Annotated in this window: 40 protein-coding genes, 10 tRNA genes and 1 pseudogene; 2 read left to right on the top strand and 49 right to left on the bottom strand. The window is 41.6% G+C overall.

Going from position 1 to position 42,574, the window contains the following annotated elements; all coding sequences use genetic code 11:
* Nucleotides 1–194: 194 nt before the first annotated feature.
* From MK409_RS08550 to pbp2a, 6 genes are all read right to left on the bottom strand, one after another.
* Nucleotides 195–266: transfer RNA gene (locus MK409_RS08550), tRNA-Glu, on the bottom strand.
* A gap of 63 nt (nucleotides 267–329) precedes the next feature.
* Complete coding sequence (locus tag MK409_RS08555; protein WP_001049380.1) at nucleotides 330–803, bottom strand: hypothetical protein; 474 nt, start codon at nucleotides 801–803, stop codon at nucleotides 330–332.
* A 120-nt stretch (nucleotides 804–923) separates the two neighbouring features.
* Nucleotides 924–1,460: a transcription termination/antitermination protein NusG gene (nusG, locus tag MK409_RS08560; protein ID WP_096405946.1), complete on the bottom strand. Its 537-nt coding sequence runs from the start codon at nucleotides 1,458–1,460 to the stop codon at nucleotides 924–926.
* A gap of 52 nt (nucleotides 1,461–1,512) precedes the next feature.
* Nucleotides 1,513–1,689 (bottom strand): preprotein translocase subunit SecE, encoded by a 177-nt coding sequence (secE, locus tag MK409_RS08565; protein WP_268706000.1) that lies wholly within the window; start codon nucleotides 1,687–1,689, stop codon nucleotides 1,513–1,515.
* A gap of 9 nt (nucleotides 1,690–1,698) precedes the next feature.
* The gene (rpmG, locus tag MK409_RS08570; protein WP_001809375.1) at nucleotides 1,699–1,851 is read right to left on the bottom strand and encodes a 50S ribosomal protein L33; all 153 of its coding nucleotides are present in this window, start codon (nucleotides 1,849–1,851) and stop codon (nucleotides 1,699–1,701) included.
* A gap of 52 nt (nucleotides 1,852–1,903) precedes the next feature.
* Nucleotides 1,904–4,099: a penicillin-binding protein PBP2A gene (pbp2a, locus tag MK409_RS08575; RefSeq protein ID WP_268706001.1), complete on the bottom strand. Its 2,196-nt coding sequence runs from the start codon at nucleotides 4,097–4,099 to the stop codon at nucleotides 1,904–1,906.
* Between the two features lie 86 nt (nucleotides 4,100–4,185).
* On the opposite strand from pbp2a, the gene MK409_RS08580 reads away from it, so the two are divergent.
* The gene (locus MK409_RS08580; protein WP_268706002.1) at nucleotides 4,186–5,067 is read left to right on the top strand and encodes an RluA family pseudouridine synthase; all 882 of its coding nucleotides are present in this window, start codon (nucleotides 4,186–4,188) and stop codon (nucleotides 5,065–5,067) included.
* A gap of 71 nt (nucleotides 5,068–5,138) precedes the next feature.
* Here MK409_RS08580 and gap read toward each other — a convergent pair whose 3' ends face one another.
* The 29 genes and pseudogenes from gap to tgt all read right to left on the bottom strand — a co-directional run bounded on the left by gap (nucleotide 5,139) and on the right by tgt (nucleotide 34,260).
* Nucleotides 5,139–6,146 (bottom strand): type I glyceraldehyde-3-phosphate dehydrogenase, encoded by a 1,008-nt coding sequence (gap, locus tag MK409_RS08585; RefSeq protein WP_140834568.1) that lies wholly within the window; start codon nucleotides 6,144–6,146, stop codon nucleotides 5,139–5,141.
* Nucleotides 6,147–6,323: 177 nt separating this feature from the next.
* Nucleotides 6,324–7,625 (bottom strand): ABC transporter permease, encoded by a 1,302-nt coding sequence (locus MK409_RS08590; protein WP_268706003.1) that lies wholly within the window; start codon nucleotides 7,623–7,625, stop codon nucleotides 6,324–6,326.
* Nucleotides 7,594–8,277 (bottom strand): ABC transporter ATP-binding protein, encoded by a 684-nt coding sequence (locus MK409_RS08595; protein WP_268706004.1) that lies wholly within the window; start codon nucleotides 8,275–8,277, stop codon nucleotides 7,594–7,596. Before MK409_RS08595 ends, MK409_RS08590 begins: the two co-directional genes overlap by 32 nt.
* Nucleotides 8,278–8,452: 175 nt before the next feature.
* Nucleotides 8,453–9,364 carry a helix-turn-helix domain-containing protein gene (locus MK409_RS08600; protein WP_268706005.1) on the bottom strand — a complete coding sequence of 304 codons (912 nt, stop codon included), beginning with the start codon at nucleotides 9,362–9,364 and terminating at the stop codon, nucleotides 8,453–8,455.
* A gap of 133 nt (nucleotides 9,365–9,497) precedes the next feature.
* The gene (adhE, locus tag MK409_RS08605; protein WP_096405936.1) at nucleotides 9,498–12,149 is read right to left on the bottom strand and encodes a bifunctional acetaldehyde-CoA/alcohol dehydrogenase; all 2,652 of its coding nucleotides are present in this window, start codon (nucleotides 12,147–12,149) and stop codon (nucleotides 9,498–9,500) included.
* Between the two features lie 296 nt (nucleotides 12,150–12,445).
* Entirely contained in the window at nucleotides 12,446–12,859 is a 414-nt protein-coding gene (locus MK409_RS08610; protein WP_268706006.1) for an MORN repeat-containing protein, read from the bottom strand.
* The gene (locus MK409_RS08615; protein WP_268706007.1) at nucleotides 12,846–13,289 is read right to left on the bottom strand and encodes a low molecular weight protein-tyrosine-phosphatase; all 444 of its coding nucleotides are present in this window, start codon (nucleotides 13,287–13,289) and stop codon (nucleotides 12,846–12,848) included. The genes MK409_RS08610 and MK409_RS08615 overlap by 14 nt, the downstream gene beginning before the upstream one ends.
* A 48-nt stretch (nucleotides 13,290–13,337) precedes the next feature.
* Complete coding sequence (yajC, locus tag MK409_RS08620; RefSeq protein ID WP_235097819.1) at nucleotides 13,338–13,658, bottom strand: preprotein translocase subunit YajC; 321 nt, start codon at nucleotides 13,656–13,658, stop codon at nucleotides 13,338–13,340.
* 118 nt (nucleotides 13,659–13,776) lie between these two features.
* A complete protein-coding gene (tkt, locus tag MK409_RS08625) occupies nucleotides 13,777–15,753 on the bottom strand; it encodes a transketolase (RefSeq protein ID WP_268706008.1) in 1,977 nt (658 codons plus the stop codon).
* 118 nt (nucleotides 15,754–15,871) lie between these two features.
* Entirely contained in the window at nucleotides 15,872–16,495 is a 624-nt protein-coding gene (locus tag MK409_RS08630; RefSeq protein WP_268706009.1) for an HI_0552 family protein, read from the bottom strand.
* A gap of 51 nt (nucleotides 16,496–16,546) precedes the next feature.
* Nucleotides 16,547–17,533: an RNA-binding cell elongation regulator Jag/EloR gene (gene jag, locus MK409_RS08635; RefSeq protein WP_268706010.1), complete on the bottom strand. Its 987-nt coding sequence runs from the start codon at nucleotides 17,531–17,533 to the stop codon at nucleotides 16,547–16,549.
* Nucleotides 17,534–17,547: 14 nt separating this feature from the next.
* Nucleotides 17,548–18,375: a YidC/Oxa1 family membrane protein insertase gene (locus tag MK409_RS08640; protein WP_192833044.1), complete on the bottom strand. Its 828-nt coding sequence runs from the start codon at nucleotides 18,373–18,375 to the stop codon at nucleotides 17,548–17,550.
* Nucleotides 18,350–18,721, bottom strand: coding sequence for a ribonuclease P protein component (rnpA, locus tag MK409_RS08645; RefSeq protein WP_000739254.1), 372 nt, complete (start codon nucleotides 18,719–18,721; stop codon nucleotides 18,350–18,352). The genes MK409_RS08640 and rnpA overlap by 26 nt, the downstream gene beginning before the upstream one ends.
* Before the next feature lie 160 nt (nucleotides 18,722–18,881).
* Entirely contained in the window at nucleotides 18,882–20,072 is a 1,191-nt protein-coding gene (locus MK409_RS08650) for an acetate kinase (RefSeq protein ID WP_268706011.1), read from the bottom strand.
* A gap of 50 nt (nucleotides 20,073–20,122) precedes the next feature.
* Nucleotides 20,123–21,076, bottom strand: a complete 954-nt coding sequence (locus MK409_RS08655; RefSeq protein ID WP_268706012.1) for a class I SAM-dependent methyltransferase — start codon at nucleotides 21,074–21,076, stop codon at nucleotides 20,123–20,125.
* A 58-nt stretch (nucleotides 21,077–21,134) separates the two neighbouring features.
* A complete protein-coding gene (locus tag MK409_RS08660; RefSeq protein ID WP_268706013.1) occupies nucleotides 21,135–21,725 on the bottom strand; it encodes a class I SAM-dependent methyltransferase in 591 nt (196 codons plus the stop codon).
* 32 nt (nucleotides 21,726–21,757) lie between these two features.
* A complete protein-coding gene (gene comGG, locus MK409_RS08665; RefSeq protein ID WP_268706014.1) occupies nucleotides 21,758–22,171 on the bottom strand; it encodes a competence type IV pilus minor pilin ComGG in 414 nt (137 codons plus the stop codon).
* A pseudogene (comGF, locus tag MK409_RS08670) lies at nucleotides 22,149–22,599 on the bottom strand (competence type IV pilus minor pilin ComGF). The gene comGG and the pseudogene comGF overlap by 23 nt, the downstream one beginning before the upstream one ends.
* Complete coding sequence (gene comGE / locus MK409_RS08675; RefSeq protein WP_268706015.1) at nucleotides 22,562–22,864, bottom strand: competence type IV pilus minor pilin ComGE; 303 nt, start codon at nucleotides 22,862–22,864, stop codon at nucleotides 22,562–22,564. Before comGE ends, comGF begins: the two are co-directional and overlap by 38 nt.
* Nucleotides 22,827–23,261, bottom strand: coding sequence for a competence type IV pilus minor pilin ComGD (comGD, locus tag MK409_RS08680; RefSeq protein WP_268706016.1), 435 nt, complete (start codon nucleotides 23,259–23,261; stop codon nucleotides 22,827–22,829). Before comGD ends, comGE begins: the two co-directional genes overlap by 38 nt.
* Nucleotides 23,224–23,547, bottom strand: a complete 324-nt coding sequence (gene comGC / locus MK409_RS08685) for a competence type IV pilus major pilin ComGC (protein ID WP_000735795.1) — start codon at nucleotides 23,545–23,547, stop codon at nucleotides 23,224–23,226. The genes comGD and comGC overlap by 38 nt, the downstream gene beginning before the upstream one ends.
* Before the next feature lies 1 nt (nucleotide 23,548).
* The gene (gene comGB / locus MK409_RS08690; protein WP_268706029.1) at nucleotides 23,549–24,565 is read right to left on the bottom strand and encodes a competence type IV pilus assembly protein ComGB; all 1,017 of its coding nucleotides are present in this window, start codon (nucleotides 24,563–24,565) and stop codon (nucleotides 23,549–23,551) included.
* Nucleotides 24,513–25,454 (bottom strand): competence type IV pilus ATPase ComGA, encoded by a 942-nt coding sequence (gene comGA, locus MK409_RS08695; protein ID WP_268706017.1) that lies wholly within the window; start codon nucleotides 25,452–25,454, stop codon nucleotides 24,513–24,515. Before comGA ends, comGB begins: the two co-directional genes overlap by 53 nt.
* 65 nt (nucleotides 25,455–25,519) lie before the next feature.
* Nucleotides 25,520–25,885: a DUF1033 family protein gene (locus MK409_RS08700; protein WP_268706018.1), complete on the bottom strand. Its 366-nt coding sequence runs from the start codon at nucleotides 25,883–25,885 to the stop codon at nucleotides 25,520–25,522.
* Between the two features lie 200 nt (nucleotides 25,886–26,085).
* Nucleotides 26,086–28,704, bottom strand: coding sequence for a CAP domain-containing protein (locus tag MK409_RS08705; RefSeq protein ID WP_268706019.1), 2,619 nt, complete (start codon nucleotides 28,702–28,704; stop codon nucleotides 26,086–26,088).
* A 92-nt stretch (nucleotides 28,705–28,796) separates the two neighbouring features.
* Nucleotides 28,797–29,483 (bottom strand): hypothetical protein, encoded by a 687-nt coding sequence (locus tag MK409_RS08710; protein WP_268706020.1) that lies wholly within the window; start codon nucleotides 29,481–29,483, stop codon nucleotides 28,797–28,799.
* A 423-nt stretch (nucleotides 29,484–29,906) separates the two neighbouring features.
* The gene (gene nagA / locus MK409_RS08715; protein WP_268706021.1) at nucleotides 29,907–31,058 is read right to left on the bottom strand and encodes an N-acetylglucosamine-6-phosphate deacetylase; all 1,152 of its coding nucleotides are present in this window, start codon (nucleotides 31,056–31,058) and stop codon (nucleotides 29,907–29,909) included.
* A gap of 140 nt (nucleotides 31,059–31,198) precedes the next feature.
* Nucleotides 31,199–33,016 (bottom strand): acyltransferase family protein, encoded by a 1,818-nt coding sequence (locus MK409_RS08720; RefSeq protein WP_268706022.1) that lies wholly within the window; start codon nucleotides 33,014–33,016, stop codon nucleotides 31,199–31,201.
* A gap of 101 nt (nucleotides 33,017–33,117) precedes the next feature.
* Nucleotides 33,118–34,260 carry a tRNA guanosine(34) transglycosylase Tgt gene (gene tgt, locus MK409_RS08725; RefSeq protein WP_001285237.1) on the bottom strand — a complete coding sequence of 381 codons (1,143 nt, stop codon included), beginning with the start codon at nucleotides 34,258–34,260 and terminating at the stop codon, nucleotides 33,118–33,120.
* Nucleotides 34,261–34,376: 116 nt separating this feature from the next.
* Here tgt and MK409_RS08730 point away from each other — a divergent pair, with 116 nt between their 5' ends.
* The gene (locus MK409_RS08730) at nucleotides 34,377–35,234 is read left to right on the top strand and encodes a DUF975 family protein (RefSeq protein ID WP_268706023.1); all 858 of its coding nucleotides are present in this window, start codon (nucleotides 34,377–34,379) and stop codon (nucleotides 35,232–35,234) included.
* A 179-nt stretch (nucleotides 35,235–35,413) separates the two neighbouring features.
* On the opposite strand, the gene MK409_RS08735 is transcribed toward MK409_RS08730, so the two are convergent.
* From MK409_RS08735 to MK409_RS08800, 14 genes are all read right to left on the bottom strand, one after another.
* Nucleotides 35,414–36,619 (bottom strand): LysM peptidoglycan-binding domain-containing protein, encoded by a 1,206-nt coding sequence (locus MK409_RS08735; RefSeq protein WP_268706024.1) that lies wholly within the window; start codon nucleotides 36,617–36,619, stop codon nucleotides 35,414–35,416.
* 169 nt (nucleotides 36,620–36,788) lie between these two features.
* Nucleotides 36,789–37,409 carry an HAD family hydrolase gene (locus MK409_RS08740; protein WP_268706025.1) on the bottom strand — a complete coding sequence of 207 codons (621 nt, stop codon included), beginning with the start codon at nucleotides 37,407–37,409 and terminating at the stop codon, nucleotides 36,789–36,791.
* 3 nt (nucleotides 37,410–37,412) lie between these two features.
* Nucleotides 37,413–38,693 carry an MATE family efflux transporter gene (locus MK409_RS08745; protein ID WP_268706026.1) on the bottom strand — a complete coding sequence of 427 codons (1,281 nt, stop codon included), beginning with the start codon at nucleotides 38,691–38,693 and terminating at the stop codon, nucleotides 37,413–37,415.
* Between the two features lie 60 nt (nucleotides 38,694–38,753).
* Nucleotides 38,754–40,238, bottom strand: coding sequence for a threonine synthase (thrC, locus tag MK409_RS08750; protein WP_268706027.1), 1,485 nt, complete (start codon nucleotides 40,236–40,238; stop codon nucleotides 38,754–38,756).
* A 74-nt stretch (nucleotides 40,239–40,312) separates the two neighbouring features.
* On the bottom strand, nucleotides 40,313–41,590 hold the full coding sequence (locus tag MK409_RS08755; RefSeq protein WP_268706028.1) for a gamma-glutamylcysteine synthetase: 1,278 nt from the start codon (nucleotides 41,588–41,590) through the stop codon (nucleotides 40,313–40,315).
* A gap of 179 nt (nucleotides 41,591–41,769) precedes the next feature.
* Nucleotides 41,770–41,853 (bottom strand) — tRNA-Leu (locus tag MK409_RS08760).
* Nucleotides 41,854–41,862: 9 nt separating this feature from the next.
* Nucleotides 41,863–41,934: transfer RNA gene (locus MK409_RS08765), tRNA-Gln, on the bottom strand.
* Between the two features lie 13 nt (nucleotides 41,935–41,947).
* Nucleotides 41,948–42,020, bottom strand: a tRNA-His gene (locus MK409_RS08770).
* A 14-nt stretch (nucleotides 42,021–42,034) separates the two neighbouring features.
* A tRNA-Trp gene (locus MK409_RS08775) sits at nucleotides 42,035–42,105 on the bottom strand.
* Nucleotides 42,106–42,110: 5 nt separating this feature from the next.
* Nucleotides 42,111–42,191, bottom strand: a tRNA-Tyr gene (locus MK409_RS08780).
* Nucleotides 42,192–42,206: 15 nt separating this feature from the next.
* Nucleotides 42,207–42,279: transfer RNA gene (locus tag MK409_RS08785), tRNA-Phe, on the bottom strand.
* Nucleotides 42,280–42,283: 4 nt separating this feature from the next.
* Nucleotides 42,284–42,357, bottom strand: a tRNA-Met gene (locus tag MK409_RS08790).
* 11 nt (nucleotides 42,358–42,368) lie between these two features.
* Nucleotides 42,369–42,458: transfer RNA gene (locus MK409_RS08795), tRNA-Ser, on the bottom strand.
* A gap of 6 nt (nucleotides 42,459–42,464) precedes the next feature.
* Nucleotides 42,465–42,536 (bottom strand) — tRNA-Glu (locus MK409_RS08800).
* Nucleotides 42,537–42,574 lie beyond the last annotated feature (38 nt).

Consider the following 42,574-nt stretch of genomic DNA (forward strand, 5'->3'; position numbering starts at 1 on the left):
TTGTTTTTTCATTGTTCAGTACTATAACATCAGTTATAGTGCCCTGCACATTGGTTCGTCTTGTTCAGTTTTCAAAGGTCTTTGTCTCTCACTTCTCTCATGAGCGACAACTATATTAGTATATCACAGCTAGCTCTCTCTGTCAATAAGTTTTTTAAACTTTTTTCCAAGTTTTTTCTAACCACAATATACCATAGTCCGTACGGGATTCGAACCCGTGTTACCGCCGTGAAAAGGCGGTGTCTTAACCCCTTGACCAACGGACCTGAGCTTTTCGACTCTTTCTATTATACCTTCTTTTCTCCCTTTGTCAAGAACTTTTTTCCATCCTATACAAATTCTTGGAAGACGATAGAAAGCTCCCTCAGTAGGGCCTTGCGTCCTCTGAAGATTTCTCCTCCCATGAGACGGTCCACCAACTCTTGTTTTTCCTTACTCTGCTCGGATTTGTATGTCTTCAGAAGTTCGTGAAAGAGATAATAATCATCCAGTCTCAGCCCTTTTTCTCCTAAGCGGTGACTAATCTCACTCACCTCCTCATAGGGTTCTTTATCGAAACGACGCTTGTGACTTTCCTGTTTACGGATGTAATCTAGGATACGATTTCGGAATTTAGTTTTAAAGCAGACATATAGTTGGTGGCGTTCACCCGCTAGTAACTCTGGATGATGACTCACCAACTCATACAGGCACATCATACCTTCCTGATCCCAGTCCTCTATCTCCCACAGATGGAGGTGATAATCTTTTCGACACTTATGGACAATCCCTTTGCTTTCTTCGTACAATTCTTTTAGATTCATAGATCTCTCCTTTCTGCCTTTAGTCTAGCAGAATGCGAGAGCCTATGGGTCTCTTTCCTCTATTCTATACTTCTTCCGCCCTCAACGGCACATAAAAAGAGAGGCAGCGCCTCTCCGGGGTTATAATTCTGCAATTTGGTTGAGATTCACTTCTGCAATCGTATCATTACCAAACATAGAAATCATCATCTTCACTTTGTTGTTATCAATTTCAGTAATTTTACCTGTGCAGTCTGCAAAAGCACCATCAATGATGCGGACGGTTTGACCAACTTCAACGTCAATGTCGAACTCCTGAACAGTTTGTCCCATTGAAACCAGAATATCACGGATTTCTTGTTCCAATAGTGGAGTTGGTTTTGATCTGTTCCCGTGTGACCCGACGAATCCTGTTACGTTAGGTGTGTTTCGAACAACGAACCATGCTTCATCTGTCATGACCATTTCTACAAGGACATAACCCGGAAAGCGATTCTCTTCAATTTCTTTTTTCTTTCCATTTTTCTCAACTTGCACAGTTTGTGTTGGAATCTCAACGCGTAGAATATTATCCAACATGTTATAAGTTTGCGCACGTTGCAATAGATTTTCTTTTACCTTATTTTCATAGCCAGAATAAGTTTGTAGAACAAACCATCCCTTGTCAAAACTATCCATGATATTTCCTTTCATAATAGAAGAAAGCTAGCAAAAGTTCTCCGCTTTTCTTCTAAAAAATGTTAATAAATCGAATCAAACCTGAAACAATCAACTTGTCAAAAATGTAAATGATAACCACAAAGAAGGCTGTGTATTCCATAATAGAGCGAAAATCTCTCCAGCTTTCTTTGCGAGTTGGCCAAGTTGTTTCTTTAAGAAGGTTAAAAATATCCTTAATAAAACCCATCGTTCTCTCCTATCTCGTTTCTCTATGTGTCGTATATTTTCCACAATGTTTACAAAATTTATTTACTTCTAGTCGTGTTGGCTTGGGGTTCCCACTAATTTTGATTGAGTAATTCCTTGAACCACAAACTGCACATGCTAGGCTTGCTTTTTTTAGTGCCATAACGCCTCCATCTTATCTATTATAACAAGAAACCTAGGCTTTGACAAGCCTCTTAGCGAAATAGATTGAGGATTGAGTCCCATATTGTCTGGGCTTTTTCTTTTATCTTGGCTTCTGAAATTGCCCGGCCTGCTTCATCTACAAGATTTTGGGCACGACTACGAATATCTCCTAACGGATCTTCTGTCTGATTTGTTTCATTTTCAACGACTTGTTGCTTGGTATTTTCTGGTTCAATACCATTTTGCTTATAGGCATTCTCAACCGTAAAGGTGCTGCCAGGAGTGTAAGGCAAGATGGTGTTGGCCATGCTTCTAAAGACATGGGCAGCGCCATTAGAGGTCGAACCTGCTAGATAATGGTTCTCATCTGTCGTTGGGAAGCCAAGCCAGTGGCTAATTACCACATCTGGAGTATAACCAATCACCCACTGGTCACTGGTATATTCCGGATTGAAAACAGCCTCAGTAGTACCTGTCTTCCCTGCCATAACATAATCTGCTGGCGATGAACTAATCCCTGTCCCATTAGTAAATGTTCCTAGCATCATACTAGTCATTTTATCGGCTACCGACTTATCAATCACTCGTTTTTGAGAGTTCTTATGACTCTTAATGACTTGTCCACTGGCATTTTCGATACGAGTGATAAAATGCGCCTCGGGCATCAGACCTTCGTTAGCAAAGACTGCATAGGCTTGTGCCATTTGAAGAGGATTTGTCTCCACTCCTCCACCCAGGGCAACTCCGAGAACGCGGTCAACTTTCTCCATATTCAGACCAAATCTCGTTCCAGCTTCAAAAGCCTTATTGATTCCCAAATCATTTACAGTCGCAACCGCTGGTAGGTTGAGTGATTCTGCCAGGGCTTGATACATAGGTACTTCAGGAGAAGTCTTAATGCCAGCATAGTTGTCTACTTGATAACTGTCATACTGCATGGTGTGGTTGTCCAGTTGCTTGTTCAGAGCCCATCCAGCTTCCACGGCTGGAGTGTAAACGACCAAAGGCTTAATCGTCGAGCCTGGGCTGCGTTTAGACTGAGTTGCATAGTTAAAATTACGGAAGCCTGATTTGTCATCACCAGCTACGCGACCAACAACTCCACGCACTCCACCCGTTTTAGGCTCTAGAGCAACACTACCTGATTCAGCATGCGTTCCGTCTTCTGCCGTTGGAAATAGCGCAGTGTTTTCGTAAATAACCTGCATGTTTGCTTGATAGTTTTGGTCAAGTTCTGTATAGATTCGATAACCGTTGTTGACAATCTCTTCTTCTGTTAGATTATACTTAGAAACTGCTTCGTTGACAACCGCGTCAAAATAGGATGGATAACGATAATCAGAAATCTTACCCTCATACTTATCTTGCAGTTGAGAAGCCATATCTACTCCAGTTGCTTCCGTTTCTTGATTTTTATCAATATAGCCTGCCGCAACCATATTTTGTAATACAGTATCCCTGCGGTTAGTTGAATCTTCAATGGAATTCAAAGGATTATACAACTCTGGCCCCTTGAGCATCCCAGCTAGAGTTGCCGCTTGATCAAGGGTTAATTCTGCAGCCGATACACCGAAATATTTCTTACTCGCATCCTCTACACCCCAGACACCATTCCCAAAGTAGGCGTTATTGAGGTACATAGTCAGGATTTGCTCCTTGCTGTATTTCTTGGTCAACTCTAAGGCAAGGAAAAACTCCTTGGCCTTCCGTTCAACGGTTTGGTCCTGAGACAGATAGGCATTTTTCGCCAACTGTTGGGTGATGGTAGAACCGCCTCCAGAACGACCCGCTGTAAGGATAGCTAGAAAGAAACGACCGTAGTTAATCCCATCATTTTTATAAAAGGAACGGTCCTCTGTCGCGACGACAGCATTCTGCAAGTCTTTACTGATATCTGTCAGCTCAACATAGGTTCCTTTTTGACCTGATAGGGCTCCTGCCTCTTTTTCTTCGCGGTCAAAAATCAGAGTTCGCGTTTTCAAGGCATTTTGCAAGTCATTGACATTGGTAGACTTGGCTATAGCAAACAGATAGGTCCCCACCAGCAATCCTGTACTCAATCCGATGATAAGAACAATTTTTGTTAAATGATAGCGACGCCAGAATTTCCGAATCGGACCTACATGGCCTAATTTTTTTCTATCGCTCCGTGAACGACGCATACTAGTAGAATCAGACTCTGCCGATTCATTCGTTTCTTTTTTAAAGAGAGAAAGAAACTTCTCAAATAATTTATCTAATTTCATGCGTTTATTTTATCATCTTCACCATAGGAACTCAAGAATTTAGCTACTCCCTATCCAAATAGGGCTTTTTTTGTTACAATATCTGTATGCAATTCACATTTACACTACCCGAGTCCTTGCCTCAAATGACGGTCAAGCAATTCCTAGAGGAACAACTCCTCATTCCCAGAAAGATCCGTCATTTTTTGAGAATAAAGAAGAACATCTTAATTAACCACGAAGAAGTTCACTGGAACGAGATGGTCAAGCCAGGGGATGTTTGCCAATTGACTTTTGAAGAGGAAGATTATCCCCCAAAGGAAATCCTTTGGGGCAAGCCAGACCTCGTTCAAGAAGTTTATCAAGATCAACATCTCATTGTTGTCAACAAACCCGAAGGCATGAAAACACACGGCAATCAACCAGATGAAATTGCCCTTCTCAACCATGTCTCTGCCTACGTTGGTCAAACTTGCTATGTTGTTCATCGTCTGGATATGGAAACAAGCGGTTTAGTGCTTTTCGCTAAAAATCCTTTTATCCTTCCCATTCTCAATCGTTTGTTGGAGAAAAAGGAAATCGCTCGTGAGTACTGGGCACTCGTAGAGGGGCAAGTAGGGAGTAAAGAACTTATCTTCCGAGATAAAATCGGTCGTGATCGACACGATCGCAGAAAACGAGTGGTAGATCCCAAAAATGGGCAACATGCCGAAACCCAGGTAAGTCGATTAAAACAATTTCCAAATAAGACTTCTCTTGTTCGTTGCAAGCTAAAGACAGGCCGAACCCATCAAATCCGTGTTCACCTTTCTCACCATAAACACCCTATTCTAGGAGACCCTCTCTATAATAGTAAATCAAAGACAAGCCGGCTCATGCTCCATGCCTTCCGACTGTCCTTTACCCATCCACTCACCCTAGAAAAGTTTAGCTTCACTGCTCTTTCTGATACATTTGAGAGAGAATTAAAAAGAATGGATGACCGCTAAATCATCCATTTTGTTTTATCTAAAAATAGAAAAAGCAAGACCCAAAGGCCTTGCTTTTATCGACTCAAGAATTATTTAGCAATTTTTGCGAAGTATTCAAGAGTACGTACAAGTTGTGCAGTGTATGACATTTCGTTGTCGTACCATGATACAACTTTAACCAATTGTTTACCGTCAACGTCAAGAACTTTAGTTTGAGTTGCGTCAAACAATGAACCGTAAGCCATACCTACGATATCTGAAGATACGATTGGATCTTCTGTGTAACCGTATGATTCGTTTGAAGCTGCTTTCATAGCTGCGTTCACTTCATCAACAGTAACGTTCTTTTCAAGAACTGCTACCAATTCAGTAACTGATCCAGTTGGAGTTGGAACACGTTGTGCAGATCCGTCAAGTTTACCGTTCAATTCTGGGATTACAAGACCGATAGCTTTAGCAGCACCAGTTGAGTTAGGAACGATGTTTGCAGCACCAGCACGAGCACGGCGAAGGTCACCACCACGGTGTGGTCCGTCAAGGATCATTTGGTCACCAGTGTAAGCGTGGATAGTAGTCATCAATCCTTCTACAACACCGAAGTTGTCTTGAAGAGCTTTAGCCATTGGAGCCAAGCAGTTTGTAGTACATGAAGCACCTGAGATAACTGTTTCAGTACCGTCAAGGACGTCGTGGTTAGTGTTAAATACAACTGTTTTAACGTCGTTTCCACCAGGAGCAGTGATAACAACTTTCTTAGCTCCACCTTTAAGGTGTTTTTCAGCTGCATCTTTCTTAGCGAAGAAACCAGTTGCTTCAAGAACGATTTCTACACCGTCAGTAGCCCAGTCGATTTGTTCTGGATCACGTTCAGCAGAAACTTTAACGAATTTACCGTTAACTTCGAATCCACCTTCTTTAACTTCTACAGTACCGTCGAAACGACCTTGAGTTGTGTCGTATTTCAACAAGTGAGCAAGCATAACTGGATCTGTAAGGTCGTTGATGCGAGTAACTTCAACACCTTCTACGTTTTGGATACGGCGGAAAGCAAGACGACCGATACGGCCGAAACCGTTAATACCAACTTTAACTACCATTAGTGATTTCCTCCTTATGAAAATCATGAAATTTTTATTGTGAAAAGAGTAACTTGAATCACTACAAATCACCTTTCAACAAACCTATTATATAACTATTTGAGCTTAATTGCAAGTGCTGACCTTGATTTTCTATGTCAGTTTCTTTTTGATAGGATGCCTCTGTAATTTCTTTCTCTACTCATAGCGTAAGGATTCTACAGGATCCATTTTGCTAATCTTACGTGCTGGGAAGAAGGCAGAAATATAGCCAAGAAACAAAGCAAAAATGAAGGTCCCTAAAATAGAGAGAAGATTTAATTCAAAAACTTTAGAGATTGATGGATAGAAATGGCGAACAATAACATTCGCTAGACTGCCTAGCCCTTGAGCAATGATAAAGGCTATTAGTAAGGCGATCCCTACAATCCAAAGAGCTTCGTAGATAAAGATTCCTTTCACATCTCTATTTTGATAGCCAACTGCCTTCATGACACCGATTTCCTTAGAACGTTGCATGATATTGATATAAATGATGATGCCTATCATAACTGCTGCCACCACAATCGCTTGTGAAGAAAGCACAATCAGTAATCCCTGGATGACACGAATAAAGGTAATCACAATATCAAGAACAGCCTGTTGAGAGAGAACTGTGTACTTCATATTTTTCTGCAATTCTTCTGTTACTGTTTTCGTACGAGATGGGTCTTTAAGCTCAAAAATAAAATAGGATACGGCCTTTGTGAATTCAGCTTCTTTTAAAATCGTTTCCATCTGCTTGGAAGCCATAAAACTATTACTATCCTCTGCATCATCTTCATCATTGATTACACGCACAATATGAGTTTGAAAACCTGCCAACTTGCTACCTTCAGCAGCATTTTCTACAATGGTTGCCGAGACTGGTTTGCCAATCACATCACTAGCTGTCAGATCCTTCCCGGTTTGTTCATTCCAATTTTTGAGCAAACTCATCGGAATCGTCAATCCCTCCTCGTTAACATCCGTATAAAGAGAGCCTGCTAGCACTTTTTCTTTTTCATTGCTACTAACAGAAATACTTGTATCTTCATATAAACTCACAACCTGAGCATAAGAAGGCAGGGCTTGGCTAAAATCCACTTCGTGTCCGTCTATGCTGATCTTTGACATGGTCATACCAAAAGGACTCTCTAGATATTTAATATTTTCTTTCCCAATCGTATCTGTGATGTAGTTCTTATCATCTTGGTTTAGAAAACCTCTTCCAGCAACGCTGGAATTCAGTGCAATCTGAACTTGGGAAGGAAGCTTGCCACCGTTGGTATTTTCATCAATCATTGAAATCAAGGCATTCCCTAGACCAAAAGAAATCAACACGCCTACAAAACCAATCGAGGTTGCCACTGCAATCAACAAGTTACGCCACTTTCTTTCCATAAAGTTACTTAAAGAAAGTTTGAATTTGTTTTTAAAAGACAATCCTTTATTTTTTGACTTCTTCAACGACTTCACCATCCTTCATTTTGACAATCACATCTGCATACTCAGTAACCTCCGGGTTATGAGTAACAATCAGTACAGTTTTCCCAGCTTGGGCCAAATTTTTGAACACTTCCAAAACCATCTCCTGAGATTGAGAATCGAGTGATCCAGTTGGTTCATCAGCTACAATCATATCTGGTTGGTTTACCAGAGCACGCGCAATGGCTACACGTTGTTTTTGTCCACCAGAAAGCTGTTTTACATTCTTAGCCATAAAAGGCTCCATCCCTAGACTGAGAAGTTGCTCCTGAGCGATTCTTGTCATTTCTTTATCCGATAAATCTTTGACATAGAGAGGCAACTTGACATTATCCAGAACAGATTGATGGGGGATGAGATTGAAATTTTGAAAGACAAACCCAATGTTGTCTTTGCGAAATTGCGTCAATTCAATCTCCGATAGTTCTCTGAGAGACTCCCCTTTAAAATCTAAAACTCCCTCATACTCTCTATCTAAACCACTGATGATATTCAATAGACTGGTTTTGCCACAGCCTGACGGACCATAAATCGCTGTAATTTTTCCTTCAGCAATCTGCAAGTTAATATTTCTTAGAGCCTGCTCTTTATGTTTGCCGTCCAAAGCGTAAAATTTTGAAATATTTTTCATGGATAAAATAGACATTATAATCTCCTTTAATCACTTGTGTTATCGTGTACCGATACAAACTAAAATAAACAATGCTAATATAAATTAATCTAACAGAATCAGATTCAAAAAAATTCCTTCTTTTTTCGAATCCATTTTAACAAAAAAGCGACATTCCTCCAATGACAGAAATGTCACTCCTATAAAGCATTTAAAGATATCTTTCTAGATCCTCGGCCCATTCATTATCTAAACTAATGAGTAACTGCTCATTACCAAACATCCTTGCCATCATTTTTGCTTCTTCATACTTTTGTTTGGCTGTTTCATAATCCGTCTGAATATAATATTTCCACTCCACCATCAAGACAATCGGTTGTTTTTGAAAATCTCGTGTTTTTTGCTCTATTTTATTTAAGGTCTCGACTGCCCTCTTAAAATAATGAAGCAACCCCATAATCTCTATACAAGTTAAAGAAGCTAACAAGGAGTCTCTAAGTAAGTCCAAACAATCGAACTCTATCTTATCAACCTGAGAACTTAATTTGTCATGAAAACAAAGAATAGTTTCATGCTCAGACTTTTTTATCTCACCCTCGTTTAAACCATCCATTAACTGACAAAGAAAATACAGTCTCAATTTCAACAATTCCTCAGCCCTATATACATCTCTGGATAGTAAGTCTTGAAGACCGCCCTCAATCACACTACTTCCATATAAGGAATTACTAGTCATTCTCACTGCATCTATAGCTTGAAGACAATCCACTAGCACTTTCTCATCACGTGGCAAATCATCATAAAAACTCTCAAAAATCTCATCAAAATATTCTTCCTTTTGTTCCTGCAACTCTTTGTCTCCATAGTCAGGATGATGAAGAAGAAAGTATTTTAATTCTTGGTAACGCTTGGGTAATTCCTTATAGTCTGGCATCAAGACATAGGATGGGATGTCTAGCCTATCTGCAATGTATTCTAGCGTTTTTATCGTAGGACGAAATTCTCCTTTCTCGATGCGGACCAACTGACGGACGGATAATTCAGACTCATCCCCACAAAAGACTGGACGACTAAGCCCTTTCTCCTCTCTAAGAAGCCGTACCTTTTCCCCTAAATCATTCATTTCTTACATTTCTCCCTCGGCTCGATACAAAAACTTTGATAGTCAAACAAACATATACGCTTATTATACCATTTTTCAAGAAAATGTACAAAAAAAGAGACAGGATAACTCCTGTCTCTAGGCTGATAAACGATTATTTACGACGTCCGGGACGTTCTGCATAACCATAGTAAGCATCTGCCATGATTTCTTCCATGTCAGCAACCATTGGCAAGCGTGGGTTAGCAGGTGAACATTGATCTTCATAAGCAAGCAAGGCAATTTCATGCAAGCTGTCTTTCCAAGCTTTTTCATCAATTCCTTGATCCTTGAAGTTCATCTTGATACCTACTGCAACACCAAGTTCGTAAACAGCTTTAGCGTATGCTTCAACTGCTTCTTCTGGAGTTGAGTGAGGCAAGCCAAGCATTTTCGCGATGTCTTGGAATTTCTCATCAGCTTTCCAGTAGTTGTATTTAGGCCATGTAGTCGTCTTAGATGGACGAGTTCCGTTGTAACGGATAACGTATGGAAGCAAGATTGCGTTTGTACGTCCGTGAACAGTGTGGTGAACACCACCGATCTTGTGGGCCATTGAGTGGCTCATACCAAGGAAGGCATTGGCGAAGGCCATACCAGCCATTGTAGACGCATTGTGCATTTTCTCACGAGCTTCTGGGTCAGCTGTCTTAACTGATTTTTCCAACCATTCAAAGACAAGTTTGATTGTTTGAAGCGCGATACCGTCTGTATAGTCGTTAGCGAAGTTTGAAGTATAGGCTTCAGTAGCGTGTGTCAAGACGTCCATACCTGTATCAGCAGCGATAAAGTCTGGAACTGATTCAACCAAAGCAGGATCAACAATCGCAATCGTTGGTGTCAATGAGTAGTCAGCCAATGGGTATTTGCGGTTGTTTTTCTTGTCAGAGATAACGGCAAATGGTGTTACTTCTGAACCTGTACCTGAAGTTGTTGGGATACCGATGTACTTCGCTTTCTTACCAAGTGATGGGAAGCGGAAGGCACGTTTACGGATATCCATGAATTTTTGAACCAAGTCACGGAAGTCGATTTCTGGTTGTTCGTAGAAGAGCCACATCACTTTCGCAGCGTCCATTGGAGAACCACCACCAAGAGCGATAATTGTATCTGGTTCAAATGCTTTCATCACTTCAGCACCACGTTCTACAGTTGTGATGTCTGGATCTGGTTCAACATCTGAGAAGACTTGAATAGTTACACGGTTGCTACGTGCGTTCAATTGATCGATAACACGTTGTACGAAACCGAGTTTTTCGATAGATTTGTCTGTAACAATCAGAACGCGCTCAATATCTTCACATGTTTGAAGGTATTGGATAGAGTTGCGTTCAAAGTAAATTTTTGAAGGAACTTTAAACCATTGCATATTATTTCTACGTTTCCCTACTTTCTTGATGTTTAGAAGGTTAATAGCGCTCACGTTATCACCAACTGAGTTGCGTCCGTATGAACCACATCCAAGTGTCAATGATGGGATGAAGGCATTGTATACGTCACCGATACCACCGAAAGTAGATGGAGAGTTCCAGATAATACGCATAGCTTTGATTTCTGTACCAAAGCGTTTAGCAAGCTCTTCGTCTTTTGTATGGATAGCCGCTGAGTGACCAAGTCCGTTAAACTCAACCATTTGACGAGCTTTTGTAAGACCATCTTCTGTGTCTTCAGCTTTTAGGACAGCAATAACTGGTGACAATTTCTCACGAGTCAATGGTTCTTTTGGTCCTACTTCTGCACATTCTGCAGCCAAGATATTTGTTCCTTCTGGAACGCTGAATCCTGCTTGTTCTGCAATCCATGTAGCTGGTTTACCAACGATGTTGGCATTTAGTTTAGCACCAGCACAGTTTTTGCTGTTTGCTTTAACGCCGAAACAGAATTCTTCAAGAAGTGCTTTTTCTTTTTTGTTTACAAAGTAAGTGTGGTATGATTTGAATTCTTCTACAAATTCGTCATACACTTCTTTATCAATGATAACCGCTTGCTCTGATGCACAGACCATACCATTATCAAAGGATTTAGACATAACGATGTCATGAGCAGCTTGACGAAGGTCGGCAGATTTTTCTACATAGGCAGGAACGTTTCCGGCACCTACCCCAAGAGCTGGTTTCCCACATGAGTAAGCCGCCTTAACCATGGCATTACCACCAGTTGCAAGGATAGTCGCAATACCTTCGTGGTTCATAAGCGCTCCAGTTGCTTCCATAGATGGCTCTGTAATCCATTGAACACAGTTTTCAGGAGCTCCAGCTGCGATTGCCGCATCACGAACGATTTGTGCTGCATGAGCAGAAGATTCTTGAGCTGATGGGTGGAAGGCAAACACGATTGGATTACGTGTTTTCAAAGCAATCAATGATTTGAAAATTGCTGTTGATGTTGGGTTTGTTGTTGGAGTGACACCACACACAACACCGACAGGTTCTGCAATTTTAGTCAATCCTGTAACGGGATCATCTTCGATAACTCCGACAGTTTTAACTCCGCGCATGTTATTCACAACATGTTCACAGGCAAAAAGGTTTTTTGTAGCCTTGTCTTCAAATACACCACGACCAGTTTCTTCAATTGCGTGTTGTGCTAGGATACCGTGCGCATCAAGAGCTGCAACCGAAGCTTTCGCTACGATGTAGTCAACTTGTTCTTGGTTCAACTTGCGCATTTCATCAAGCGCAACCAAAGCTTTTTGTACTAGTCCGTCTACATGCTTTTCAGCAGCGAGTTGTTTTTGCTCAGGTGTTACAGTTTTTTTATCAGCCATATTTTCCTCCATAGCCTTAAAGGATTTAAACCCTTTGTTAATTTTTTCACAATTTTATTATAACTCTTTTTTCAGACTTTGTAAACAGTTTCATGCAGATTTCACAAAGAAATTTTATTCATTTGTGAAATTATTATCAATGTCGCAGTGCTACGGGATTTTACTCTAATGATTGTGAAATTAGAATAAAAATATTTTTATTTCACAAACTTTTTCTACATTGGGGAGTCTTCTCTAACAAGCATTCTGGTAAGCGCTTTCTTTTCCGTCTGTAAGAATACCCCCTAATCAGGAGGTTATTGTTTTTGTTGGAAAACGCCTTGTTTAAAGCTTCCTTCATAGACAACTTCTTGCTCGGTTGTCAATTTCCCTTGACCTTCGGCCTGACCGTTTACAAAATCGCCTTCGTATTTCCAGCCAGATTTGGACTGGAAGGTTCCTTTACCATTGAAAGCCCCATTATTGAACTCTCCTGTGTATTGGTCCCCGTTTTCAAAGGTCATAGTCCCCTGACCATTCATCTTTCCTCTTACCAAGGTTCCATCATAAACAAGGGCACCATTGTCAAGTGTCAGTACTCCTTTTTTTGGTATGTTTAGTAGAAAAACTGATACGGCACAGATAGCGATTAGAAGAACGCTTGCAATCTCTATACGCGGGCGAGTTAGATATACTCGATATTTTTCGAAGATTTCTTTAAACTTTTCCATTGTCACTCTCATTTTCTAAACGGTCTAACCAGCTTCGGCATCCACTTGTGATGCGCGCATAGGTTTCCTCAAAATCTCCTGTGTACCATGGATCTGGAACACTTTCAGATGCAAAAGCATAAATCTTGTGCTCTTGTTCCTGAGGACACATTTGACGCAAATCTGAAACGTTTGAAGCATCCATACCGATAATATAATCAAACGACTCAAAGTCTTCTCTGCCAATCTGAAGCGATGTTTTGTCTTTGTCATAAGGAATCTGATACTGTTGGAAAATCCCCTGCGTTCCCTTATGAATCGGATTGCCATGTTCCCAAGACGAAGTTGCACGACTCTCAACTTGATAATCACTCGTCATGGACTTCATCACAAACTCTGCCATAGGACTACGACAAATATTTCCTAAGCACACAAATACTATTTTTTTCATCCCTTTTCCTCTCATATCATAGAAAAACGGGAGTGATAGGATCCCGTTTTATTCTTCGATTGCTCCACTTTCGTCGATAACTGCTCCTTCTGGTGTCACAGCTTCTTTGAGTGGCAACACTGTCTTGATAGCAGCTAATTCAAAAGTCAAATAAACACCATCTACGTCTAGTACGATTGTTCGTTTCTCAGTATCTACTTCATCCACTGTTCCGTAGAGTCCGCCGATTGTAATCACTTCATAGCCTTTTTGAAGCTTGTTCAAGCTTTCCATACGCTTTTGAGCTTGTTTCTTTTGAGAACGTTGCATAAAGAACATCAAGGCCATCATCCCTACAAGCATGACAAAAAAAGTAATATTTGGATTCATTGTTTTCTCCTTTGTATTTTACATAGGACTACTATATCAAATTTCAACTACTTTTACAAGGTTGTGCCTTGTTTTTATGACAATAAAAAAATCAGAGTTTTCACTCTGATTTTTGTGATTATTTCAAGTTTTGAACAACTTTGACTAGATTTTCAACTGTAAATCCGTACTCTGCCAATACTTTTGGTGCTGGGGCAGATGCTCCAAAGGTATCAATACCGAGAACTGCACCATCAAGACCAACATACTTGTACCAGTTTTGGGTTGCACCCATTTCGACTGCAACACGACGGCGGACTGCATTTGGAAGGATTTCTTCCTTGTAAGCTGCATCTTGTGCGTCAAAGACATCTGTAGATGGCATGCTAACTACACGGACTTTTGCGCCTTGACTAGCCAATTCTTTGGCAGCTGCGACAGCGAGATTGATCTCAGAACCTGTTGCAATCAAGATGGTATCAAAGTCTGCTGCATTTTCATAGACAACATAGGCACCTTTAGCAACCTTGCCAAAGTCTGTCCCTTCTTCAACAGTCAAGTTTTGACGTGTCAAGACAAGGGCAGTTGGTGTTTTTTCGCTTTTCACCGCAAGGTACCAAGCTGCTTGAGTTTCACGCGCATCTGCTGGGCGGAAAACATTGAGATTTGGCATAGCACGAAGACCTGCTAGGTGTTCAACTGGTTCGTGAGTTGGACCATCTTCACCAACCGCAATAGAGTCATGGGTGAAGACATAAGTCACAGGAAGTCCTTGCAATGCTGACAAACGGACAGCTGCTTTCACATAGTCAGAGAAGACAAAGAAAGTACCACCGTATACACGAAGTCCACCATGAAGGGCCATCCCGTTCAAAATCGTTCCCATTGCAAATTCACGAACACCAAACTGAATGTTGCGGTTCAAGCGATTGGCATCATCTTGAAGTCCATCCGTTTTGATGTAAGTCATGTTTGAGTGAGCGAGGTCAGCGGATCCTCCTAAGAAGGTTGGCAACTTAGCCGCCACAACATTCAAGGCATCTTGGCTTGAATTACGAGTTGCTTGAGAGAAGCCGTTTTCTAAGGTTGGGAAGTCTGCTGGAGTTACCTCAACTGGGTCGCGTCCGTCGATGATGGCTTCGACTTCTGCTGCAAGTTCGGGATAAGCTTCTTTATAATCAGCAACTAGTTTTGTCCAAGCTTGATAAGCTGATGCGCCACGATCTGCAACATTTTCTTTGAAATCAGCGTAAACTTCAGCTGGGATTTCAAATGGTTCATAGTCCCAACCGAGAGCTTGGCGAGTAGCCGCAGTTTCATCTGCTCCAAGAGGAGCACCGTGTACCGCATTCGTTCCTTGTTTGTTTGGAGAACCGTATCCAATAACAGTCTTCACTTCAATCAAAGATGGTTTGCCTGAAGCTTTAGCTGCTTCGATAGCAGCATGGATTGCTTCCAAATCTGTTCCATCTTCAACCAAGGCTGTATGCCAACCGTAGGCATTATAGCGCTCACGAACACTTTCAGTAAAGGAATCCTTTGTTTCACCATCTAAGTTGATGTCATTTGAATCATAAAGGACAACCAACTTGTCTAATTTTTGCAAACCTGCGTATGAAGCCGCCTCGCTTGAGACACCTTCCATCAAGTCACCATCTCCACAAATTACATAAGTGTAGTGGTCAAAGATATTGAAGCCTTCGCGGTTATATTTGGCTGCTAAGAAACGTTCTGCTTGGGCAAAACCAGTAGCAGTAGAAATCCCTTGTCCTAGAGGACCAGTTGTAGCGTCAACCCCTGCAGTATGCCCAAATTCTGGATGACCTGGCGTTTTTGAACCCCATTGGCGGAAGTTCTTGACTTCATCCATGCTAACATCTTCAAAACCAGAAAGGTGAAGAAGGGCATAAAGAAGCATAGAGCCGTGTCCTGCGGAAAGAATAAAGCGATCGCGGTTGATCCAGTTTGGTTGAGCTGGATTGATACGAAGTTGCTTTGTAAAGAGGCTATAGGCCATAGGAGCAGCCCCCATAACCACCCCTGGGTGACCTGAGTTTGCTTTGTTGATGGCGTCAATACCTAGAAAACGAATTGCATTAACAGATAGATTTGACATAGAATTTCCTTTCTCTTTGAGGTGATTAATGAATCACACATCCTATTTTACTATTATATGAAAAAATGCATAGAATAGCAATAAAACAATTTGCGTTCATCTAACACATTTGATTTGTCTATCCCCTCGTCACTTCATAGTACGGGAGCAAGCGAGTATAAGCGTCTTCTAGCTTCTCCAATATCACTTCTAATGTTTGATTTTCAATAAAAGAAACATCTGACTTGACCAAAACTTTACGGATTTCCTGATTGCGCACCTTCTCTCGTAAAGTACGACGATTTTTTTCATTAGCCTCCATCTTATGACTTTCCCCATTTGAGTAGACTAGATAATAAATTCCTTCTACCGCTGGAAGCTCTAAAACCTTGGCTTGCTTGTCCAAGGTCTGTTCGTCTTTCTTGCGCTCGATGAAACTGACTTCTAAGGAAATCCCAAAATCTGAGGTTTCGCCATACAAACGCAAGGCTAACATGGGTTCTGTTACCTGCCCCTCTCTCTGTAGATAGGCCCAGAAATGCGGTCGCAAGCGCTGCGCTTGATTCATCCACTGACTAGTCTGTTGCAATTGCCATTCGGGATGACTTGCTTGGAAGGTCTTGGCCAGATTTGTAAAATCCTTACGAGCCTCCTGCCCTTTGTGGCGCAATTCCAGCATCTTCTCTCGCTCATCCTCAGACTTATCTGGATTACGATACTGGATTCCTGCGTAAGATAGATAATTTCTGATGGTTTCCATCATCGGTCTCTTCTCCTTTTTTCTAGCAAAAAATCAGGTCAAGCCTGATTTTGTTTATTCTGTATCTACGACAACATAGCGATTTGGCTCATCACCTTCAGAATAGCTAGTCACTCCATCCATGCGTGAAATAATGCGATGGATAATCTTGCGTTCGCTATTCGACATTGGATCTGTTTGCTGGCTACGACCTTCCTCCAAAACGCGATTCGCTAATTTTTGAGCGTAGGTTTGTAACACTTCTGCACGGTGTTCAACATAATCATTGACATTGATTGTGATGTAGAATGTTCTTGAATAGCGATTATAAAGATAATTTTGTGCCAAGAGTTGAAGAGCCTTCAAGACTTTTCCATGATAGCCGATAATACGACCTGGTTCGTTGGTGTCAATTTGAAGATTGATGGTACGACGATTGTAGTCGCTCGAAATCGTACCTTCAACATCCATATCATCCACAATGGTTTGAACGTAGTTAGCTACTTCTGTTGCCACTTGTTCGGTATCATAACTTGGCTCTACTTTTAAGCCCAAATCTTCCAACGATTGGCTCGCTACTTCTTGCGTTTCATCTTCTTTTTCTGGAGCAGGCTTAACTTCCTCAGTAGCATCTTCTACTTGCAGTTCATTTAAAATTGAAATATGACCTGTTTCTTCCAAAATCGTGCTGGCATGTTTTTCATTTTTCAAGATTTCAGCCTTGACCTCTTCAGAGACACCTTGGCCTTCTTCTTCAATTTTCTTGATGGCTTCAACCACATATCCCAAATCAACTGTCGCTTCGCTGACGGTTTTCACTGGTTCATTCTTTTCATTGACTTCTTTTGGAACACCTTTGACAGCCTGTTGATTGGCTTTAATCACTGTTGTTTCACTGATTGCTTCGATATCAACTTGAGCTGGCTTCTTACCAAACAAGCCCAAGAAACCTTTTTTCTCTTTTGAAACGACCTTGATGTGGGCCTTCATTCTTGAAATATTTAATTCTTTCAACCCTTTTTGGATTGCTTCTTCAACCGTTGAACCTGTAAATAATACCATTACCAGATTCCTCCTTATTTTTTCTTTTTCTGTGCTTTCTTCAAGGCTCTTCTCTTCTTGCCTTCTAAATCTCTTTCTGCTTGGACTACTGCTTCTCTTTCAGCAATAATTTTGAAAGGATTGTTCAAGAAATAGGTTTGCAAAACTTGATAAGCATTGGATACTGCCCAGTACAAGGCAACTCCACTAGGCGCAGAGATGGCAAAGATAAAGATCAGTACCGGCATCCCGTACATCATCCCTGTCATAGCTCCACTTCTTTCAGGCAAGGCCTTATTTGATAACCAACTGCTCAAGAAGGTAAAGACTGCCGCCAAAATCGGAAGGATAAAGCTTGTGTCTACTCCCCCTAGGTTCACCCATAAGAAGTGCCCTGTTTTTAAAAATTCCACTCGACTCAAGGCTTGGAACAAAGCCAAGAGGACCGGCATTTGTATTAGAATCGGCCAAATAGAGGACGAATGTTTGACTCCCAATTCTTTATAGACCTTCCGCATCTCCTGGTCTAGCTTGGTTCTACTTTCCATATCGCGACCCGGATATTGTTCTTGTAGAGCCTTGATGCGTGGTTGAGCCTCTTGCATTTTTCTAGAGGCAACCATCTGAGTCTGAAAGACTGGTAATAGAATCGTACGAATCAGGATTGTAAAGAGGATAATCCCCACTCCGATACTAATGTCAAAGGACAAAAAGCGGATAATTTCAGCAAAAAAATAGACAAATTTGCTCCAAAGATCTGTCGAATCTGCCGTTATATCGCTAGCTGTACCATTTGTTGCACAGGCCGTCATGGTAAACAAGGACAGACCCAACAAACTAGTCAACTGTAGTTTCTTTTTCACTCCCATTTCCTTCCTGGTATATCTTTGATAACTTTAATACGTGGAGTAGATTTTTCTCCATCTCTGCATATTCCAAGGTTTCCACCCCTTTTCGAGCAATCACAACAAAATCGACATGATCTACCAGACTTCCCTTTGCATTTTGTATGATATGTCGGATTCGTCTCTTAATTTGATTTCTGGTAACTGCATTCCCCAGTTTTTTACTAACGGATAGTCCTACTCGAAAATGGTTTTGCTGGTTTTCCAATTGGTAGACAACAAATTTTCGATTGGCAAAACTTGTCCCTTCCTTGAAAATTGCCTTAAAATCTTTCTCTCTTTTTACACGAAAGTTTTTCTTCAAAACTCAACTCCATCTATTAAATTACTACTATTATACCATATTTTTCCAAAAAGCCAATAACAGCAAGGTTTTAGAGATTTTCTCCATAAAAAAAGGTGGGAAACTACGTTTTCCGACCTTCTTTTCTTCTATTCTTTGCTCAGTAAAATGTTAAAACAGCTTATTTTTTCAAGCGTTCCACATCACGCGCAATCACTAATTCTTCATCAGTTGGGATAACCAAGACACGAACAGATGCTGCATCTGTTGAGATATCTCCAGTTACGCCAAAGACGTTCTTCTCTGAATCTACATCACATCCAAACCAAGAGATGCCTGAAATAACATCACGACGGAAATTTGCTGCATTTTCACCAACACCTGCTGTAAAGATGATTGCGTCTGCTCCGTTTAGGACAGCAAGGTATTGACCGATGTGTTTTTGGATACGGTCAACATAGATTTCATAAGCCAATTTCGCATCGTGGTTACCTTCTGCTACAGCTGCTTCGATATCACGCATATCACTTGACTTGCCTGAAACGCCCATGAGTCCTGATTCACGATTGAGAATACGACTGATATCTTCTGGCGTGTTGAAGTCCTCAGTATACTGCATCAAATAAGGGATGATAGCTGGGTCAATATCTCCTGTACGAGTTCCCATCATCACTCCGCCAAGTGGTGTGAAGCCCATAGAAGTGTCAACCGAATGACCGCCCTTAACAGCCGTAATCGAAACACCATTACCAATGTGGCAGGTAATCAATTTCAAATCTTCTAGAGGGCGTCCCAAAAGTTTTGCTGCTTCTCCAGCTACAAACTGATGACTTGTCCCGTGGGCTCCGTATTTACGAACCTTGTTCTCTGTGTAGTATTTAGTTGGTAGAGGATAGCGATAAGCCTTTTCTGGCATGGTTGTGTGGAATGAGGTATCAAACACAACAACGCTAGTGATATCCGGAAGCAATTCCTTGAATGCACGAATTCCTGCTGCGTTGGCTGGATTGTGGAGAGGAGCCAAAAGTCCCAACTCTTCGACTTTCTCTAAAACATCGCCCTCAACGACCGTTGATTCCTTGAAGTATTCACCACCAGCTACAACGCGGTGTCCAACACCTGTAATCTCATCATAAGATTTGATGATATCGAAACGAATCAAATCATCCAATAAAATTTTAACGGCTTGTGTGTGATCTTCAATATCAAGAATTTGTTTTTCAGAACGGTCGTCAAATTTTACAGTTGAGATTGAATCCTTCAAGCCAATACGTTCAATCAAGCCTTTTGCCAATACAGTTTCTTCTGGCATTTGGTATAGTTGCCATTTCAAACTCGAACTTCCAGCATTGATTGCAATTGTTTTTGTCATAACATGATACCCCTTTTTAAGCGTTTTCATCTATTATAACAAAATCTACCTTATATTTCAGTACCTTTGCTCCAATTTTGAAAATTTTCTTTAAAGGTCAACAATACTGACGGATCTTGCAGACTTGTTAGAGGATAGACAAAAGGTTCTATTTCCTTGTCTCTTTTCTTTTGTAAAACGAAAACACTCTTAGCCTGACTGGTCGTTGAGAAAATATCCTCTGGCAGAGTGATGATGGCAGCAAGACTGACTTCGTCTTTGAGCCAAGCTTTTAACAAATCACTTTGGGGGCTGGTCAACAAATCACTCGGAGCCAGAAAAATAGCATAGCCATCTGACTTGAGGTACTTGAGACCTTGCTCCATCAGTAAATGGTGGGCATAGGTATGTTCTTGGCTAGAAGCCACTTGATAGCGTGAAGCGATGGCATCGTCTGGGTAATAGCCGACAGGCAAGTCGCTGATGACCACATCGCTTTCTTTAAGCATTTGCGGTCGAACGGCATCACCTTGAACAAATCCTGCCTGCAAACCGATCACATCTGCCATACTGGCTGCCAAATCAATCAGCAAGTCATCCACTTCAACTCCCAAGTAATCCACTTTTTTAGCAAGAGAAGTCAAGAAAGTAGCGCCCAGAATCCCCATGCCAGAACCCATTTCGAGGATGCTAATTTCCTCTTGATCAAACAACTCTTCCACAATAAGTACCAAGAGGAGGGCAATGGCATCCGGCGTAAACTGGTGATTGGCCTGTAAAGGCTCCGTTTGTCCTGCCTTCATCAAGAGAAACTGGTAGGTCTTGAGCCACTCTTCCTTGCGAAGGGCTAAGCGCTTGAGGGCTTGATTGTTTTCCTTGACCTGCTCTAGCTCTGTCTCGCCATCCAGATAGATGCTATTTTGCTCTACCAAGGCGTCATAAAAGTTGGTCGCCAAATCACTTTGGATGATTTGGACATTCTCTAGTAAATACGTATAAGCTTGTTCTATTTTTTCAAAATCCATATTCCTATCTTATCAAAATTCCCCTATTTTTTCCATCTGAAGAGAAAAAATCACTGCTTTAGTCAGCGAGTGATTTTTGGGCTACTGTTAAAAAGAGCTCTGCGTAATTTCCTAGGAAAAGATCTTCAGCACTATAGAGGATCTGACTATCAATGCTCGAAAAACCAAACTGGGTTAGCTTGGTTTCTAGTTCAGCCAATTCAAATCCGTGGTGGTTGGTATCTGTCTTGACAAAATCAGCAATGAGAACTTGCCCCCTCTCCCTAAGGTGATGGTGGAACATGGCAAGAGTCGCATCTAGATCAGGCATATGATGAAGAACCCGACTGACAACAATCAGGTCAAATTGCTGCTCCAAGGGATTTGCCAGTAAATCCTGCTCCAAGAGTTGAAGATTCCTGATTTCTTGATCCTCTGCTTTCAAACGGGCTTGCTCCAGCATTTTCTCCGAGATATCTACTAGGGTAACCGACTTGGCTTGCTTAGCTAGAGGCAAGGCTAACAGACCCGTCCCACCACCAAAGTCCAGTATTGCCTTGTCTGATAGAAAATCAATCTGTTTTTCAACTGCCTGACAAACCAAGTTTGCAAGAAAGATATTTTTGGGCGAATCAAAGGTTTCTGCTTTGTGATTAAAATCGTGTTTCATGCTTTTAGTGTAACACAAAGAAGTTGAATTGCCTAGGAATTAGCTTTCTTTTCAGGCTTTTCTTCTGATTTTTTCTTCCCTGCTTGATTGCTTGAATCAGTCGCTACCTCTTCCTTTTTAGCTGTTTTCTTTTCTTGGATTTTCATCGGAGGAAAGAGAAATTCATAATTGCCCTTATTCATACGAACACTTGTTGCAAAACCTGTTTTGGTATTTTGATAAGTGACTTTTCCTAAGTTAAAGCCTCGTTCCCCACTTTCTTGTTCAGCCTTATCTTTGCTTCGCTTGGCCATGGCAAAAGCGATCAACTTTTCTTTGTTTAGGGCAAAGTCTTTGTGATGAGCTACTTGCCGATTCAAATAAAACTGCAACAAAAGGCTAAAAATGGCTGCCATGGTGACCGCATATAGGAGAACTCCTGCCTTAACTTTTTGCTTTTTCCACACGATAGATGAATTCCCTTTCTAATCCTTTTTGAAACTGGAAACGAAAGATTATCTTCTGTGATTTGTGCTGATTTGAGGCCATAAACCATGGGTTGGTAGCCCCGTCCACTGCTATCGGTTTTCCGAAAATCATCTGATTTGGACTTGCCCATAGCGATATCCTTGCCATCTTGCTTCACATAGAGGTGATTGGCTTCCACCTTTTCAAACTGCGAACGCTCTAACTCTGCCTCCAGCTGGTCCACAAACAAGAGCCACTCCTTTTGCTCGCTTTGTTGCTGGTAGCGAACTTCTGAAATGAGGAGCTGACTCATGGCTTGAAAGAGAAGCAAGCCACCACTAATGACGATAAGGGCAAGCAGAGATTCTAAAAGAGTGAAAGCTCTTACCTTACTGCTCTTTAAGATCGAGCAACTTCTCTGAACCATGGTAGACCTCCAATCCTTTTTCACTAGCAAACACCTGAATCTCCACTCCATTTATGTTTATCTGATTTCGCCCTGTCTGCAAGGCCATCTTAGCCACTCGTAATACCTCCTCTTTTTGCAAGATTTCTGCCTCTTCCTGCCTATTTTTCTGGATTTGTCCCAAAAGAAGAGTCGCAATGCTGGCAAACACGGCTAGAGCAACTACTGCTTCTAGTAAGATTACTGCCTTAATCTTTTGTTTCCTTAATGCGTTTAATTTTTCCATTTCCTAGATATAATTGATAGCGAATCGCTCCTTTGCTGGTTTGAAATTCAACCTTAGCCAGGGACGAATTGCCCCCAGCTCGGTCAAATATAATGCTTTGGCCTGATAGTACCTGAATTCCTTTGGGAACAGTCAACTTCTGACTACCATTGCTGATTGTCTGCCCATCTAAGCTCAAGCTGGTCTTTTGCTGACTAGCTACACTATGCTTTTGAGTTTCACGGTAGAGTTCTTCAAACTCCATAAAGAAAATCTGCTCCTCCACCGCTGCAAAACTTGACTGGATTGAGCCTGATAAGGCCAAAGCAATGATACTCACAAGTCCTAAAACCAAGAGACTTTCAAACATGGTAAAGGCCTTAATCTGCAACAGTTTGACTTGTTTTTTGTTTTGCATGGTAGTCTTTATAAGCTTTGGCTTGCTCAGCTGTGATACGACCGTCCGCTTGTAATTTGCTGAGGCTGGCGTCATCATTTTTATCTAAACGATAGAGTTCTGCCTGGCTTTCCACGACCTTGACAACAGCAGCTTTTCCTTTATCATCTACGGCATCCTTTTGCTTGGTCAAATTGGGCACAAAGAGCAAGAGAAGAACACTGATGATGAGCAAGACGACTAACATTTCTACCAAAGTGAAAGCTTTAACCTTAGCTTTTTTAAAATTTGTCATGAGTTTTTTCATTTTAAAAATTTACCTCCATATTTTGATACATGGGCATGAGCATTGCCGCATAAAGTAAGACGATAATCAGGGCCACAAAGATAAAAACCAGTGGCTGCACCAGATTCATGGTGCGGTTGACTCGAGTAAAAAAGGCTTCCCAAGTTTTTTCAGCATAGATTTCCAACTCGCTCCCCAGCTTGGACTTGACTTCCCCATACTCAATGATGAGACTCAACTCCTTTTTAAAGAAGGGATAGGTCGCTATGATTTGGGAAAATTCACGACCATTTTGCAGGGCTTGAGCCAGATCTTGACCGATTTCTTTAAAGAGCTGAGAACCTTGTTCCTGCATGATTTGAAAAATCTGCGTCAGCTCCATTCCCTGTGAAATCATATTGCCCCATTCACGCGCGTAATAGGCCGTCAGATAGGTCTGGACAAAGATTCCAAGAAAGGGAACCCGTGCCAACATCGAGAAGACCCGCATCTTGGAACTTCTTTTGTAGAAAGTGAGGGCTAAAAGTAAAGATAGAGAGCAAACTAGCACTAGTCCCAGAAAAATTTGTGGCAGGTTGCCGATGATTTGGGTAGCAATATTGCTACTATCTAGTTGAGGGAGCAAATAGTTCCTCAACCCCAGCATGATTAGCAGGAGAAATCCTAGCAAAATCAAGGGATAGGTTGCCACTTCGATTAACTTTTTCTTAACCTTGGCCAAATTATCCAGATATTCTTCTATCTTGCTCAAGCTCAGATGAAGATTCCCGTGAACTTCAGCCAGGGATAGCTGGGTCACAATGGCACTTGAAAAACCCAAACTGTCCATCATTTCTGAGAAAGATTTTCCCTGAGACAAACCTTGGTGCATCTGGACCACATAGTCCTTTTCCAGCAAGGCACTTCTACACAAGAAAGAAATAATTTCTACCAAATGAAAGCCACTGGAGAAGAGGTTGTTAAACAAGGTGATGATTTTCTTCTGCTTAGCTGTAGCTAATTTTTTCCGTTTCAGCCTGAAGACTTGTGATATGTCCATCTTTAAGAAGCTGGTCAATCTGCTCATTCCAGCTAGTTGGCTGGTGTTCTTGATAGTCTTGGTTTGCAAAGTCAAGGATTCCTCCTCCCCCAATTAATCTCTGGTAGCAGACTCCTTGCAGAACAACTGCTAGTTCCTCCTCAGTCACACCTAACTCCAGAAGGCGCTCATAAACACCTCGGATACTTTTGGCATGAATGGTTGAAAAGACTGTCGCCCCTGTCAAACTGGCTCTAACTACTGCACGCGCCGTCTCGCTATCCCGAATTTCACCGATAATCAGGAGATCCGGACGATGTCGGAGAGACAGTTTGATAAGATTTTCATAGGTCAAGCCAATCGCCTCATTCAACTGCAACTGGAGCATGTCGTCCTGCTTGATTTCTACTGGATCTTCAATGGACATGACCTGCTGTCCCTTAAACAGAGACTTGGCTAATTCGTGCATAAAGGTCGTCTTACCACTGCCGACTGGACCTGCAAAGAGATAGAGGCCCCGTTGCCTGTACTGCTCTCCTAACTCCGCTAGATTCTGAAACCAAAAGCGCAACTCCCTTTCCTCGTCGTGCAACAAACGAATGACCAAACTCTCATGTCCCCGATAATCTCCTACGGTTGACAAGCGCAGAGAAGACACCTTCTCTCCATGCTGGTAGTCGCAAGAGCCCAGCTGACTGCGGCGTTTTTCTCCTACATTCATACCCGCCACAAACTTAAAATGACTAATCACAGCAGCTAAAACCTCAAACTCATAGGAGTCAATGAGACACCTCTCATCACCAATTCGCATATGAAGTTCATAAGTAGCTTCCTTGGGAATGAAATAGATATCCTGAGCTCCTTTTTCCTTAGCAGTCGCAATCATTTTCTGTGCAATTTCTTGTACCATAGCTCCCTCCTTATCTAGACTATTCGCAAAAAAATAAAAAAAACAACTTTTAAAAGCTGCTTTTTTTATCTCAATTTCATGCGGCAAGAACGGTGCTTTTCTTGACCTGTTTGTTTTTCATAACCTGGGCGTAGTTTTTCATCGGGTATGATGCCTTCGTCTTCGAGAAGGAGGAGGGAGTGATATTGTTGCAAATACTCATCACACTCATCACACCAACGCTGGTCCGCAGGATCCCAAAAAATGGTCATAAGGTCACTCCGACTCTTATAGAAAGGAGTTTTGCTTTCTAACTCAAACCAGCAAGTTTTGTAATATTTTAGAGCATCATAGTACTTGTCAAACCGTTGACTCATGATGACATCTTCTTCCCAACCTTCCATGAACCACCACGGTTCATAGTCTCCATACATTTCTATAACACGATACATATTCATTCATTTCCTTTGTATCGTATATTATAACTAATTCCATTGAACAAGGAAAGAAATATGCTCATTTCTTAATTTTTTGATAAAAAATTAAAAAGCTAGAGTTCCGCTATTGGAAATCTCTAGCTTTTTTGTGACTGAGAACTATTTTGTCTCAGACTCTTAAAACAATCTTATAAAAATGACAAATTTTATCCCTTTTAGCGTTCACGTTTACGTTTACGTTGAATTGTAAATCCTAAAATTAATCCCAAAATAGTATATCCACCGAGAGCTATCTGACGTTCCACTCGAGAATAACTACCAGTATTTGGTAACTCCTGTTTAGTCGCATCTTTTCTACTAAACGTAGATAATGTTTGAGATGGCGTGTCATTCGGTCCAGCACCTGCATGTTTTGGACTTGTCTTGTAGCCATTCAAATCAAAGGTTGGGAGTTCATCTACAGTTGGTGTAGTGATTGGAGTTGACCCAATACCATCTTTATTTTGCTTCACTTTGTAACCGTTCAATTCACCACTCAAATCAAGAGTTGGTAATTCGTCAACGGTCGGTGTCACAATTGTAGTTGCGCCAATACCGTCTTCATTTTGAGTTACTTTGTAACCGTTCAATTCAGCATTCAAATCGAAAGTTGGATGTTCAGTTGGTGTCACAGTTGGTGTTTCGCGAGTGACCGCAGAAATAGCACCTGTCGTGTCTTGATAAACTGCAAGGGCTTTGTCGATTGCGAGAATATCAGTCAAACGTTGAACACTAGATTTGGCGTCAAAAAGCTCTTTTTGAGCTTGTGCGTATGCTACTTTAGCATCGGCTACACGTTTATCAGCAGCAATCTTATCATCTTCAGCCTTAGTCAATTTGGCATTCAATTCACCTAATCGACCTTGCAAGCGAACAGCTTTATTGCGAATTGCAGTTGCTTTATCGATTTCATCTTGAATAGCTGCCAAGCGGTTAGATAAGTTACCTACATAACTTGTAGCGCGGTCAGCAGCAATTCTCTTTTCTGCAAGAGTTGTTGCAGTTGCTTTAGCAGCCAACTTAGCAGTTCCAAGAGTTGCAGTCGCTTTATTCAATTCGTTTGTTGCGTTTGCGATGACAGCTGCACGCTGTTCTTGACTGCGTGTAGCAGCTGACAATTTACCAGACAATGCCGTTTGACGCGCGACAAGAGTATTGCGTTCACCTTCTTGACGAGCTTTGAGTGCTTTTAACTCGTTAAGGGCACTCACTAGAGCACTATTATCACCTTCTTGTTTGTGAGTTACAAATACAAAGTGATGGTCTGCGATGAATTTCATTTTGCGACCATAGAAGGTTGGGTTAAGTGCATCATCCTTGAAGTTATCGTAGTTATCCCAAAACTTCTTGCTAGATTCACTTTCTTCTTCTAGATAAGTTGTACCATCTTCATCAGTCGAATAAGTGCTACCTGTGTGCGCATTGTTCTCAAATGCTGCATAACGTGATGTGTCGTTAGAACCCGTGATGTTAGCGAGAGCTAGACCCATTTTACCACCCATAGGTGTTAGAAGGGCACGTCGGTGACCATGGTTAGCACCTGTTACGTTTGTGTAGTCATCATACCAGTTCAACAACATATCATAAGCCAATGTTTCGTTGGTCACAATATTGTTAAAATTGATGTATCCATCTTCGGATGATGTGACATCACCATATCCAGCAATAACATTTTCAAGACCTTTTTCGTTCTTGTGTCCTGGGGCAGTCAATGATGTCGCGTGACTCAAGACATTGTTACGTTGCATTTCATTAGCACGCTGTTGGGCATAATCTAAGTAAGCTTCATCCACTTGCATATTTCCAGCTACACCATTTGCTTCACGCAATTCATTAAGCAATTTCACAAATGCTTGAGACAATCCACGGTTGTCCACTTTGTAGCGGAATACTGGGCGTTTCTTGTAAGTGCGAGTTGCAAAGTCATATGGTGCTTTACGATATTCTTCAAGAGCTTTTTGGAAATCCAACATATCTTGAGTCGCTTCGATTTCAACAACCTTAACACCTTGGAAGTTTACAGGTTCCATTGTTGGGTTACCTAATGGGTCTTTTGGTGTGTTATTACGGTTGTGCGCGTAATCCATAAGATTATCATGAGCTACCACATTACGTTCTGATGGATTCAAATCAATTGTTTTGATGACTGGTTTGTAATTATCCACTTCTTGCTGTTTAGCGTCGATACGAGTGCTGGTAGCCGCAATTTGTGCAGATTTCGCAGTCACTTGACTATTAACGTCATCCAATTCTGTTTGAATTTCTTTAGGGTCTTGACTGGTTGTTGCAGTTGCTTGGTCCAAAGCAGCTTTCTTGTCTTCGACAGTTCTCTCTGCTACTGCGACAGCTTTTGTAGCGTTATCATGGGCTTGTTGAGCTGCTACGAATTCACTTTTTGCTGTTTGTTTGGCGATTTTTGCGTCTGAAAGTTCAGCATTGAGTTCTGATTTCTGTTCAGTTTTGGTGCCAATAACCTTATTTTGTTCTTCAACAATTGTAGCTGCTTTTTGCGCCATCTTGATGTCTTCTTTGACATCCGCTACAGCTTTTTCAGCGGTTGACTGTTGACCTTCTGCAACTTTAACATCATTAGTCTTTTGATCAATGGTTGTTTGTGCAGATCTTGCAACCTCTTGAGCCCTACTCAAATCTTGACCTGTCACTACTGCTTTTTGTACGGTTGTTGGTGTGGTAGGTTGTGTAAACTCATCTGCTTGAACAGTTGTATTAACAACACCAGCACCGACAAGAACAGAAGTTAAACCAGCACCTAATAAAATATCTTTCTTTTGCATATTTTCTCCTAGTATAAAATTCAAAATGATTCAATTCCACATTATAACCTGTTCTCAAAAGAGAAACAAAGTTCGGTATTATAATACTCTCATTATCTGTTTTCTATAATCCTATGATGAGTCCTTGTCTCTAATAATTGAATTGTCTGAATTACAGATTGATAGCGAACATTATCTTGGATAGTAGCTAAACTACTTTGCATCAATTCTTGATTGTATTCCACTCTTTCACGGTGTTTTTCTTCCGCCAGTAAATTAGCTGCTTCTTTAAAGTTATCAGCTCTATAAGTTTCTAGATAACTATATAAGAGATATAGGTCATCCATATTAAAATAATCTTCTGGAATTTCTTCTTTATAGTCAAGGAACTGCTTATCTCTCAACAGTTCTACACCTTTTTGGCGATATTTGTTAGAAGCATCATTATCATAAGCATTTGAAAATTCCTTCTTGGCAGACTGATTATAAAATGCTTTTACGATAGCAAAAATAGGAAAAAACAGCAATTGAAAGAATCCATAAGATAGAGGTATTTGTAAAATAATTAACGAAGTTATAGGTTCTCTATATATAATGGGCCCGAATATATTTACTATCAAAATAAAACTGATAATAATTATGTTAAATACTTTTTTAATTCTATAATATTTATCCATAATACCATCATAGGCTTTATTTTGTTCAGCCGAAATGGCCTTGTCCAAATCCGATACTGTTTTTAAAACTTGAAAACAATACCCAAACATATAAAGCAATTCTTCTCTATTGTATTTATTCATATTGGTTTAATATTTCCCTATAGCCATAATCCGATTTTTGAGTATATTTATCATACAACTATCTATTATACCCCCCCCCCCCGAATGCCTTTGTCAAGCGATTTCTATTACTTTCAATAAAATATTTTATTGCCATCTATCTAGATTTTTGTTATCTGAAAATGATTGATATCGAGTATGTCACAACACTCAAAACTGATCAAAAAATAGTTTCATTTAAAAATTATTGTTTAAAATCATTACTTTTAGTTTCAATCACTATCAAATCAAATTTGATTGCATGAAATTCACCAATCAATTTAAGAATCTGAAACATATAGTTAGATAAACCACCATCTAATTTTTTTAAACAACACAAAAGAGGCTGGGAAAAGTCTTTAAAATAAAAAAGCAGAAGCTAGTCTCTAACTTCTGCTTTCCCTCTTATGCTTGGTAACGTTTCACACCATCTAGATAGGTAGCTACCAATTCCAAATCTTTATCTAGTACGATAAAGTCAGCATCGTAGCCTTCACGGATTTGTCCACAGACATCATCAATGTGAACAGATTTTGCTGGGTTGAAGCTCGCCATCATGACTGCTTCATGTGGAGAGGCAATATTCCAGTCAACCACATTCTTCAAACCGTCTTTGAGTTTGAGAATAGAACCTGCCAAGTTACCTGTCGATTTGAGACGAGCAGTTCCATTTGCAACGACAACTGGGAATTCTCCCAACATGTAGTCGCCGTCTTCCAATCCACCCGCTGTCATACAGTCTGTGATAAGAGCAATATTTTCTGTTCCTTTTTGTTTGATAAGGATTTCGCAGGCTTTTGGATCCACGTGGTGACCGTCACAGATCAACTCTGCATAGGTATGAGGTAATTGATACATGGCTCCAACCATACCGAGTTCACGGTGAGTCAAACCACGCATCCCATTGTAGGCATGTACCCAAACACTAGCCCCAGCATCGACTGCCTTTTTAGCTTCGTCAAATGTTGCATCTGAGTGACCAAGAGCAACCGTCACACCTTCGCCCGTAACCGTACGAACAAAGTCTTCTACACCTTCACGTTCTGGCGCAAGGGCGATTTTATTGAGCAAGCCATTTGCTGCTTTTTGCCAAGCACGAAACTCATCCATACGAGGATCTTTCATGTAGGCAGGGTTTTGAGCTCCCTTGTATTTCTCTGTGAAATACGGACCTTCAAAATAGATACCACGAATTTTCGCTCCAGTTGCTTCCTGGTAACGGGCACCGATATTTTCTGTTACTGCGAGCAATTGCTCATAAGAAGAAGTCAAAGTAGTTGGCAAGAAGCTCGTTACTCCCATGCTAAGGAGCCCTTCACTCATGGTATGAAGCGTTCCTTCGATGTTATTATCCATGACATCCACACCGCCAAATCCATGAATGTGGGTATCCACAAGTCCTGGCGCAATGCTGTAGCCTGTATAGTCAATGACGTCAGCACCTTCAGGAATCTCTTCTACATGCTTTCCAAACTTACCACCCACAAGTTCCAAGTAGCCGCCACGACGAACTCCGTGTGGATAGAAAAACTGATCCGCTTTAATATAATTAGGCATAATGATAACCTCCTTGATAGATTGTTTCTAGAATTTATTATGTCAATTACATTATAAACCTTTCTTTTTCATTTGTAAATGGTATAGACCTATTTTCTGGAGATATTTTAAAAGAGCTGGATTTCTCCAACTCTTTTATTTTATTTTGATTTCACAGGCAGTTCTTGAGCGGCCTTAACAGCAGCTGCTATCGTTTCTGCGTATAGCTTAGCACCTTCTTCGAGCTTGCTATTGTCATTCCCGAAGTGAACTTGGTCTGTTCCAGCCCAGATTTCAGGATGTTCTTTAGAAACTTTGTTCCAGTCAGCAATGCTCACGTAAGGTGTCTTTTCTGCTAATTCCCGCGCATAAGCCGCATACTGCTCCACTGAGGTATAAGTATCCTTGCTCTTATCTCCCTCATAAGGTGTAACAAGAATGAGATGGTGTCCTTTCGGTAGATTGCTAACGATGCTATCCAAATCATTCTTGTAGCCTTCAGGATTATTAACCCCTGTTGCAATGACAACTGTTTTTAGCAGTGCCTTGTTCTGGCTGTTAAGAAGCATAATGTCATTGGCTTGCTTGGTCGTCCGACTAACCTGAGCGTTAATATTTGCTTCAGGAAGTGCCTCTTGTAAGGCTGTATTGGCACGCAAGGCTACCGAATCTCCAATTAGACTCGTTCCCTCAGAAATTCCCAGGCGACTCAGTTCGGCTTGTTCAGCAAGAGTCTTTGTTTGTCCTATATTGGTTTGAGCTTGTTTAAAACCATTGACCATCAAGTCTGTTTCAAAGGCTCCAACTTGGGGAGAGACAATAGTAATCACCAAAGCAATCACTCCAAGGATTCCCACACTAGAAGCACTGATGGATTTGATATGAGGCAGTTTGCTGATTTTCCTAATGAAAGGATTGGTCCTACCAGCAATCAATGGCTCAATAATATAGAAGGACAAGATAGCAAAGAAATAGGAAAAGATAACGGTCAGAATAACAGCTAATAGATTCCCCATTAATTGAGAAAAGATAATATAGAAAGGCCAGTGGAAGAGATAAACCGCATAGCTGGTATCCGCTAGAAAGGTAATTATCCGAGGTTCTTGTATCTCAGGCGTTTTCTCATGCAAGACACGCGCAGCGAAAATCATGACCATGGCTGCTAAGCTGGCAAGTAAGAAACCAAACAAGTAAGCGAACAGGTAGGTAAACTTAACAAAGAAAGTCAGAAGCAACAATACCAAAAGCCCTGCAGCAAACACCAGTAGATTCTGACGAAGGTCCCACATTCGATCAAATTGTTTGACCAAATCAGTCGTCTGACGAACTCCCACAACTGTCGCAAGAATACTTCCTAAAAAGAAAGGGTAGACATGGGTTAGACTTGAAAAGTAGACAGACGAATAAGAACTAGCCATGAGACTACCAATAAACATAGAGAAGAAGCTAAGGATGAATGCTCCCGCAGACAGGAGAAAAACGGTTCCTCTCAACTGACTACTGGATTTTGAGCGTTTCGATAAGAACCAAACAGCCAAACCCCAAAGGATGTAGTAGTGAACCTCAACAGCCAAACTCCAGTTATGAACAAAGAGGTGGGGAATGAACTGAGATTCGTAACTACCCCCCGTAAGCATTTCATAAAAGTTGGTCACAAAGCCGAAAACTCCAGCAATCTGACCGCCAATACCTGCAACATAGTCTTGACGAACTAAGAGAGTAAAGGGCATGGTCACCAAAATCATCAAAACCACAGGTGGCACGATACGGTAAAACCGTCTCTTAAAAAAGCCCAGTAAATCAATCTGGCGTGCCTTCCCAAATTCTTCTAAAAGGAGAGAGGTGATTAAAAATCCTGAAAAAGTGAAAAAGACATCTACCCCAAAGAAGCCTCCAGGAAAGATCGTTTGAAAGAAGTGGTACAAGAGCACCAAAAGTAAACCTGTAATCCTAATCAAGGAAAACCATTTAATACGCATACGAGTTTATTCTCCCTTTCGTTATACACTTTATTCTATCAAAAAAAGAAGAAAAATCCTACGAGAAAACGCAGGATTTTTTAGCTTCTATAAATTCCATTTTAGAAATTGCGGCCCGACTTATTGTAGCCATATTTTTCTACAAAATACTCGCGGAATTCCAAGAGATTGTCATCCATGATGGCTTGACGGACTTGCTTCATGAGGTTGAGCAAGAAGTAGAGATTGTGGTAGCTAGTCAAGCGGATACCAAAGGTTTCATCAGCCTTGAGCAGGTGACGAAGGTAGGCGCGTGTGTAATTCTTACATGTGTAGCAGTCACACTCTGGATCCAGCGGTGTAAAGTCCTCCGCAAACTGAGCATTCTTGACAACCAAACGCCCTTGGCTGGTCATACAAGTCCCGTTACGAGCGATACGAGTCGGTAGGACACAGTCAAACATGTCCACCCCACGAATCACCCCATCGATCAAGCTATCTGGCGCTCCCACTCCCATCAGGTAGCGAGGTTTGTTTTCAGGTAGCAGTTGAGTTGTGAAGTCCAAGACTGCATTCATTTCTTCGTGGGTTTCTCCCACTGCTAAACCACCGATAGAGTAGCCAGGGAAGTCCATGCTGACAAGGTCGTGAGCTGACTGACGGCGAAGGTCTTCAAATCCTGCCCCCTGTACAATTCCAAACAAACCTTGGTCATGTGGACGACGGTGAGCCTTTAAGCCACGTTCGGCCCAACGGCTAGTACGCTCAATTGATTTCTTAACGTAATCATAGGGTTGGTAAAACTGAGGACATTCGTCAAAGGACATCATGATGTCTGAGCCCAGATTATTCTGGATGGAGATAGCTTTTTCTGGTGATAGGAACATCTTGGAACCATTGAGATGGTTTTTAAAGGTTACTCCTTCTTCGGTGATATTACGGCTATCTGCTAAGGAATAAACCTGGAAACCACCACTATCCGTCAGGATTGGCTGGTCCCAGTTCATAAATTTGTGGAGACCACCTGCGCGAGCGATGAGTTCATCTCCAGGACGAAGCCACAAGTGATAGGTGTTTGACAGGATAATTCCTGATCCCATCTCCTTCAACTCCTCTGGTGACTGGGTCTTGACAGTAGCTTGGGTCCCAACTGGCATAAACATAGGCGTCGGGAAGGTGCCGTGTGGAGTGATGATTTCTCCCAGACGAGCTCCTGTGTGTTTTTCTTTCTTAATCAAACGGTATTTGATTGGTGAATCTGACATTTTCTACCTCCGAAGCTGGGAAAAACAGTCCCAGTTCATACTTTGCGCCCAAAGGCATACTGTATGATTTTATCAAAAAAAGCTGGAACTGTCACGAACTATGGTATAATGAGAGAATGAAATACCCAAAAATTGATTTAAAAACTATTCGTCTGCAGGCTAGGCAATTTCAGGCTGAAAATCCCCGCCTCCTTCTGGTCTATCTCCTTCCTAGTATGCTGGTCATCTTGTCAGGCTTTCTCAACCCCTTGGCTCGTCTCCAAGAAAGTGTTTTAGAGCAATCCTTTTTCAGCATGCTGGCGCAAGTTCTCCAAGCCTATCTCTTCCCACTAGTGGTTTCTTTTGTGAGCACGATTTTTCTAGCAGGTGCTGCTTTTGCGACACTCCGACTTCTCAAAGATCCTGATACAGAACTCTCAGTAAAATCAAGCCTGGCCCTCTTTGCTGAAGAGCGCTTCTCGCAAACCTTCCTAACTCTGCTCCTCAAACGTTTCTACCTTTTTTTATGGAGCATTCCAAACTTAGTAGGCGTTTATTTCCTCTTTTATAGCAATCTCTTGGCTCGGAGATTTGTCGCCCTACATCCTGAATTTCCAAAACTAGATCTCTCGTCGCTTGAAACCGAGCAATTCCTTATGACCTTTGGACTCTACTTTTTCGCGAGCCTCATCTTGATGATTGTAGGAAATGCCCTCTATATCCCGCAACATTACGCTTACTCGCAGGTAGAATTCCTCCTCTGCGACACTCTGGATTTAGGGCAGGCTAAACCCAGTCAAATTCTGAAAACCAGCCGTTTCTTGATGAAGGGTTACAAATTCCAGCGCTTTGTCCTCGACCTACAACTACTTCCTTGGTACTTTCTCAATTGGATCACTTTTGGAATTGCTAGCTTTTCACTCCTTCCCTATATCCAAAACAATCACATCTTCTTTTACAGAGCCCTACTAGCCCGTAAACGTCGAAATGGATAAGAACCTACAAAACCCAGTGTCCTGAAAGACGCTGGATTTCTTATTTCAAAAGCAACATACTCAGCAGAGTCAAAATAGCGGGCCCACCTTGCTTCAGAATAATCTTCTTTTTATCCTGAAAAAATGACACACAAAAAAGAAGCGGGAACTTAATCAGTTTCCAACTTCCATTTTAGTGATTAGTTCATTGAAACGTGAACATGGTCATAGTGGTTTTCGGTTACGCTACCACGGTCTGGCATTGGATTCCACGTGTAGGCTAGTCCATATTTACTATCATATGGAGCGTAGAAACGTTGTTTCCAAATGATATAGTTGATACCACGGCTAGCCATATTTTTGACTGCATATTCTGCAATTTGATCTCCGAGTGCTGAACTCACTGGAACCATAAAGTCGATGGCCAAACCTTTTCCATGGTCACCACTGTCACCAGGACGATAGCCACTAAAGGATGTGATGCCAAACAAGTTGGCGATTTCTTCTTTAAAGGCTGCAGTTTGTGGTTGAAGACCTGCATTCTCAGACTTAGCTACAGCAAGTCCTGCATAGTCAGGAGCCGCTGGAGCTGAATAAGTTCTTGAAGGAGTTTGGCTTTGCTCTGCTTGATAAGTCGAAGTTGCAGTGTCAGAAGTTGCTGTTGTTGCTGCTGTTTCTTCTGTTGCACTTGTTCCTCTTGTATCAGCAGGCGTTTCTGCTACTGGTGCTTCTGCTGGAGTTGTTGCTGCCGTTTCTTCGGTTACTGTAGTCGCTGCTTGAGGAGCTTCTTCAACTGGACTAGTGGTTTCAGTTGTTTCTGCTACTGGTGCTTCCGCTGGAGTCGTTTCAGCTGTTTCTTCTGCCGCAGGTGTTTCTGTAGATAGTGTCTCTTCAGCAACTGTCGCTGTCTCAGAAACTTCTGAACTTGGTGATACTTCTACTGGTTTTTCAGTCTCTGTTGCAGTTGGAGCATCCTCAATTGGTTGAGAAAGGTCTTCTACTTGAACCGTTTGTTCATCGACTGTTACTTGGTTGGTCGTCAAATCAGCTGTCGCAGTCGTCACTTCTTCACTAGCATCTGTTTGAGGAGTTTGGATTTCAACTTCCGTTACTTCTTCTGCCTCATTGACAGTTGTAGTGAGGACAGTATCTGGAAAAATCAAGTCCATATTGGTGATCTTGTTCAAATTAGCAAGAACCGTCACATCAACTCCCAAAGCTTCTGCAATCGTGCTCAGGGTATCACCATACTGAACTGTATAGCTGTTTTTGTTCTCGTTTTTCGTCACGTCATTTTGGATTTGCTCAACGGTACGAGCCGTCCATGCAATTTCTTCCGCTTGAGTTGCCAATGCTGGCGCAAAAGACAAGGCTACTGTTGAAGCTAAAATAATTCTTTTCTTCATTCGTTCATTCATATTCCTTTCAAATGAGTACCTGTCTATCATAACACAAAAAAAGCAGAAAAAAAGCCCTCTCGGGCCTATTTAACAGAACTGTCCATTCCTTGTAACAAACTCGATCAGTTGAAATAGTTTGTTAGCCTTCTGTCACAAAACTGACACAATCTTCTCGTCACTTGCCCTCAAAAATATAGGGAATGTCTGCCAATGTTTGAATCCTCTGATTCCCTTCATAAGATGACTCTAAAAAGTTAATGCTTTGAATTCCGCTATTCTGGGCAAATTCCACATCCAAAGTCCGGTCCCCTATATAATAGGTAGTCCTAGGATCCAACTCATATTTGTCTAGCAGATATGTCGCCGCCTCTGGACCGGGCTTGCGCGCAAAGCCACTCTGACTGGTTAAAATCTCTGTAAAACAGGATTCCAACCCCAAGTCTCTTAGAATGGTAAAGGCATTGTCTCCCTTATGAGTATAGACAAACTGCTGAATCCCTGCTTGATCTGCATAAGCTAGCACTTCACGCGCACCTGGCATCAAAACTACCTGGGCATTTTTCTCAGACAAGCTCTGGGCACGTACCTGATTGAGCACTTCCGCATCCAGATTTCTCTCTTCTGCCACTTGCTCCAGCAAATCCTGCACAGAATACCTGAGGATAAACTCTCTCACTTTCTTCTTATCATAAGGAATAGAAAACTGAGCAAAGGTCTCCTCAATTCCTGACAAAATCGCTTCGTAAGAGTCCAATAAAGTCCCGTCTAAATCCCAAATAAAGGCTATTTTTTGCATCTCCTATCCTTTCAACATCATATAACGTTGGTAACGGTAACGTAGAAATAGCCAGCGAAAACCATTATCCAAAAGGGTTCCAGCCCAAATACCAGGCAAGCCCCAACCAAGAACAATCCCCATCAGATATCCTGTTCCAATGCGGATACACCACATTCCTATACTTGTTGCATAAAAGGGAAGGCGAGCATTCCCCAAACCCTGCCAAACTGCAGTATAGATGACTGTTCCTATCGTCATAGGAGTTCCTAGTAGAGAGAACAGTGCCACCAAAACACTCGCCTCGACTGCTATAGGGTCCGTCGTATAGAGATGAGTCAGTGGTGTCCCTAAGGCATAGATACTGAAAGTTAAGGGCAACATGAGAAGCAGAGAAAGCCAAAAGGTTTGCTTACACAAATCATCTACTCTTTCCCAGTTATTCTCTCCAACCGCTCGAGCCACCTGCATGACCGTTGCCGTAGCGACGCCAAAGGCAGGCATGTAATTAAACTGGGTCAAGACTTCTCCGACTGCATTTCCAGCTACTGCCTCCGTTCCAAAAGATACAACTAAGGCAATGATGACGACGTCTCCAGCTCGCATCATGAGACGTTCCCCTGCCGCTGGCAAAGCCAAGGTCAGTAAGTCTTTATCCAGTCCAAAAGTCGGTTTCTCAAAAGGCAGCTTTAATTGCGACCACAAAATCACAAGACCGACTAAGCGAGACAAGATAGTCCCCCAAGCAACACCCGCTATACCCATATCAAGGACAAAAATAGCTAGACTTGAAAAAAGAATATTTAAGGCATTGGATAAAAGACTAACATAGAGGGGTAGCCGTGGATTATGCGTTGCACGAATCAAGGCACCCAAACTCGTCATCAACCCCAAAAGAACAATCGAACCACCCACTAAAGAAAGATAGAGACCTCCACTTTCGGCCACAGCCTGCTCAGTCCCCAAACAACCTATCATCTCTTGCCCAGCAAAGAGCGATAAGGCGCCTAACAGTGCACTCAGCAGTAGGGTTATCTTGAGAGCCTCTGTCACGTGATAAGCCAACTTCGACTGGTCTTTCTGCCCCATGCTTTTTGAAATAACACTGGAAATAGCAGCTCCTAGAGCGATAAAAATCGCCTGGTAAATCGTGATAATATTGCCAGCCACTGAAACACCCGAAATAGCGATTAAGCCCAAGTGAGCGACCAAGTAACTATCCACCATCCCCATAAGCATCTGCAAAAAGTTTTCACCCATAGCTGGCAATGCAATATTAAGAATGTCTTTATTTTTCTTAAACAATCCTTCCTCCTGATGAAAAGAAACTCAGTTGGTTTCCCAACCGAGTTTACTTCCTCTGTCTTAAAGTCCTAGATAAGTCTCCACCGCTGCTTGCATGTCAGCAGCTGCCACTGTTGTTTTATGACGAACCGGAGCTGTTTCAAGGCCATCAACCGCTGGTGGCACTGCCACTCCTGAAATGTCATGTAATTGAGCCAGGGCTTCAAAGTCAGTCAAGCCTGCTTTCCCTGTAACAGCTTCTACTGCAACCACTGGGAACTTGTATGGACTAGCTGTTGAAGCTATCACTGTCTTAGTCGTATCGCCAGTAGCCATTTGGTATTTTTTATAAACTGCTGAGGCAACCGCCGTATGTGGATCCTCAATATAGGCATCTGTTTGATAAACACGCTTGATTTCTGCTGCGGTTTCTTCCTCAATCGCATACTCTGCTGCAAAGAGGTCCAAGATAGCAGAATCAAAATTAGTCAACTCATATTGTCCTTGCGTGTTCAAGGCATTCATAAGTTCAGCTGTCTTTTCAGCATTATTTCCCAAAATATGGAAAATCAAGCGCTCCAAGTTTGAAGACACTAGGATATCCATGGATGGGCTAGTTGTGACCTTGAACTCACGTTTCTTGTCATAGACACGTGTTTTAAAGAAGTCTGTCAAGACATTGTTGTCATTTGAAGCACAAATCAATTTGCCAACAGGTAGGCCGATTTGTTTAGCATAAAAGGCAGCCAAGATATTTCCAAAGTTTCCTGTTGGTACTGTGAAGTTGACTTTTTCACCAGCTACAATCTCACCAGTCTTAACCAACTGAGCGTAGGCATAAACATAATAAACAATCTGTGGTACCAAACGACCAATGTTCATAGAGTTAGCTGATGAAAATTGCAACTTGTTCGCTACCAACTTTTCACGAAGAGCTACATCGTTAAACATATGCTTCACGTTTGTTTGCGCATCGTCAAAGTTTCCATCAATAGCTACAACATGGGTATTGTCTCCTGCTTGAGTGGTCATTTGCAACTCTTGTACCTTGCTGACACCGTCTTTTGGATAAAAAACGATAATCTCAGTACCAGGCACATCTGCAAAACCTGCCATAGCTGCTTTTCCGGTATCACCAGATGTCGCTGTCAAAATGACAATCTTATTCTCCAAACCATGCTTTTTAGCCGCTGTTGTCATAAAGTAGGGTAAGATGGACAAGGCCATATCTTTAAAGGCAATCGTTGAACCATGGAACAATTCCAAGTTGTATTGCCCATCTAGTTTCACCAAAGGGGCAATAGCTGGGGTATCAAATTTGCTGTCGTAGGCATTGTTGATACAGTAGTCCAACTCCTCAGCTGTAAAATCATCCAAGAAGGCTGACAAGACAAGTTTAGCCACCTCTTGATAAGAAGCATCTTGCAATTTTTCAAAGTCCAAATCCACCTTTGGGTAAGTAACTGGGGTAAAGAGACCACCGTCCGTCGCCAAACCTTGCAAAATAGCTTGGCTGGCAGTTACTGTATTATTCGCATCACGCGTTGATTGATAAACTAATGTCATAATTTCTATCCTTTATCTATAGTCTCTTCCATTATATCATGATTTTTCAGAAAATTCTCCCTTTATCAGAGAAATTATAGGCCCAATTCTTCTTTCAAAGGCTGTAAATAGGTCATTTCTTGCTTACCTCTCTTCTCCAGACCTTCCTCAGCTAGAAGGAGTAAGCCTTTTGAAAACTCGACAATTGCAGTTTCTTCCTCATCTGTGAGCACTTTCTTAGAAAATTGTCGTCTCAATGACTTGTAATCACGACCAAATCTGGTAAAAAATGGTGCAGATTGCAAGTAAGCTTCTAACTTGTTTAAATTAACCAATAAACCCAAATGAAAAGCCGTCGCAGCAAAAGTTCTATCTAGAGGTTGCGTACACACACTACGAAATTCAATAGTCCCTCGAGTCGTTAAGTCTTGAAACTGATAACTACGATGAGTTTCAAAATCCTTCTCTTGGGGGTAAATAATAACCTCAGACCCATTCAGAGCAAATGCCTGAATTTCAGGCGTAGCCAAATAGTCCCTTGCCTGAATTGGATAAAAATAATAGGTCTGCCCATCACGTTCCGCAGTAAAGATTGCAGAATGATCTAGATAATTAAAAAAATCATCCTCGTCTTTGAAGAGTCTAGTATTGACGCCTACATTTTCAGGATAAATCCCGTGCATGGATTCTTCCCAAAAAATATCTCTCGAAATTTTGGTATCCCAATCTGCTCCAGAAAACTCAGAATTGGCAAACAAATAAGCTTTTGCAGCTTCGATCTGAGTAAATGCATTAATGACACGCAAATAGTTAGACTTTGAAACATCCAATTGAACTTGGCTTCCACAGATAAAAGCACCGTATTCCGGATAATCGTGTAAATCCGTTCCTAGAACAGTTCTGCTCAACTTCAAATAGTTCATTAACATTTGATAGCGTGCATAAGCAACTGGTTGATTATCATTCTTCTCCCAGTATGGATGGATTCCAGAACCAATAATGGCATGATTTGCCTCACCCAACTTTTTCTGAATCAGATTCATGTAATCTCGAAAACGCACTTCAACCTCTTGGATAGTTTCCGCCCTACCAAAGGCAAACTCGATAGTTGTATAGGAGACTTCGAATAAGATAGTATCTTGGCTAACTGGATCAAGTAACTGAATTGGATTTCCAAAATCATCTACTTTTTCGATCGTAAAACCCAGAACTGATGGTAAATACCGAAAGAGATCCTTAACAACTTCACTATCTGTAGCATTACCCTCTAAATTGATAACAGGATACTCGAGCTCAATTCCCACAAATAAATCAGGTTTCTCTTTTATATTTTCTAAGTAGCATTTCTTAAGCAAATCAATTGAACGAGACATCAAACACCAACACTTTCATAATCAAAATAAATTGTGAATAAGTAATATTATACCAAAAAACAAGTCAAAAGATTAGAAAATCACGCAAGAATAATTACTGAACCATTATCACACCATTAACAAGATACAATTTAGTAAGAAACAAAAAACAAGGTCCAAAAACCTTGTCTTTATTACTATACCGGCGGCCGGGGTCGAACCGGCACGTCCTTGCGGACACTGGATTTTGAGTCCAGCGCGTCTGCCAATTCCGCCACGCCGGCAAATAGTAACTGGGGTAGCTGGATTCGAACCAACGCATGAGGGAGTCAAAGTCCCTTGCCTTACCGCTTGGCTATACCCCAATAATATAAAATAGGCGAGTGAGGGGAATCGAACCCCCGAATGTCAGAGCCACAATCTGATGTGTTAACCACTTCACCACACCCGCCATAATTTAAGAAACACGGGCAGTAGGAATTGAACCCACACTGAAGGTTTTGGAGACCTTAGTTCTACCTTTAAACTATGCCCGTAACTATGGAAGGGGAGGGATTCGAACCCCCGAACCCGAAGGAGCGGATTTACAGTCCGCCGCGTTTAGCCTCTTCGCTACCCTTCCAGAATATATATAATATGGCGCGAGACGGAATCGAACCGCCGACACATGGAGCTTCAATCCATTGCTCTACCAACTGAGCTACCGAGCCAAAATTGCGGGAGCAGGATTTGAACCTACGACCTTCGGGTTATGAGCCCGACGAGCTACCGAGCTGCTCCATCCCGCGTTAATATAGAAAGGAGGATGTGGGATTCGAACCCACGCACGCTTTTACACGCCTGACGGTTTTCAAGACCGTTCCCTTCAGCCGGACTTGGGTAATCCTCCAATAAATAGTCCGTACGGGATTCGAACCCGTGTTACCGCCGTGAAAAGGCGGTGTCTTAACCCCTTGACCAACGGACCATATTCATAAATGGGCACGAGTGGACTCGAACCACCGA

Source organism: Streptococcus oralis (assembly GCF_026782375.1).
In the GTDB taxonomy this organism is placed as follows: Bacteria; Bacillota; Bacilli; order Lactobacillales; family Streptococcaceae; genus Streptococcus; species Streptococcus oralis_CL.

What these genes read in the sequence shown, in the direction of transcription:
- MK409_RS08555 (WP_001049380.1), bottom strand. Translation starts at nt 803, where the DNA reads ATGAATCTAAAAGAATTGTACGAAGAAAGCAAAGGGATTGTCCATAAG.
- nusG (WP_096405946.1), bottom strand. Translation starts at nt 1,460, where the DNA reads ATGGATAGTTTTGACAAGGGATGGTTTGTTCTACAAACTTATTCTGGC.
- secE (WP_268706000.1), bottom strand. Translation starts at nt 1,689, where the DNA reads ATGGGTTTTATTAAGGATATTTTTAACCTTCTTAAAGAAACAACTTGG.
- rpmG (WP_001809375.1), bottom strand. Translation starts at nt 1,851, where the DNA reads ATGGCACTAAAAAAAGCAAGCCTAGCATGTGCAGTTTGTGGTTCAAGG.
- pbp2a (WP_268706001.1), bottom strand. Translation starts at nt 4,099, where the DNA reads ATGAAATTAGATAAATTATTTGAGAAGTTTCTTTCTCTCTTTAAAAAA.
- MK409_RS08580 (WP_268706002.1), top strand. Translation starts at nt 4,186, where the DNA reads ATGCAATTCACATTTACACTACCCGAGTCCTTGCCTCAAATGACGGTC.
- gap (WP_140834568.1), bottom strand. Translation starts at nt 6,146, where the DNA reads ATGGTAGTTAAAGTTGGTATTAACGGTTTCGGCCGTATCGGTCGTCTT.
- MK409_RS08590 (WP_268706003.1), bottom strand. Translation starts at nt 7,625, where the DNA reads ATGGTGAAGTCGTTGAAGAAGTCAAAAAATAAAGGATTGTCTTTTAAA.
- MK409_RS08595 (WP_268706004.1), bottom strand. Translation starts at nt 8,277, where the DNA reads ATGTCTATTTTATCCATGAAAAATATTTCAAAATTTTACGCTTTGGAC.
- MK409_RS08600 (WP_268706005.1), bottom strand. Translation starts at nt 9,364, where the DNA reads ATGAATGATTTAGGGGAAAAGGTACGGCTTCTTAGAGAGGAGAAAGGG.
- adhE (WP_096405936.1), bottom strand. Translation starts at nt 12,149, where the DNA reads ATGGCTGATAAAAAAACTGTAACACCTGAGCAAAAACAACTCGCTGCT.
- MK409_RS08610 (WP_268706006.1), bottom strand. Translation starts at nt 12,859, where the DNA reads ATGGAAAAGTTTAAAGAAATCTTCGAAAAATATCGAGTATATCTAACT.
- MK409_RS08615 (WP_268706007.1), bottom strand. Translation starts at nt 13,289, where the DNA reads ATGAAAAAAATAGTATTTGTGTGCTTAGGAAATATTTGTCGTAGTCCT.
- yajC (WP_235097819.1), bottom strand. Translation starts at nt 13,658, where the DNA reads ATGAATCCAAATATTACTTTTTTTGTCATGCTTGTAGGGATGATGGCC.
- tkt (WP_268706008.1), bottom strand. Translation starts at nt 15,753, where the DNA reads ATGTCAAATCTATCTGTTAATGCAATTCGTTTTCTAGGTATTGACGCC.
- MK409_RS08630 (WP_268706009.1), bottom strand. Translation starts at nt 16,495, where the DNA reads ATGATGGAAACCATCAGAAATTATCTATCTTACGCAGGAATCCAGTAT.
- jag (WP_268706010.1), bottom strand. Translation starts at nt 17,533, where the DNA reads ATGGTATTATTTACAGGTTCAACGGTTGAAGAAGCAATCCAAAAAGGG.
- MK409_RS08650 (WP_268706011.1), bottom strand. Translation starts at nt 20,072, where the DNA reads ATGACAAAAACAATTGCAATCAATGCTGGAAGTTCGAGTTTGAAATGG.
- MK409_RS08655 (WP_268706012.1), bottom strand. Translation starts at nt 21,076, where the DNA reads ATGGATTTTGAAAAAATAGAACAAGCTTATACGTATTTACTAGAGAAT.
- MK409_RS08660 (WP_268706013.1), bottom strand. Translation starts at nt 21,725, where the DNA reads ATGAAACACGATTTTAATCACAAAGCAGAAACCTTTGATTCGCCCAAA.
- comGE (WP_268706015.1), bottom strand. Translation starts at nt 22,864, where the DNA reads ATGGAAAAATTAAACGCATTAAGGAAACAAAAGATTAAGGCAGTAATC.
- comGD (WP_268706016.1), bottom strand. Translation starts at nt 23,261, where the DNA reads ATGCAAAACAAAAAACAAGTCAAACTGTTGCAGATTAAGGCCTTTACC.
- comGC (WP_000735795.1), bottom strand. Translation starts at nt 23,547, where the DNA reads ATGAAAAAACTCATGACAAATTTTAAAAAAGCTAAGGTTAAAGCTTTC.
- comGB (WP_268706029.1), bottom strand. Translation starts at nt 24,565, where the DNA reads ATGGACATATCACAAGTCTTCAGGCTGAAACGGAAAAAATTAGCTACA.
- comGA (WP_268706017.1), bottom strand. Translation starts at nt 25,454, where the DNA reads ATGGTACAAGAAATTGCACAGAAAATGATTGCGACTGCTAAGGAAAAA.
- MK409_RS08700 (WP_268706018.1), bottom strand. Translation starts at nt 25,885, where the DNA reads ATGTATCGTGTTATAGAAATGTATGGAGACTATGAACCGTGGTGGTTC.
- MK409_RS08705 (WP_268706019.1), bottom strand. Translation starts at nt 28,704, where the DNA reads ATGCAAAAGAAAGATATTTTATTAGGTGCTGGTTTAACTTCTGTTCTT.
- MK409_RS08710 (WP_268706020.1), bottom strand. Translation starts at nt 29,483, where the DNA reads ATGAATAAATACAATAGAGAAGAATTGCTTTATATGTTTGGGTATTGT.
- nagA (WP_268706021.1), bottom strand. Translation starts at nt 31,058, where the DNA reads ATGCCTAATTATATTAAAGCGGATCAGTTTTTCTATCCACACGGAGTT.
- MK409_RS08720 (WP_268706022.1), bottom strand. Translation starts at nt 33,016, where the DNA reads ATGCGTATTAAATGGTTTTCCTTGATTAGGATTACAGGTTTACTTTTG.
- tgt (WP_001285237.1), bottom strand. Translation starts at nt 34,260, where the DNA reads ATGTCAGATTCACCAATCAAATACCGTTTGATTAAGAAAGAAAAACAC.
- MK409_RS08730 (WP_268706023.1), top strand. Translation starts at nt 34,377, where the DNA reads ATGAAATACCCAAAAATTGATTTAAAAACTATTCGTCTGCAGGCTAGG.
- MK409_RS08735 (WP_268706024.1), bottom strand. Translation starts at nt 36,619, where the DNA reads ATGAAGAAAAGAATTATTTTAGCTTCAACAGTAGCCTTGTCTTTTGCG.
- MK409_RS08740 (WP_268706025.1), bottom strand. Translation starts at nt 37,409, where the DNA reads ATGCAAAAAATAGCCTTTATTTGGGATTTAGACGGGACTTTATTGGAC.
- thrC (WP_268706027.1), bottom strand. Translation starts at nt 40,238, where the DNA reads ATGACATTAGTTTATCAATCAACGCGTGATGCGAATAATACAGTAACT.
- MK409_RS08755 (WP_268706028.1), bottom strand. Translation starts at nt 41,590, where the DNA reads ATGTCTCGTTCAATTGATTTGCTTAAGAAATGCTACTTAGAAAATATA.